Origin of the sequence: Pseudomonas sp. P7759, assembly GCF_013386445.1 — a bacterium.
GTDB classification, from domain to species: Bacteria; Pseudomonadota; Gammaproteobacteria; order Pseudomonadales; family Pseudomonadaceae; genus Aquipseudomonas; species Aquipseudomonas azotoformans_A.
Map to the genome: position 1 here is coordinate 109,956 of NZ_JACART010000039.1, position 47,242 is coordinate 157,197.

Here is a 47,242-nt window from a genome sequence, read left to right on the forward strand (position 1 = left end):
GCACTCCACGCAGGCGACGATAAACACCGCCACTGCCAGCCATTCGGGGTTCAGCGTCAACCAACCGGTAATGCTATCGAGCCATTGGCCCATACAATCCACTCCCTGCTCAAATCAAAAAATAATCGCGGCCTTCGACCTGGCCCCGGCGCAAGGGGTTCCGCGTGCAATATGGCGCGTAGCCCGCATCGACGAAGCGGTACATCAGGTGTTCATCACGCCCGCTGGGAATGCCCAGGCGCGTGGTCTGGATGATCTGGGTCGGGGCCTGGCCCACGTCTTCAACGTAGAGCCGTTCCTGATCGAAACGCTTGGCGTCCCACATCGGCACCTTCAGCCCCAAGGCTTTGCACAACAGGGTCTGGCCGGCGCAGAGTTTCTGCGAGGCGCGTGGGCTGCCGTCGGCATTCGGGTTGTTCAACAGCATTTGCGCCAGGCTCGCCGGGCCGGATAATTCATCGACCCACGGATAGGCCGATTTGATCAACACGGCATTGCCCGGCCCATGGGCGCTGAAGTTCAGCGAGTCGCCGCCACGGGCGTAGTACATGTAGATATGGCCACCATCTAGAAACAAAGCCTTACGCTTTTCTGTGTAGCCCAATGAGGAGTGGCTGCCTTTCTCGGCCACGTAATAGGCTTCGGTTTCAATAATTCGTGCTGAAAGCCAGATTTTTCCCACGCGATGACGGATGATTTTTCCGAGCAATGCCTGCGCAAGAATTTGCGCGTCACGGTCGAAGAAGCTGTCGGGCAGGGCGCTGGCGGGGAGTTGGGGCGATGGGCTGGGCATGGCAGTCAGGGGTAAATACGGCTAAATGTGACGGAATCATAACAACTCCCACCTTAATTACCGCTGAACCCCAGGTTTTTACAGTTCATTTCGACCATCCGCCCCTCACCGCTGTCAGTCGGGCGGCGTCACAGCTATAATCTGCCGCTTTCCTCCCTGCCAAGACTCCCTGACCATGACTGAGTCCGTTCTTGACTACATGACCCGCCTGGGTCGCGCTGCCCGTCAGGCCTCGCGGTTGATCGCCCGTGCGAGCACTGCGCAGAAGAATCGTGCCCTGCTGGCCGCCGCCGACGCTCTGGATGCTTCGCGCTCCGAGCTCACCGCCGCCAACGAGCAAGACCTGGCCAACGGCCGCGCCAATGGCCTGGAACCGGCCCTGCTGGACCGCCTGGCGCTGACCCCGGCACGTATCGACGACATGATCGAAGGCCTGCGTCAGGTGGCCAAGCTGCCTGACCCCATCGGTGAAATCCGTGATATGCGTTACCTGCCGTCTGGCATCCAGGTCGGCAAGATGCGCGTGCCCCTGGGTGTGATCGGCATCATTTATGAGTCGCGCCCGAACGTGACCATCGACGCCGCGAGCCTGTGCCTCAAGTCCGGCAATGCCACCATCCTGCGTGGCGGTTCCGAGGCGATCAATTCCAACCGTGCCATCGCCGCGTGCATCCAGCAGGGTCTGGCCGTGGCCGAGTTGCCCGCCGAAGTGGTGCAAGTGGTGGAAACCACCGACCGTGCCGCCGTGGGCGCGCTGATCACCATGCCGGAGTTCGTCGACGTGATCGTGCCGCGCGGTGGCAAGAGCCTGATCGAACGCGTCAGCCGTGATGCCAAGGTGCCGGTGATCAAGCACCTGGACGGCGTGTGCCATGTCTATATCGACATCGCCGCCGACATCGACAAGGCGATCCGCATCGCCGACAACGCCAAGACCCACCGTTACGCCCCGTGCAACACCATGGAAACCCTGCTGGTGCACGCAGGCATTGCCGAACGCGTGCTGCCGCCGCTGGCTGCCATCTACCGGGACAAAGGTGTGGAATTGCGCGGTTGTGAGCGTACCCGTGCGCTATTGGGCGCGGACGTGATCGAGGCGACCGAGCTGGACTGGTACACCGAATACACGGCGCCGATCCTGTCGATCAAGCTGGTCGACGATCTGGACGAAGCCATCGAACACATCAACACCTACGGCTCCAAGCACACCGACGCCATTGTCTCCGAGCATTTCAGCGATGCCCGGCGTTTCCTCAACGAAGTGGACTCCGCTTCGGTGATGATCAACGCCTCGACGCGGTTTGCCGACGGCTTCGAGTATGGCCTGGGGGCGGAGATCGGTATTTCCACCGACAAGCTCCACGCCCGTGGCCCGGTTGGCCTGGAAGGCCTGACCAGCGAGAAGTACGTGGTGTTCGGCGATGGTCATGTGCGCACTTGATGGGTAAACGCATCGGGTTGCTCGGCGGTACTTTCGACCCCGTGCACATCGGCCATTTGCGCAGCGCCCTGGAAGTCGCGGATGCCCTCGCGCTGGACGAGTTGCGCGTGATGCCCAACGCTCGGCCGCCCCATCGCGATACGCCGCAAGTGTCGCCGCAGCAGCGCCTGGAAATGGTGCGCCTGGCGGTGGAGGGCATAACGCCGCTGGTGGTGGACGACCACGAGCTCAAGCGTGACAAACCGTCCTACACTGTCGATACCCTGGAAGTGATGCGCGCTGAAATGGCCGCAGATGACCAGTTGTTTCTGCTTTTGGGCTGGGACGCATTTTGCGGCCTGCCCTCTTGGCATCGCTGGGAGGAACTCCTCCAGCATTGCCACATCCTGGTTTTGCAACGCCCGGATGCCGACAGCGAACCGCCGGATGCCTTGCGCAACCTGCTGGCCGCGCGGTCGGTAAGTGACCCCTTGGCCCTGACCGGGCCGAACGGGAATATTGCATTCGTCTGGCAGACCCCGCTTGCGGTGTCCGCCACCCAGATCCGTCAACTGCTGGCCAGCGGTAAGTCGGTACGTTTCCTGGTGCCTGACGCGGTCCTGGCCTACATCGATGCGCACGGGCTTTACCGTGCGTCGAACTGAAAAGGCGCGCTTGAACGCACGAAATGTCGTGCAGCGAGCGCCCGAACATACGAGCAAAACGAGTTTTATATGACGAACAAAGACGTAAGCAAAGTTAAGCGCAAAGGCACCTTCAAAAGCGCCCCGCTGCCGGTAGAAGCCCATGTTGGCCCAGAACTGGCTGGCGAAGAGCTGGTAAAAGTCGCCGTGGCTGCCCTGGAAGACGTTAAAGCCCAGGACATCCAGGTGCTGGACGTGCGCGACAAGCAGAGCATCACCGACTACATGATCATCGCCACTGGTACTTCGAACCGCCAGATTGGCGCGATGCTGGACAAAGTCCGCGAAGCCGTCAAAGCCCAAGGCGTCAAGCCACTGGGTGAAGAAGGCAAGGGCGACAGCGACTGGGTGCTGCTGGACATGGACGACGTGATCGTTCACATGATGACCTCCAACGCCCGCCAGTTCTACGACCTGGAGCGTCTGTGGAAAGGCGCCGAGCAGAGCCGTGCCGCCGATGGCAAGCACCACAGCCCGGAAGTGGGCCACGCGCACTTCGACAAGCTGAACAAAGACCAGGAATAAGGAACGGCTGTGCGCCTGCGTCTGATCGCTGTCGGTTCACGCATGCCCAAGTGGGTGGAAGAAGGCTGGCACGAGTATGCCAAGCGTCTGCCCGCTGAGCTGTCGCTTGAACTGGTGGAAATACCGCTTAATACCCGGGGCAAGAATGCCGATGTGGCGCGCTTTATCCGTCAGGAAGGCGAAGCCATGTTGGCCAAGGTCGGCCCCAACGAGCGCATCGTCACCCTTGAAGTGCACGGCAAACCCTGGAGCACCGAGCAATTGGCGGTGGAGCTGGATCGCTGGCGCCTGGATTCGCGCACGGTCAACTTCATGGTCGGCGGCCCCGAAGGGCTGGCGCCGGAAGTCTGTGCGCGGGCGGATCAGCGTTGGTCGCTGTCGGCGCTGACGTTGCCGCACCCGTTGGTACGGATTCTGATCGGTGAACAGCTGTATCGCGCCTGGACAGTTCTGTCCGGGCACCCTTACCACAAATAATCTGCGCCCCTCCCGATGACCCAGCCGATCCGCATCAAGGACCACGAGAAAGACGCACGTCTTGTACGCGCTCGCGTGGTGTTTGGCGCAATCATGGTGGTGGCGTTGTTGGGCGTGCTGATCGCGCGCCTGTATTTCCTGCAGGTGATCCAGTACGACTATCACTCCACCTTGTCGGAAAACAACCGGGTGCATGTGCAGCCGATTCCGCCGACCCGAGGGCTGATTTTCGACCGCAATGGCGTGGTGGTGGCGGATAACCGGCCCAGCTTCAGCCTGAGCATGACCCGCGAGCGCTCCGGCGACTGGCAGCAGATCCTCGATGTGATCGTCGAGGTGCTGCAACTGACGCCGGAAGATCGGGTGATCTTCGAAAAACGCATGAAACAGGGGCGCCGACCTTTCGAGCCGGTGCCGATCCTGTTTGAGCTGACCGAAGAGCAGATCGCCCGGATCGCGGTGAACCAGTTCCGCTTGCCAGGTGTGGAAGTGGTGGCGCAGTTGGTGCGCCATTACCCGCAAGGGCCGCACTTTGCCCACTCTGTCGGCTACATGGGGCGGATCAACGAGAAAGAGCTGAAAACCCTCGATCCGGTCAATTACAGCGGTACCCACCATATCGGCAAGACCGGCATCGAGCGTTTCTACGAGCCCGAGTTGCACGGCCAGGTGGGTTACGAAGAAGTCGAGACCAACGCTCGTGGCCGCGTGCTACGGGTGCTCAAGCGTACCGACCCGGTACCGGGCAAGGACATCGTCCTGAGCCTGGACATCAAGTTGCAGGAAGCCGCCGAGATGGCCCTGGGTGGTCGTCGTGGCGCGGTGGTGGCGCTGGACCCGAAGACCGGCGAAGTACTGGCGATGGTCAGCCAGCCAAGCTTTGACCCCAACCTGTTCGTGACCGGCATCAGCTTCAAGGCCTACGCCGAGTTGCGCGATTCCATCGACCGCCCGCTGTTCAACCGCGTACTGCGTGGCCTGTATCCGCCGGGGTCGACGATCAAACCGGCGGTGGCGATTGCGGGGTTGGACGCGGGCGTGGTCACGGCCTCCAGCCGAGTCTACGACCCCGGCTACTACATGCTGCCCAACTACGATCACAAATACCGCAACTGGAACCGCACCGGTGACGGCTATGTCGACTTGGACACCGCGATCATGCGCTCCAACGACACCTATTTTTACGACCTGGCGCACAAGCTGGGGATCGACCGCCTCTCTGCCTACATGGGCAAATTCGGCCTCGGTCAGAAAGTCTCCCTGGACATGTTCGAAGAGTCGCCTGGCCTGATGCCGTCGCGCGAATGGAAGCGCGCGACTCGCCGCCAGGCGTGGTTCCCGGGTGAAACCCTGATTCTTGGTATCGGCCAGGGCTATATGCAAGCCACGCCGCTGCAATTGGCCCAGGCCACGGCACTGGTAGCCAACAAAGGCATCTGGAACCGTCCACACCTGGCCAAGACCATCGAGGGCGAGAAGCCTTTGGACGAAAACCCGATCCCGGACATCGTGCTGCGCGACCCGTCCGACTGGACCAAGGTCAACCATGGCATGCAGCAAGTGATGCACGGCGCCCGTGGTACTGCGCGCAAGGCCGCGATTGGCGCTCAATACCGCATTGCCGGCAAGAGCGGTACGGCCCAGGTTGTGGCGATCAAGCAGGGCGAGAAATACGACCGCACCAAAGTCCAGGAACGCCACCGAGACCACGCCTTGTTTGTTGGCTTCGCGCCGGCGGATGACCCGAAAATCGTGGTAGCGGTGATGGTCGAGAACGGCGAGTCCGGCTCCGGCGTCGCGGCGCCTGTGGTGCGCCAGATCATGGACGCCTGGCTGTTGGCCGACGACGGCAGGCTCAAGCCCGAATATGGCGGCCCCCCTTCAAGTACCGAGGTTACGGCCCGTGAAGAGTAATTTTGACCGCATCCTCTCCAGCGAAGATGTGATGCGTCGCCGTGCGACGTTGCTGCAGCGCATGCACATTGATGGCCCGTTGCTGATCCTGCTGCTGACTCTGGCGGCCGGCAGCCTGTTCGTCCTGTATTCCGCCAGTGGCAAAAACTGGGACCTGCTGATCAAGCAAGCGTCCTCATTCGGCCTGGGCCTGCTGTCGATGGTGGTGATTGCCCAGTTGGAACCGCGCTTCATGGCGCGCTGGGTGCCACTGGGTTATGTGGCGGGCGTGTTGCTGCTGGTGGTAGTGGACGTAATGGGCCACAACGCCATGGGCGCGACCCGCTGGATCAACATTCCGGGGGTGATCCGCTTCCAGCCGTCGGAGTTCATGAAGATTCTGATGCCGGCGACCATCGCCTGGTACCTGTCCAAGCGCACCTTGCCGCCGCAGCTCAAGCACGTGGGGATCAGCCTGATCCTGATCGGCATACCCTTCATCCTGATCGTGCGCCAGCCGGACCTCGGCACCTCGCTGCTGATTCTGGCCGGCGGGGCGTTCGTGCTGTTCATGGGCGGTTTACGCTGGCGCTGGATCCTCAGCGTGCTGGCCGCCGCCGTGCCGGTGGCCATCGCCATGTGGTTCTTCTTTATGCACGACTACCAGAAGCAACGGATCCTGACCTTCCTTGACCCGGAAAGCGACCCGCTGGGCACCGGCTGGAACATCATCCAGTCGAAGGCCGCCATCGGTTCCGGCGGAGTATTTGGTAAGGGTTGGTTACTGGGCACCCAGTCGCACTTGGACTTTTTGCCCGAGAGCCACACCGACTTCATTATTGCGGTAATGGGCGAAGAGTTCGGCCTGGTGGGCATTTGCGCGCTGTTGCTGATCTATTTGCTGTTGATTGGTCGCGGCCTGGTGATCACTGCGCAAGCGCAGACACTGTTCGGCAAATTGCTGGCGGGTGCCTTGACCATGACTTTTTTTGTTTACGTTTTCGTCAACATCGGTATGGTCAGTGGCCTGTTGCCGGTGGTGGGGGTGCCGTTGCCATTCATTAGCTATGGCGGAACTTCGCTGGTGACATTGCTGTCAGCGTTTGGGGTTTTGATGTCGATTCATACGCATCGCAAATGGATCGCACAGGTTTGAATAAGGTGAAGATGTCAATGCAAGTAATGCGCGGCTGGGCGACTCGGCACGCGTCCTGGATGGGCCTGATTGGCCTGCTGGGCGCAACGCAAGAGGCGCAGGCCGGTGACTACGATGGTTCACCCCAGGTCGCCGAGTTTGTCGGTGAAATGACCCGCGACTATGGTTTCGCCGGTGAACAGCTGATGGGTGTGTTTCGCGAAGCCCAGAAAAAGCAGGCGATCCTCGACGCCATTTCTCGCCCCGCCGAACGGGTGAAACAGTGGAAGGAATACCGCCCGATGTTCCTCACCGACGCCCGCGTGGCGCGGGGTGTGGACTTCTGGCGCCAACACGAAGCGGTGCTGGCTCGCGCCGAGCAGGAATACGGCGTACCGGCCCAGGTGATTGTCTCGATCATTGGCATCGAAACTTTTTACGGGCGCAATACCGGCAGTTACCGGGTGATCGACGCGTTGTCGACCCTGGGCTTCGATTACCCGCCACGTGCTGACTTCTTCCGCAAGGAACTGCGCGAATTCCTGCTGTTGGCCCGCGAAGAACAGGTCGACCCGTTGACCCTCAAAGGCTCCTACGCCGGTGCGATGGGCTTGCCGCAGTTCATGCCGAGCAGCTTTCGCGCTTATGCAGTGGACTTTGACGGCGACGGGCATATCAATATCTGGAGCAACCCCGACGACGCCATCGGCAGCGTGGCCAGCTACTTCAAGCGCCACGGCTGGGTAGCCGGCGAACCGGTAGTGATCCGCGCCGATGTCACCGGTGACCGCGCCGATGAAGGCCTGACCCAGGGCATCGAGCCGGCCAAGACGGTCGGGGAGTTGCGGGCGCTGGGCTGGTCGAGTCAGAATGCGCTGCCGGATGATATGCCGGTCACGGCGTTCCGCCTTGAAGGCGAAAACGGCCCGGAATACTGGATGGGCCTGAAGAATTTCTACGCAATCACGCGTTATAACCGCAGTGTGATGTACGCCATGGCCGTGCATCAGCTGTCAGACATGCTGGTCCAAGCACGGGGCAACAAGTAATGCGGGCATCGCCGTTCAATCAACCGCTCAAGCTGGTGGCGTTCGCCGCGTTGTCCCTGCTGGTCGTCAGTTGCTCCACCAGCCGTGGCCCGGCGCAGAAGTCCGGGGGCGCGGTCGTCCGTTCCCAGCCGGGCCTGGACATCAACCGCGCGCACAAAGACGGCGCGCCGTGGTGGGACGTCGACGTGTCGAAGATCCCGGATGCCACGCCAACCCTGCACACCGGTCCGTACAAGGCCAACCCCTATACCGTGCTGGGCAAGAGCTACTTCCCGCTGCAGGAGTCCAAGACCTACGTGCAGTCGGGCACGGCGTCCTGGTATGGCACCAAATTCCACGGCCAGAACACCGCCAACGGCGAAGTGTATGACCTGTACGGCATGAGCGCCGCGCACAAGACCTTGCCGCTGCCCAGCTATGTGCGTGTGACCAACCTGGACAACAACCGCACGGTGATCCTGCGTGTGAACGACCGTGGGCCGTTCTATTCGGACCGCATCATCGACTTGTCCTACGCCGCCGCGAAGAAACTCGGTTACGCCGAAACCGGCACCGCACGCGTGAAGGTCGAAGGTATCGACCCGGCGCAGTACTGGGCCCAGCGTGGCAAACCTGCGCCGTTGATGCTCAACGAGCCGCAAACCCAGCAGCCGCAAGTGACCGCCTCTACTGGCAAGATCGAGCAGTGGACGCCACCGCCGGCACAGCACGCGCCTGACACGGTGGTTGTGCCCCATGCCGCGCCTGGCGCTTCGATGGCCGGCGGGCAATACCTGCAGGTCGGCGCTTTCGCCAACCCGGATGCGGCAGAACTGTTAAGGTCCAAGCTCAGTGGCATGGTCAACGCGCCGGTGTTCATCAGCTCCATCGTGCGTAACCAGCAGACCTTGCACCGTGTGCGTATGGGCCCGATCGGCTCTCCTAGCGAAGTGGCACAGGTACAGAACAGCGTACGCATGGCCAACCTGGGGCAACCCAGTGTGGTCACTGCCGAATAATAGAGAATTGATGGTTCAGGCTCGTGCGCGGGCTCGAACCCTGGTTGTTGGCTCGTTGAACAATAAAAACCCAGGGGCAAGGGGTGAGCGGGCAACCGAACACGCGACAGTCTGGCAACGGGCTGTCTGAATAAGTTTTGCCCGCGAGGGCAAGTTTCCATAAGCAATTTCGAGAGACGGATGAACATCACCACCTTAGCCAAACGCACGTGCCTGCTTCTTTCGCTGATCATCACCCCGGCCGCCTGGGCCGTTGAAATGGTGCCGGCTTCCCCGCAACTGGCCGCCAAGTCCTGGGTCCTCATGGATGCCGCCAGTGGCAACGTGCTGGTCGAGAGCAACGGTGACCAGCGCCTGCCGCCGGCCAGCCTGACCAAACTGATGACCGCCTACATCGCGACCCTGGAAATCCGTCGCGGCCAGATCGGCGAAAACGACCCGGTCACCGTCAGCGAAAACGCCTGGCGTACCGGCGGTTCGCGGATGTTCATCAAGGTCGGTTCGCAAGTCACTGTGAGCGACCTGCTGCACGGCATCATCATCCAGTCGGGTAACGACGCCAGTGTGGCCCTGTCCGAGCACATCGCCGGTAGCGAAGACGCGTTCGCCGACATGATGAACAAAACCGTGGCCGACCTGGGCATGACCAACAGCCACTTCATGAACCCTACCGGTCTGCCGAACCCAGAGCACTACTCGTCGGCTCACGACATGGCGATCCTGGCACGCGCGATCATCCGCGTTGACCCGGTGCACTACGCGATCTACTCCCAGAAGGAATTCTTCTGGAACAACATCAAGCAGCCTAACCGTAACCTGCTGCTGTGGCGCGACAAAACCGTCGACGGTCTGAAAACCGGCCACACCGACGAAGCCGGCTACTGCATGGTGTCGTCCGCTGTACGTGACGGCCAACGCCTGATCGCCGTGGTCTTCGGCACCAACAGCGAGCAGGCCCGTGCGGCCGAGACGCAAAAACTGCTGACCTACGGTTTCCGCTTCTTCGAAACCCAGACCTTCTACCAGAAGGGTGCTGAGCTGGCGACCGCGCCGGTGTGGAAAGGCGCGACCTCCCAGGTCAAAGCCGGCCTGGCCGACGACCTGACCCTGACCATGCCTAAAGGCCAGCTGAAAAAGCTCGCGGCCAGCATGACCATGAACCCGCAATTGGTTGCCCCAATCGCCAAGGGTGATGTGATCGGCAAGGTCGAAGTGAAGCTGGATGACAAGGTGGTGCACAGCGCCGACCTGATCGCGCTGGACGCCGTCGACGAAGGTGGTATCTTCCGCCGCGTCTGGGATAGCATCCGTCTATTCTTCTACAGCTTGTTCAACTGATAGTGTGCACCTGCAAAGCCCCGCGTTGATCCGACGCGGGGCTTTGCCCGTCGCCACGGCTTACGCTTACGAGGCCGTTACGCCATGACCGATAAAGAAGTAAAGGCGCCAAAGATCGAATTCCCGGTGGTGGACTATCCCATCAAGGTGATCAGCGATACCGGTGTCGGCCGTAAAGACCTGATCCTCGAGATCGTGCGCAAGCACGCAACGATCAACGACCAGCGCGTGGACGAGCGATCCAGCTCGACCGGAAAATACACCACGATCCAGTTGCACATCGTTGCGATTGATCAAGACCAGCTCTACAACATCAACAGCGAACTGCGGGCCACCGGCTTCGTGCACATGGTGTTGTGATGTCTCAAATCCTGGGCTTTCGCGAGCTCGGCCGGATGGACTATGAGCCCGTCTGGCACGCCATGCAGCGGTTCACCAATGAACGCGGCACGTCGGCCCCCGATGAAATCTGGCTGGTGGAACACCCGCCGGTCTTCACCCAGGGCCAGGCCGGCAAGGCTGAGCATCTGCTGCTGCCGGGGGATATTCCGGTGGTGCAGGTCGACCGAGGTGGCCAAGTGACTTACCATGGCCCTGGACAACTTGTCGCATACCTCTTGCTGGACGTGCGCAAGCTGGGGTTTGGCGTGCGTGACCTCGTCAGCCGCATGGAGGCTTGCCTGATCGAGCTGTTGGCCAGTTATGGCGTGACCGCCGCGGCCAAGCCCGATGCACCGGGTGTGTATGTCGACGGCGCGAAAATCGCCTCACTGGGGCTGCGGATTCGCCACGGCTGTTCCTTTCATGGCCTGGCCCTGAATGTGGACATGGACCTGGCCCCGTTCCGGCGGATCAACCCGTGTGGCTATGCCGGGTTGGCGATGACGCAACTGAGTGACCATGCTTCACCGATTAAATTTGCCGAGGTGAGTGCCCGGCTGCGTGCGCAGCTCGTCAAACACCTCGACTATGCTGAGCAGACGACCCTTACGGGCGGAATCGACTGATTATGACTACTGATGCAGTGCAAACCATGATCCCGACGGTGGACGTTACCGACCGTCCGGCCCCGGCCCCGCGTGCCAAGGTGGAAGCCGGCGTCAAGCTGCGCGGCGCCGAGAAGGTTGCACGCATCCCGGTGAAGATCATTCCGACCACCGAACTGCCGAAGAAACCCGACTGGATCCGCGTACGCATCCCGGTTTCGCCGGAAGTCGACCGTATCAAGGCGCTGCTGCGCAAACACAAACTGCACAGCGTGTGCGAAGAAGCGTCCTGCCCGAACCTGGGCGAGTGCTTCTCCGGCGGCACTGCGACCTTCATGATCATGGGTGACATCTGCACCCGTCGTTGCCCGTTCTGCGACGTCGGCCACGGCCGTCCGAAGCCACTGGACGTCAACGAGCCGGAAAGCCTGGCCATTGCCATCGCCGACCTGCGCCTCAAGTACGTGGTGATCACCTCGGTAGACCGCGACGACCTGCGTGACGGTGGTGCCCAGCACTTTGCCGACTGCATCCGCGAGATCCGCAAGCTGTCGCCGAACGTGATGCTTGAAACCCTGGTGCCGGACTACCGTGGTCGCATGGACGTGGCACTGGAAATCACCGCCGCCGAGCCGCCGGATGTGTTCAACCACAACCTGGAAACCGTGCCGCGCCTGTACAAGGCCGCGCGTCCGGGTTCGGACTACCAGTGGTCGCTGACCCTGCTGCAGAAATTCAAGCAGATGATGCCGCACATCCCGACCAAGTCCGGCTTGATGCTGGGCCTGGGCGAGACCGACGAGGAAGTGATCGAAGTCATGAAGCGCATGCGCGAACACGACATCGATATGCTGACCCTGGGCCAGTACCTGCAACCGTCCCGCAGCCACTTGCCGGTGCAGCGTTTCGTGCACCCGGACACCTTCGCCTGGTTCGCCGAGGAAGGTTACAAGATGGGCTTCAAGAACGTGGCGTCGGGCCCGCTGGTACGTTCCTCGTACCATGCGGACGAGCAGGCCAAGCTGGTCAAGGCGAGCCTGGTTTCGTAAACCGTACCGCAGCCCAGACATGGGTGGGGCTTGCTGTGGTGAGCGGGCTTGCCCCGCGCTGGGCTGCGAAGCAGCCCCATCAACTGATGAGATCCACGGATGACTCAACTGACCGCTGCAGTACCGGCCCTCCGCAGCGAAGGCACCATCGCCCTGATCGCCCCCGCCGGCCCCGCCACCCTGGACGTGGAAAAAGCCGGCCAATGGATGCGCGCTCGCGGTTACGACCTGCGAATCTTCCCCGGCGTCTATGAGCGCGACGGCTACCTTGCCGGCAGTGATAAAACCCGTCTCAACGACCTGCACAAAGCCTTTGCCAATCCTGAAATCGACGCCATTTTCTGCCTGCGTGGCGGTTACGGCACGCCACGCCTGCTCGATAGCCTGGACTTCGACCTGCTGCGCGCCAACCCCAAGCCCTTCGTAGGCTACAGCGACATCACCGCGTTGCACCTGGCCATCAGCCGTTACGCCGGTTTCGTGACCTTCCACGGTCCGATGCTCAACGCCGACCTGTTGGGTGACAAGCAACAACCGACCGAGTCTTCATTGTTCAGCATGCTACGCGGTCAACTAGGTAGCGGGAGCGTGCTCGCGCACCCGGCAGCCTATCCGCTGACCACCATTGAGCCTGGCATCGCCTGTGGGCGTCTGCTGGGTGGCAACCTGTCGATGATCGCGGCGGTCATGGGCACGCCCTTTGAGATCGACGCTGAAGGCATCATCCTGCTGATCGAAGACGTCAACGAGCCGATCTACCGCATCGACCGCCTGCTGACGCACCTGCGATTGGCCGGCAAGCTGGCACAAGTGGCCGGTGTGTTGGTGGGGGATGTCGCGGGCGTGGAGGGCGTTGCGCTGGAGCGGCTGCTCAAGCAGACCTTCGAACCGTTGCGCATTCCGGTGTTGTCCGGCTGGCGCAGTGGGCATTGCGATCCGAACCTGACGCTGCCGATGGGCGCGTTGGTGCGGTTGGATGCGGGGGAGCAGCGGTTGGTGTTGGAGCAGGATGTGGTCTTTAAATAGCTGTTGACTGTGATGCCGCTTTCGCGAGCAAGCCCGCTCCCACATTCAACCGAGTTCCAACTTTGGAATGCAGTCAGATGTGGGAGTGGGCTTGCTCGCGAAGACGGTAGTCGTCATACGCAAATCTAACGGTTCTGCAACGACTCCAGCAACTTCACCGTCGGATACCCATCCGCCGGCCAACCCAGCGCTTGCTGCGCCGCACGAATCGCCTTGCGCGTATTGGCGCCGATAATCCCGTCCGGGTTGCCCGCGTCGTAGCCATTGGCACTCAGGGCCGTCTGCAGGTCGATGCGCTGCGAGCGGCTCAATGGCAGCTCATCCTTTGGCCAGTCGCCGCGAATCACGCCACCACCACCGAAGCGTTCCGACAACAGGCCGACCGCCAAGGCGTAGGACGACGAGTTGTTGTACTTGAGGATCGCGCGGAAGTTATCCAGCACCAGGAACGCCGGGCCGCGATAACCTGCGGGCAGCAGCAGGGCAGCGGATAGTTGGTCGACGTTTGGCGGCATGCTTGCGCCAAATGGGAGCTGGACGCCAAGTTTCATCCACTCGGCAACCGTCTTGCGGATGCCACCATCGGCCAGGGCGTAATCGAAGTTCGCCGGCAGTTGTTTCACCTCGAAACCCCACGGCTGGCCTTTCTGCCAGCCGGAGCTCTGCAGGTAGTGCGCGGTGGAGGCGAGGGCGTCGGCCGGGCTGTTCCAGATATCGCGGCGACCGTCACCATCGAAGTCCACGGCGTGGGTGTTGTAGGTGGTCGGGATAAACTGGGTCTGGCCCATGGCGCCGGCCCAGGAGCCTTTCATCTGGTCGGCCTGGATGTCGCCGTGCTGGATGATCTGCAACGCGGCCAGCAATTGCGCCTGGGCGAATGCCGGGCGACGGCCTTCGTAAGCCAGGGTCGCGAGGGAGCGGATCACCGAGTTATTGCCCTGGAACTGGCCGAAGTTGCTCTCCATGCCCCAGACCGACACCAATGCCTGGCGGTCGACGCCATAACGCTGCTCGATGCTTTGCAGGATGTCGGCGTACTTGATCAATAGCGCCTGGCCATTGCGCACGCGCAGGGGCGAGAGGGCGCCGTCGAGGTATTCCCACACCGGGCGGGAAAACTCCGGCTGGCTGCGGTCGGCGCGGATGACCGCCATGTCCGGGGTGACGTTGGCGAACGCGTTGTCGAACACCGCAGCGGTGATGCCGGCCTGCAGGGCTTGCACACGGAAGCCCGCCTGCCATTCGGCGAAGGTCTGGGTCGGTTGGATATCCAGATTGTCCACAGCCAGCGGGGCCACGACAGCGGGCGCTACCACAGGGGAGGTCTGGAGCTTGGGCAGGGGTTGAGCGTCGGCGGCGGTGGGTTTTTCCGCGCAGGCGACGAGCAGAATGAGGCTGGAGGCAGCGATCAATTGGCGAAGGTGCCAACGACGGGAAAGACTAGAGGGCATGCACAGGTCCAGGGATTACAAATCAGGTGCAGACCTTATCATGCCAGAGGGGGGCTTGCCTTCAGGCAGCCAGAAAGTAAGAAGCCTCCCAGCTATTAGACTGGAAGGCTTCGCGGCGGTAGCTGCCTTTGCCCTTGCCGGCGCGTTCTTGACGGCTGCGGAACAGTGGCTGGGCGATGATGGATTTGGCCTTGTTGGGGCCATGCTTGGATGGCTTTTTGCTCATGGTCGTTACTCTCGATAGGTGGGATCAAGCGGTGCAAATCATCTGCCGATGTTGCGCTGCTGTAAAGCCCTTCGAGAGGTAGGACTATTCTGCTGGCAGTGTCAGGCGCTGGCCGGCCATCAACAGCGACAAACGGCTCAGGCTCATCCACGGCGAACCGGCCGCCTGGCCCTTGATCTGCGCGTCGATGCGCTGCGCTTCCAGCAAAAGTTGCGCCCAGCGTTGCGCCGAGTGCCGTTGCAGCGCTTTGCTCATCAGCGGTTTGCGCTTGTCCCAGACCGGCGGTCGGGCTTGGCTGAAGGCCTTGTCCAATGGCGTGCCCTGGCTGTATTGCAGGGCAATATTGGCCAACACGCGCAGCTCCCGGGCCAGGGCCCAGAGAATCACCGGTGGCTCGACGCCTTCGCCGCGCAGGCCTTCGAGCATGCGCAGGGCGTGGGCGGGTTCGCCATTGAGGATCGCGTCTACCAATCCGAACACATCAAAGCGCGCGCTATCGGCCACGGCGCCCTGGACGGTCTCGACGGTAATTTGCCCTTCTTCTGCCATCAGCTTGAGCTTTTCGATCTCCTGGGCGGCGGCCAGCAAGTTGCCTTCGACCCGGGCGGCGATCAGCTCCACCGCGTCCTGGGTCGCCGACAGCCCCGATTGGGACAAACGCTGGCGAATCCACTGCGGCAACTGGTTGCTGTCCACTGGCCAGATCTGGATGAACTGGGTTTGCGCCCCTTCCACCAACGCCTTGCCCCACTTGGTTTTCTGCGCGCTGCCGTCGAGCTTGGGCAGACTGATCAGCAGCACCGTGTCTTCAGCGGGGCGCGAGCAGTATTCCATCAGGGCGGCCGCACCCTTGTCCCCAGGCTTGCCCGAAGGCAGGCGCAGTTCCAATAGGCGCTTTTCGGCAAACAGCGACATGCTCGCGCCAGCTTGCAGCAGCGTGCCCCAGTCGAAACTGGCGTCGGCGCTGAACACCTGGCGTTCGTCGAAGCCTTGCTGGCGTGCAGCGGCGCGAATGGCGTCGGCAGCTTCCTGGCACAGCAGCGGGTCATCGCCGCTGACGATATAGACAGGCGCCAGGCCACCTTGCAGGTGTTTGGCGAGTTGGGCGGGAGCGAGTTTCATAGGCAGGGCGAACGGGGCGCTTGGGGCGCCCCGTCTGGCTTACTCGACAGGGACTTCAACAGGCGATTGTTTCGGCGTGTTGTCTTCGTACTCTTGGGCGGCTTTCAGCGCATCGGCGTCGGCCTTGGCCTTGTTGTCAGCTTGTTGCTGCAAGGTTTCCAGTTGTTGCGGCGTGATCATCGACAGGCGCAGCGCCATGCGTTGTACCAACTCGCGACGCATTTCCTTGCGCACCTGGTTGATTTCGGAGTCCGAACCTACCAGGTTGTTGCCGTCGTGGCTGACGATTTTCTGGATCTGAACGTCGTCATTCAACAACGGCAGGTGATCGCGGCCCTGGACTTCAAAGCTGAGCACGGTGCTCAGTTCGATATCGGATGCACGCCCGGCGCTGGCGTAGCTCAGGTTGCGCTGGGTTTGTTTTTCATTGGCCAGGAACAGCTTGTAGGTCGCGCCCGTGTAGACGTGAACACCGCTGTTTTCCAGGAGCTGACGCAGCTGGGTCAGCGTTTCGCTGTAGGCGTCGCGGGCACTGACGTCCAGTTCCTTGATCGCCATTTCGTTGGTGCCGGTGCCGCGCAGCTGGAAACCGCAAGCGCTCAACAGCACGGCTAGGCCCATTACCAGCAAATTGCGTTTGATCATTTTGTTGCTCCCCTTGAAACCATGTGGGCCTTATCGAGGCCCTGAAGGCTTTGTTCGGCGCAGGGTGCTAACCCTGCGCCCGATCCGATTAGCTAGCGACGATATTGACCAGTTTGCCAGGCACCACGATCACTTTGCGGATCGTCAGGCCTTCGGTAAAGCGCAGTACATTCTCGTTGACGCGGGCAGCCGCCTCGACGTCTTCGCGGCTGGCGGTGGCCGGCATGTCGATCTGGCCACGCAGTTTACCGTTGACCTGGATCACCAGTTGCAGCGTGTCCTGTACCAGGGCGCTGTCATCCTGCACCGGCCAGCGTGCGTCGATGACGGCGTCGCTGTGGCCCAGGCGGTTCCACAGGTCATGGCTGATGTGCGGCGTGATCGGTGCCAGCAGCAGGGTGACCGTTTCCAGGCCTTCCTGTACCAGTGCGCGATCCTGTTCGGTGGCTTGTGGCGCCTTTTCCAGCACGTTCATCAGCGTCATCACCTGGGCAATGGCGGTGTTGAACTTGTGATTCTGGCCCACGTCCTGGCTGGCTTGCTTGATGGCCAGGTGGGTGCTGCGGCGAATCAGCTTCTGCTCGTCGGTCAAGGCGGCCACGTCCAGTTTGCCCGGCAGGCCCTGGCTGATGTGGGCGTGCGCCAGGCGCCAGACGCGCTTGAGGAAACGGTGCGAGCCTTCGACGCCGGAGTCGGACCATTCGGCGCTCATGTCAGGCGGCGAGGCGAACATCATGAACAGGCGGCAAGTGTCGGCGCCGAACTGGTCGATCATCGACTGTGGGTCAACGCCGTTGTTCTTCGACTTGGCCATCTTCTCGGTGCCACCGATTTCCACCGGCAGGCCGTCGGCGATCAGCTTGGCGCTGATGACCTTGGCTTTGCTGTCGCGCTCAAGCTCCACGTCGGCCGGGTTGAACCAGGTGTAGGCACCGTTGGCTTCGCGGCGATAGTAAGTCTCGGCGACCACCATGCCTTGGGTCAGCAGGTTCTTGAACGGCTCATCGGAGCTCACCAGGCCTTCGTCACGCATCAGCTTGTGGAAGAAACGCGCGTACAGCAGGTGAAGAATGGCGTGTTCGATACCGCCGATGTATTGATCCACCGGCAACCAGTGGTCGGCTGCGGATTTTTCCACCAGGCCGCCCTCGTAGTGCGGCGAGGCGTAGCGGGCGTAGTACCAGGAGGACTCGACGAAGGTGTCCATGGTGTCGGTTTCACGCTTGGCAGGCTGGCCGCATTTCGGGCAGCTGCACTCGTAGAATTCAGGCATGCGCGCCAGTGGCGAACCGGCGCCGTCCGGCACCACGTCTTCCGGCAGGACGACCGGCAGTTGGTCTTCCGGTACTGGCACGTCGCCACAGCTTTCGCAGTGGATGATCGGGATCGGGCAGCCCCAGTAGCGCTGGCGGCTGATGCCCCAGTCGCGCAGGCGGAACTGGGTGCGCGAGGCGCCCAGGCTTTTCTTGATCAGTGCCACTTCGATCGCATCGAAAGCGCCCTGGAAGTCCAGGCCGTCGAACTCGCCGGAATTGATCAGGGTGCCGTGCTCGCCGTAGGCGTCTTGCCACGGGGCCGGGTTGGTATCGCCCGAGCTGGTGCGCACTACGGATCTGATCGGCAGGCTGTATTTGGTGGCGAATTCGAAATCGCGCTCGTCGTGAGCCGGCACAGCCATTACGGCGCCATCGCCGTAGTGCATCAGCACGTAGTTGGCGACCCACACCGGCAGCTTCTCGCCAGTCAGTGGATGTTCAACGAACAGGCCGGTTGGCAGGCCTTTTTTCTCCTGAGTGGCGACGTCCGCTTCAGCCACGCTGCCGCCTTTGCATTCGGCGATGAACGCCTGCAGCTCAGGGTTGTTCTGTGCGGCCTGGGTGGCCAGCGGGTGCTCGGCGGCCACGGCGACGTAGGTCGCGCCCATCAGGGTATCCGGACGGGTAGTGAAGACTTTGAGTGCGCCCGCTTCGCCGATCGAATCAACGTTGTACGGGAACTGCACTTCCATGCCTTTGGATTTGCCGATCCAGTTGCGCTGCATGGTCTTGACCTGTTCTGGCCAGCCCGGCAGGTCGTCGAGGCTCGACAAGAGCTCATCCGCGTAGGCGGTGATCTTGAAGTAGTACATCGGGATTTCGCGCTTTTCGATCAGTGCGCCGGAGCGCCAGCCGCGACCGTCGATCACTTGCTCGTTGGCCAGTACGGTCTGGTCCAGCGGGTCCCAGTTCACGGTGCCGCTCTTCTTGTAGATCACGCCTTTTTCGAACAGGCGCGTGAACAGCCATTGTTCCCAGCGGTAGTAGTCCGGCTTGCACGTGGTCACTTCGCGGGACCAGTCCACCGCCAGGCCCAGGCTGCGCAGCTGGGTCTTCATGTAGGCGATGTTTTCGTAGGTCCACTTGGCGGGAGCCACGTTGTTTTTCATCGCGGCGTTTTCCGCCGGCATGCCGAAGGCGTCCCAACCCATGGGTTGCAGGACGTTCTTGCCTTGCATGCGCTGGTAGCGGGAAATCACGTCGCCGATGGTGTAGTTACGCACGTGCCCCATGTGTAGCTTGCCGCTGGGGTAAGGGAACATCGATAGGCAATAGAAAGTCTCCTTGCCTGGCTGTTCACTGACTTCAAAGGACTTTTGCTCGTCCCAGAAGGTTTGGGCGGCATTTTCTATTTCACGGGGCTGATATTGTTCGTGCATGGCTACTTTTGAACTGAATAGGGGTGGCCTAATCCTCTTCGGTGCAGCGTTCAGGCTGATCGACACCAAGAAGCGGCGCGTCCGTGCCCAAACCCTGCGGGAAGTGGAGTTACAGGAAGCGCCGTAGCATACATGACCCCACTCTATCGAGGGAAACCCTGATTGCGCAGGCAGGGCCGTCTGTCGCGGCGCCAGGCGTGCCCGGCCACGAGGACTACGCTGTTTATTGGGGAGCAAGTCTTTCTTCAATGAGGTGAGGGGATGGTTGAATCGCAAAGAATCGTATCGAAACCGGATGTCTACGAAGGACTGATCGACCGCTTGGGTCGTGCATTGGATGCAGCGAGGACAGCGGGCCGATTGCGTGATGAACGGCCTGTGGAGTTGGAACTGCGCGGTCTGAGTCGCGCGGAGTTGGAACTGATCAAGGCGTATCTGGAAAGGAATGGGCGCAGTGCGCCTCCTTGGGTGGCAACCCCGCCAATCAAGGAGCCTACGCATTCAGCCAAAGTGGTGTGGCTCAAGGACTTGTCGGCCGGTCGTGGCCCGGAAAAGCTCCGGTCCGCCCGCTACAAGTAATTCATTGCCCCCCTGAACGGCTTCACCACGCCGTTTCACTGTAAGCATGTCACCGTAAAGATTGTCGCTAAACCCCGTTACACCTTAGGCTTCGGGCATCTATGGAGATGCCCGATGCCTATTCGTTACTTCATCAAACAACTGCTTCTGCCGCCCGGCATTCTCTTGCTGCTGCTGGCGCTTGCCTGGTGGTTTCGTCGCAGCCGCCCGCGTTTGGCGGCGTGCTGCTTTACCCTGGGTTTTGGGGGGATGTGGCTGATCAGCCTGCCGGTTATGGTGGAGTGGGGCGCTCGGGCCCTGGAGACCGAACCGCCATTGGCTCGGGAAGACTGGTCGACCTTGGCCCAGCGCGCGGATGCCATTGTGGTACTGGGCTCTGGCCGCGAGCGCGGTGACCCGGCCTGGGGCACCGACCAGCCCACCGGGATCGGCCTGGAACGCCAGCGTTACGCCGCTCGGTTGGCCAAAGCCTCCGGCCTGCCGGTGCTGACTACCGGCGGCTTGCATTACGGCACTCCGCCCAGCGAAGCGGCGTTGATGGCAGTGTCGATGCAGGATGACTTCGGCGTAGCGGTGCGTTGGAAGGAAGAACGCAGCCGTACCACTTGGGAAAATGCGCAGATGAGTGCCGAGATTCTTTTGCCGGAGGGCATTAAGCGCGTGGTGGTGGTGACCCAGGCCTGGCACATGCCGCGTTCGGTGTGGAGCTTTGAGAAGGCTGGCTTCACCGTGGTGCCGGCACCCGTGGGTTTCCTGGGCGTGGACAACGCCCGGCCGCTGGGTGGGTGGATGCCGGAGTTCAAGTCGATCTGGCAGAGCGGGCAGTTGATCAATGAAGCGATGGGGCAGGTGGGTTACCGGTTGTTCTACCGATAAACCCGTCGCGAAACCTACAGGGTCTTCGACATCCGGCCCGCGAGGAGCGCCCAGCCAAACAGGCCCAGGCACACAATAATCAACGGCCACGAACGCCATTGCAGGTACGGCGTGAGGTTGTGCATCGGCACCACTTCACCGTAGAGGATGCCGCGCTCGAACTGCGGGATCTGCGCCGTGATCTGCCCGAAGGGGTTGATCAAGCCGGTCACCCCATTGTTGGTGGCGCGGATCATCCAGCGACCGGCTTCAAGCGCACGCATCTGCGCCATTTGCAGGTGCTGCAGCGGGCCGATCGAGCGGCCGAACCAGGTGTCGTTGCTGATGGTCAGCAGCAAATCGCTCTGGGCCGCCAGGCCGGCAGCGAACTCCGGGTAGACCACTTCGTAGCAGATGAACGGCGCGATCTGATAACCCTTGGCCTGCAGCATCGCCTGGTCGGCAGGGCCGCGAGCGAAGTCCGACATTGGCAGATCAAAAAACGCAATCAGGCCGCGCAGCATGTCCTGCAGCGGCACATACTCGCCAAAGGGCACCAGCTTCTGCTTGAGGTAGGTGCCGTCGCCTTCGCCAACCACGGTGATGCCGTTGAAGTAGCGCTTCTGGTGATGCACTTCCTGGCGGATTGGCACGCCGGTGATCAGCGCGGTGTGCCGGTCGGCGGCGAATTTGCCCATCATGCCCAGGTAGCCTTCGACAGACTCCTTGAGCACCGGCACAGCGGTTTCCGGCCACACCAGCAAGTCGACGGGCTTGGAGCTGAAGCTCATGTCGCGGTACAACGCGAGCTGTGCGTTGAGCTGCTCCGGATCCCACTTCATGCTTTGCTCGACGTTGCCCTGGATGGCGGCCACGGTCAGTGGCGCACCGGAGGGGCTGGTCCAGGCGTGATGCTTGAGCGCCAGGCCGATGGCCCAGGGCGCGACCAGCAGCACCAGGCCTGCGCCGATAAAGGCGTTGCGCTTGCCGGCCAGCAGGCGCGGCAGGTTGCATAGCAGCGCCGCCGTGAGTGCCAAGGCAAAGGAAATCAGCCACATGCCACCCACGGGGGCCAAGCCCGTCAGCGGGCCGTCAAGCTGACTGTAACCGGAATACAGCCACGGGAACCCCGTCAGGAACCAGCCGCGAAACGCCTCCTGGCCCACCCACAACGCCGCAAACGTCAGCGCATCCGCCAACGGCGCCTCATTGCGCCGCAGCCAGCGCGCCCACAGCCAGGCGGGCAGGGCGAAGAACCAGGCGATGGCGGCGGTAAACAGCAGCATCAGGAAACCCGCCAGCAGCACCGAAGCGCCACCGAAGTGGTGGATGCTGTAGTAGATCCAACTGGTGCCGGCGCCGAACAGGCCGAAACCGAAACACCAGCCACGACCCAATGCCTGGCGCGGGCTCAGGTCCCGCAGCCCGACATAGAACAGGCCGACCGCGACCAGCGCAAACGGCCACAGGTCGAACGGCGCCAGCGCCAGGGTGGTGATGGCGCCGGCCACCACGGCCAGCAAATTACCGGGCCAGCCGGGGCGGGTTAGGCGCTGCATGTCATTCCTTAGCGGGCAATAGGTGTCAGGCGAATCAAGTGAATCCGGCGGCTGTCGGCATTCAGGATGCGGAAGCGATACGCGCCGATCTCGGTGGTCTCGTTACGTTTTGGCAGATGCCCGAACGCACTCATCACCAGCCCGCCCACGGTATCGAACTCGTCATCGGAGAATTCGCTGTCGAAGAACTCATTGAAGTTCTCGATCGGCGTCAGCGCCTTGATCAGGAAGTCACCGCTGGGCAGCGGCTTGATGTAGCTGTCTTCTTCGACGTCGTGTTCGTCTTCGATGTCGCCGACGATCTGTTCCAGCACGTCTTCAATCGTCACCAGGCCGGCCACGCCGCCGTATTCGTCGATCACGATGGCCATGTGATTGTGGTTGGCGCGGAATTCACGCAGCAACACGTTCAGGCGCTTGGACTCGGGCACGAAGGTGGCCGGACGCAGCAGGTCCTTGATGTTGAAGCTGTCGCCGTTCTCCTTGAGGATCAGCGGCAGCAGGTCCTTGGCCAACAGGACGCCCATGACGTCGTCATGGCTTTCACCGATCACCGGGTAGCGCGAGTGCGCCGAGTCGATCACGGCCGGGAGGAATTCCCGTGGGGTCTGGGTCGCCTTGATGCTGATCATCTGCGAGCGCGGGACCATGATGTCGCGTACTTGCAGGTCAGCCACCTGGATGGCGCCTTCGACGATGGCCAGCGCTTCGCTGTCCAGCAACTTGTTCTGATGGGCCTCGCGCAGCAGCTCAAGCAGCTCCTGGCGGTTTTTCGGCTCGTGGGCAAAAGCCTGGGTCAGTTTACCCAGCCATGACTTCTGCCCGTTGCTCGATCGGTCTTCGCTCATAGCGATTACTCTGAATCCTTTATTGTTACAGTTGAGTGTTTTTAAGCTTCGTCGTCGGCATACGGGTCCGGATGACCCAATTCTGCTAGCAACGTTTGTTCCAGTGTTTCCATTTCCTCGGCTTCGTCATCGTCTATATGGTCGTAACCCAAGAGATGCAAGCAGCCGTGGATGACTAGATGGGCCCAATGGGCCTCAAGTTCCTTGCCTTGTTCCTTCGCCTCGCGCTCCACCACGGCGACACAGATGACCAGATCGCCCAGCAGCGGGATATCCAGCAGCTCATCCGGTACGTCGGCGGGAAAGGACAGCACGTTGGTCGCGTAGTCCTTCTGGCGCCAGGTGTGATTCAGTTCACGGCCCTCGGGCTCGTCCACCAGACGAATGGTCAGCTCCGAGTCGGCGGTGCGCTGGCGCAGGGCCAGGGCGCACCATTGGCGGAATTGGGCTTCGCTGGGGGCGGGCGCGTCGGTGGCCAGCTGCAGGTCAAGCTCAAGCATCGCGGCGAACGTCCTTGGACAGCCCGTCATCGCGGTGTTCGAAGCGCTCGTAGGCCTCGACAATGCGCTGTACCAGCGGGTGGCGCACCACGTCCTTGGGCGAGAAGTGCGTGAAACTGATGCCCGGCACGTCCTTGAGCACTTCAATCACATGGCTCAAGCCCGACTTGGTGCCCTTGGGCAGGTCAACCTGGGTAATGTCGCCGGTGATAATGGCGGTGGAGCCAAACCCGATGCGGGTCAGGAACATCTTCATCTGCTCGACCGTCGTGTTCTGGCTTTCGTCGAGGATGATGAAACTGTTGCTCAAGGTGCGGCCGCGCATGTAGGCCAGCGGGGCGATCTCGATCACCTGGCGCTCGATCAATTTGGCCACGTATTCAAAGCCAAGCATCTCGTACAGCGCGTCGTAGAGCGGGCGCAGGTACGGGTCGATCTTCTGGGCCAGGTCGCCAGGCAGGAAACCGAGTTTTTCGCCGGCCTCGACCGCTGGGCGCACCAGCAGGATGCGGCGTACTTGCTCACGTTCCAACGCGTCGACCGCGCAGGCCACGGCCAGGTAGGTCTTGCCGGTACCGGCGGGGCCGATGCCGAAATTGATGTCGTTACCGAGGATTGCCTTGACGTACTTCTGCTGATTCAAGCCCTTTGGGCGAATCATGCCTTTTTTGGTACGCAGGGCCACGCTGGCTTCAGCGACTGGGTTGTTGGCCAAGTCTTCCACAGCCGATTCCTGCAAATACAGGTGCACGATTTCTGGCGACAGCTCGCTACCCTTGGTTTCGCGGTAGAGACGGCGCAGCAGGTTTTCTGCAGATTTGGTGTGCAGGGCCTCACCAATGAGCTCGAACTGATTGCCGCGGTTGCGGATCTCGATGCCCAGGCGTTGTTCGATCAGGCGCAGGTGCTCGTCGAACTGTCCGCACAGGTTGGCGAAACGGAGAGCCTCAAAGGGCTCGAGAATAAAACGATGGGGTTCTGCTATGGGTGCGTTCAAGGTCGCTTTTAGCCGCCCTTTGGCTGTTGAGGTGAAATAGAGAATAACGCCAGCCGGCTGTGTGCGAAAGCACTTAAACGGCACATGTTGGCTGGCGATAATTCAAAGAGTGATTACGGGATCAACGACCCGCGCAGCGAATGCGGCTGCGCCGCGTCGATGTGCACATCGGCAAACTGGCCGATCAGGGTCGGATTATCGCAACGGAAGTTTACGATTCGGTTGTTCTCGGTACGGCCTTGCAGTTCGCCCGGGTCTTTTTTCGAGTAGTCGGTGACCAGGATGCGCTGGGTGGAGCCGACCATTTGTCGGCTGATCTCGAAACCCTGCTGGTTCAAGCGGTGTTGCAGCGCGTTGAGGCGCTCTTTTTTCAGCGCTTCCGGGGTTTCATCCGCCAAGTCGGCCGCCGGAGTGCCGGGGCGCTGGCTGTAGACGAACGAGTAGGAGAAGTCGAAGCCGACGTCTTCGATCAGCTTCATGGTCTGCTGGAAGTCTTTTTCAGTCTCGCCGGGGAAACCGACGATAAAGTCCGAGCTGATGCAGATACCCGGCACCGCCGCGCGCAATTTGCGCAGTTTGGATTTGTATTCCAGGGCTGTGTGGTTGCGCTTCATCGCCGCGAGGATGCGGTCCGAGCCCGATTGCACCGGCAAATGCAGGTGCTTGACCAGTTCCGGCACTTCGGCGTGGGCCTGGATCAGGCTGTCGGAGAACTCCAGTGGGTGCGAGGTGGTGTAGCGGATGCGCTCGATACCGTCCACGGCGGCGACCACGCGGATCAACTCCGCCAGGTCAGCGAGGCGGCCATCATGGGTCTGGCCGCGATAGCCGTTGACGTTCTGGCCCAGCAGCGTCACTTCGCGCACGCCGTTTTCGGCGAGGTGGATGATTTCCGACAGCACGTCGTCAAATGGCCGGCTGACTTCTTCGCCACGGGTGTAGGGCACCACGCAGAAGGTGCAGTACTTGCTGCAACCTTCCATCACCGACACGTAGGCGCTCGGCCCGTCGATGCGCGGCTCGGGCAAATGGTCGAACTTTTCTATTTCAGGGAATGACACGTCGACCTGGGGCAGCTTGGTAAAGCGCGCAGCGTCGATCATTTCCGGCAGGCGGTGCAGGGTCTGCGGGCCGAACACCACGTCGACATAGGGCGCGCGGTCGCGGATCGCGGCGCCTTCCTGGCTGGCCACGCAACCGCCAACGGCGATCACCATGTCCGGGTTGGCCAGTTTCAGTTCGCGCCAGCGGCCCAGCTGGGAGTACACACGGTCCTGGGCCCGCTCGCGGATCGAGCAGGTATTGAGCAGGATCACGTCGGCATCTTCGGCGCGGGCGGTGACTTCCAGGGCCTGGTGTTCACCCAGCAGATCGACCATGCGCGAGCTGTCGTACTCGTTCATCTGGCAACCGTGGGTTTCGATGTAAAGCTTCTTGGCCATGGGAATCGTCAACTGGTGGTAAAGAACCGCGCATTATAGGGGGCATGCCCATTGGTTCCTAGCGTTGTGCATCGGGTGCCATGCTATAGTTCGCGCCCTCTTTTATATCCCCGATGTGTTATTCGCCCACCATGACCAAACGTGAAGCTCCAATCTACAAGGTGATTTTCCTCAACCAGGGCCAGGTGTTCGAAATGTACGCCAAGCAGATCTATCAGAGTGATCTGTGGGGTTTCCTGGAGGTGGAAGAGTTCGTCTTTGGCGAGCGCACCCAGTTGGTCGTCGACCCGGGCGAAGAGAAACTCAAGGCTCAGTTCGAGGGCGTGGTGCGCAGTTTTGTGCCGATGCATTCGATTGTGCGCATCGATGAGGTCGAGCGTTTGGGCACGCCGAAGATCAGCGAAGCGCGTGGCACCAGCAATGTGATGCCATTTCCGATGCCGATGCCGGAGAAGTAAAGGCGCTGTCAGGGCAGGGGTGAGAAGGGCGAACGCCCGTCGGCACTCTGCAACTCCTGCAGATAATTGCGGAAAATTTGCCCCAGCACCTGGGTCGCCACTTCCAACTCATCGCGCTGCATGTGCTCGGCGACTTCGTCGGCGGTGTCCAACGCGTCTTCGGCGCCGTTGACCGCGGCCATTTTCAGCACAATGTACGCCTGGACGTTGTTGGCCGGCACGCCTTCGCCTTTGAAGAACATGTTGCCCAGTTCGAATTGTGCCTGGGCGTGGCCCTGCAGCGAGGCTTTCTCGAAGTAGCTCAAGGCCTTGTTGAGGTCACGGGCGGGGTTTTTGCTGTCGTGGAAGTACTCGCCCAACTCGTATTGCGCCTGCGCATCCCCGCCATCGGCCTGTTTCTGGCACGCGCTCAGGGCTTCGGCCTGGCTGTCTGGCTGGGTATTGAGGGTGCAACGACCCATCGCTGGGATTAACAACGAGTTGCCGCCTGCTTGTGCATGTGCCAGCAGCGGCTGAAGGAGCAACAGGCAGCCCAGAACCAGGGTGCGGCCGGTGCGTTTCATGGGAATCGACTTACCTCTGACGGGGCGCGCGGACCCTCGGGGGATCCAATAAGCGCGCATTATGAAATAAGCAGGCCTCTGCTTACAAAGTCTTTACTCGTTTTTCTGCTGCTTGGGCAAGTTATCTGCCGGATTGCAGGTGATTTCTCTAAAAAACGCGGAAATCTCTGTAAGCAAAGTAGCAAATCAGACACCGTTTGCGCGGTGCCTGATTTTTGCGGCCAATTATTTCAGTGCAGCAAAGGCGCGTTCAGCGGCATCAAGGGTCAGTTTCAGCTCGGTGTCGCCATGGGCAATCGAGGTGAAGCCGGCTTCGAAAGCGCTTGGCGCCAGGTACACACCGCCTTCCAGCATCAAGTGGAAGAAACGCTTGAACAGATCGGCGTCACTGCCCATCACGTCATCAAAAGTGACGATATCGTCGGCGCCGCTGAAATACAGGCCGAACATCCCGCCCGCCTGGGTGGTGACAAACGGGATACCGGCGGCATCGGCACGCTGTTGCAGGCCGTCGAGCAGGCGCGTGGTGTAGTCGGTCAGCTCGGCGTGGAAGCCCGGGCGGCTGATCAGGCGCAGGGTGGTCAGGCCGGCGGCCATGGCCAACGGGTTACCCGACAAGGTGCCCGCCTGGTACACCGGGCCCAGTGGCGCGATGTGCTGCATGATTTCGCGCTTGCCGCCGAAGCAGCCCACCGGCATGCCACCGCCGATGATCTTGCCGAAGGTGCTCAGGTCGGGCGTGACGCCGTAGTGAGCCTGGGCGCCACCCAGCGCAACGCGGAAACCGGTCATCACTTCGTCGAAAATCAACACCACGCCGTGCTTGTCGCATTGCTCGCGCAGGCCTTCGAGGAAGCCTGGCGCCGGGGGCACGCAGTTCATGTTGCCGGCCACCGGCTCGACGATGATGCACGCCACGTCCTGGCCCACTTCATTGAGCATCTGCTCGACGGCGGCGATGTCGTTGAACGGCAGGGTCAGAGTGTGTTTGGCGAACGCCGCCGGCACACCGGCAGAGCTTGGCACGCCTTGGGTCAGCAGGCCGGAACCGGCTTTCACCAGCAGGCTGTCGGAGTGGCCGTGGTAGCAGCCTTCGAACTTGATGATGCTGTCGCGGCCGGTGAAACCACGGGCCAGGCGGATCGCGCTCATGGTGGCTTCGGTGCCGGAGCTGACCATGCGCACCATTTCCATCGACGGCACGATCGAGCAGACCAGATCGGCCATCTCGGTTTCCATGGCGGTCGGCGCGCCGTAGGACAAGCCGTGTTCCAGTTGCTTGCGCACTGCGTCCAGCACGTCCGGATGGCTGTGGCCGAGGATCATCGGGCCCCAGGAGCCGACGTAATCCACATAGCGCTTGTCATCTTCGTCAGTGACGTAGGCGCCTTCGGCATGCTTGAAGAACAGCGGCGTGCCGCCCACGCTCTTGAACGCACGCACGGGGGAGTTCACACCGCCGGGGATGTGTTTCTGGGCATTGGCAAACAGCGTTTCGGAACGGGACATGATCGGGCTCTCTTGAATCAAATCTGAAAAAGGGCGTTGAACGCACGGGCGCGGCGCGTGATTTCCTGGGTGCTGTCGGCGCCAAACAGGCCATGCACCACCGCCAACAGGTCGGCGCCGTGGGCCACCAAGGGCTCGGCGTTCTCCAGGGTGATGCCGCCAATCACGCAGATCGGCAACTGCAAACGCGCACGGGCCTGGGCCAGCATCTCTGTAGTAGCGGCCGGTGCGCCGGGCTTGGTGTTGGAATTGAAGAAGCGGCCGAAGGCGACATAGCTGGCGCCTTCCTTGGCGGCTTGCTCGGCCAGTTCAATCTGGCTGTGGCAGGTGGAACCGATGATGGCTTTGGAGCCAAGCAGGGCGCGAGCCGGGGTCAGTGGGCCGTCGGTCTGGCCCAGGTGCACACCGACGCCGAGGCGCGCAGCCAGTTCGGCGTCGTCGTTGATGATCAAATGGGTCTTGTAGCGCGAGCACAGCTCCCGCAGTTTTTCTGCTTCACGCAGGCGCCGGGCTTCGTCGCTGCTTTTGTCGCGGTATTGCAGCAGGGTCACGCCACCGTCCAACGCGGCTTCGACGTAGGCGAGGAATTTACCGGCCAACAGTTGGCTGTCGGTAATGGCGTAAAGGCCACGTAATTTCATCGGGCAGGCCCCTTGATCTTAAGAGCAGAAATCCAGCGGCAACCGGCGCGGTACGAACTGGCCCTGGCCGAGTTGTTCGGCGTCACGCAGGGTGCGCCAAGTGTAGTTGAGGGCCGATTGTACGGCGCTCACCAAGCCTTCGCCCTGGGCAATCCGACCGGACAGCGCACTGGCCAACGTACAGCCCGAACCGTGATAGCTGCCGGGCAGGCGCTGGCAGGTAAAGGTCTGGCGCGTGCCGTCGCGGCTGTAGAGGCGGTTGTGCACTTCATGCTCGTCGCCATGGCCGCCGGTGATCAGCAGGTGCTTGATGTACGGCAGTAGCTTCTCGGCGCATTCGTCCGCCGTGCCTTCAGGCAGCTCCGCGAGGATGCGCGCTTCCGGCAGGTTGGGCGTGGCGATCAACGACAGCGGGAAAAGCCGCTCGCGCATCGCATAACCGACCTCGTCCTTGCCCAGGCTGCCACCGCCGCCGGCGCGCAGCACCGGGTCGCACACCACCGGCAGGTGCGGATGCGCCTGCAGCAGTTCGACGACGGTGTCGACCATCGCGGTAGAGCCGAGCATGCCCAGCTTGACCGCCGCCACCTCGGAATCGCCGAGCACGGCATTGGCCTGGGCCAGTACCCACTCGCGGTCGAGCACGCGAAAATCGCTGACATTGACGGTGTTTTGCACGGTCAAGGCGGTGACGGCCGCAGCGGCATGGCAACCCTGGGCGAGCAGGGCTTCGATATCTGCCTGCAAGCCGGCGCCACCACTGGGGTCATGGCCGGAGAGACAGAGGACAACGGGACGAGAGCTGTAGATATTCATGGTGCGCGAGCTTACCACCAAACGCTTTTGGCGGGGCCGTCTGGCGATGGTTGAATTTTGCCATCGAAGTGACGCTTTTTTGGCGGTTTCACGGCCGATAAAAATCGCTGAAAGCCGCGTTCTAGAGCCTTTCAAAAAATTATTTCAATGGTGCCTAGTGGCCTTTAGCAGCTATGCTAGAGTGGATCCAAACTACTAACTGTATTGCCGGTGTACGTCTTCTCAAAAGGAATGGGGGGCTTTTTGACATAACCGGACAGGCCACGCTGGGGCTCTATGCGCTATTTGCTGATTTTATTGTTGTGCGGGCTACCGATGCTCGCCAACGCCATCGAGTTCAACCAGGACACGCTAAGCCTGCCGTTGGGCCGAGCCATGCAAGTGCTCGAAGACCCGACCGATGCCCTCACCATCGCGGATGTCAGTGCGCCGTCCGCCACCGCGCAGTTCAAACCCCACGATAAAGACACCCTGAATGCCGGCTACTCGCGCTCGGTGTTCTGGCTCAAGGTCAATCTGCAGTACCTGCCCACTAATCCCGAAGCGCAGCGTACCTGGTTGCTGGAGCTGGCGTACCCACCGCTCGACCATCTGGACCTGTACCTGCCCGACAGCTCTGGCAGTTATCGCCTGGCCGGGCGCACCGGGGATGCGCTGCCGTTTTCCGCCCGTGAAATCCGCCAGAACAACTACCTGTTCAAGGTCGACTTTACGCCGGGCGAGGCAAAAACCCTGTACCTGCGCCTGCAAAGCGAAGGTTCGATCCAGGCGCCTCTGACGCTCTGGTCCAGCACCGCCTACCTGGAGCAACAGCCGCTGCGCCTGTATGTGCTGGGCCTGATCTATGGCGTGTTGCTGGGGATGCTGGTCTATAACCTGTTCATCTACCTCAGCGTGCGCGACACCAGCTACCTCTATTACATCTTCTATATCGCCTCGTTCGGCATGTACCAGCTGTCGGTCAACGGCGCGGCGGTGGAGTATTTCTGGCCGAACAATCCCTGGTGGGCGAACGCCGCGACGCCATTCCTGATCGGCTCGGCGGCGTTGTTCGGCAGCCTGTTTGCGCGCAGCTTTTTGCACACGGCCCAGCACAGTCGCTGGATCAACCGGCTGTTGCTGGCGTTGGTGGCCTGCGGTGGCGTGGTGATGCTGCTGTCGCTGATGACCAGCTACGCCCTGGCGTTGCGCCTGGCCACCGGTTTGGCCCTGGTGTTTACCGTGACCATCTTCGTCGCGGCCATCAAGGCCTGGTACTGCGGCCAGCGCGTGGCGCGCTATTTCATCATCGCCTGGTCGGCATTCCTGCTGGGCGGGGTGGTGAATACGCTGATGGTGCTGGGTTATCTGCCCAATGTATTCCTGACCATGTACTCCAGCCAGATTGGCTCGGCGATTGAAGTGGCGCTGCTGTCCCTGGCCCTGGCCGACCGCATCAATTCCATGCGCGAGCAACAGGCGCAGATCCTGTTCGATGCCAGTCAGAAGCTTGAAGTGCTCAACCAGCAATTGGCGCGCAGCAACCGCCTCAAGGATGAGTTCCTCGCCACCCTGACCCACGAACTGCGCACGCCGATGAACGGCGTGATCGGCTCCCTCGAACTGATGCAGACCGTGCCCCTGGACGTGGACCTGGCGCAATACCATCAAACCGCCGCCGGTTCGGCGCGGGACATGATGCGCATGGTCAACGGCATCCTCACCCTCACCGAACTGCAGGCCGGCCGCTTGAGTCCCCAGCCCCAGGTGTTCAGCCTGCGCGGCACGCTCGACACCTTGCGCCAGCAGTTCACCGCCAGCGCCCAGAGCAAAGGCCTGGCGTTCTCCATCGATGTGGCGGACGAGTTGCCGGACCGCGTACTGGGCGACGCCGACAAACTGCTGCAGTGCCTGGATTGCCTGCTGGACAACGCCTTCAAGTTCACCCACGAAGGCTCGGTGCGCCTGCGCGTGGTCGGCGTGCCCCAGAGTGACGGTGGCTTGCGCTTGAGCTTTATCGTGACCGATACCGGTATCGGCTTTGCCTTCCTTGACGAGGCGACCCTGTATCAGCGGTTCTTCCAACTGGATGGTTCCATGACCCGCGAGTACGGCGGCCTGGGTATCGGCCTGGCGATCTGCCGGCAACTGATCGAGCTGCTGGGCGGGCGTCTGACCCATCATTCCGAGCCGCGCAAAGGCAGCCGTTTCCAGCTGGAAGTGGAGGTCAGCCCGCTAGCACCTGAATCCAAGCCTGCGCCGGATAAGCAGCGCGCACCGCAGGAGTGTTCGGTGTTGTTGGTGGATGACAATAGCGTCGGCCAATTGGTGGTGCGCGGCATGCTGCTCAAGCTCGGTTACCGGGTAAAAACCGTGGACACTGGCCCGAACGCTTTAGCCGCCTTGCAAGCAGGAGATTTCGACGCGGTACTGTTGGATATTCCTGAAGGTGGTTTCTCGTTGTGCTGTCAGATCCGTGCTCTGCCTGGCTGCGGTGAGCTGCCGGTGATCGCTTTGAGTACGTCGCTTAATGTGTCAGAGCGCGAGCACTGTCATGGTATCGGCCTCTCTGAGCGCCTGGCCAAGCCTGTGCGTTTCGAGGCTTTGCAGGCGGTGTTGGCACGTCGGTTGTTGTGTCCGGTAGAGGGCGAAAGCGCCGTGCATTCGGCGGGTATGCCACTTTTTTAAGCGGTATGACGGTGCTTAACTGAATTTAAGGCCTCAACTGAACGGGGCCTTTTTCCAGGAGGCCCATCATGAACCTGCATCAGTTTGCCGAAACCCACGACGTCACCAACCAGCCACCGTCCCTGGACGGCACCAACCTGTACCGCATCGATTTGCCCCTGCAGGACTGGTCGCGCCGCTTTGGCGCGGGCTGGGCAGAAGCGCGTATCGATGCCTACGGTGCGCTGGCGGGTGGGCCGTTGATGGAGGCCGGGTTCCTGGCGAACCAGAACAAACCGGTGTTCAGCAGCCATGACCGTTATGGTCATCGCATCGACCTGGTGGAGTTTCACCCGGCTTACCACGAACTGATGCGCACCGCCGTCGAACATGGCTTGCCGTCGCTGCCTTGGGCACATCCGCAGTCCGGCGCCCATGTGGCCCGCGCCGCCATGACTTATTTGCACAGCCAGGCGGAAGCCGGTACCGGTTGCCCACTGACCATGACCTTCGCCTGTGTCCCGGCCCTGCGCTTGCAACCGGACCTGGCCAAGACCTGGCTGCCGAAAATCCTCAATACTCAATACGACCCGCGCAATGTCGGCATCGCTCACAAGGCCGGTGCCACTATCGGCATGGCCATGACCGAGAAACAGGGCGGCACCGACGTGCGCGCCAACACCACCCGTGCTTACCCGGTGGGCGCTGGTGGGCCGGGCCAGGCTTATGAACTGGTGGGCCACAAGTGGTTTTGCTCGGCCCCGATGTGCGATGCCTTCCTGACCCTGGCGCAAACTGACAAGGGGCTGACCTGCTTCCTGCTGCCCCGGCACCGCCCGGATGACACGCGCAACGAGTTCTACATCCAGCGCCTGAAAAACAAACTCGGCAACTGCTCCAATGCCTCCAGCGAAGTGGAGTTCCGTGGCGCCCTGGCCTGGATGATCGGTGAAGAAGGGCGTGGCGTGCCAACCATCATCGAGATGGTTGCCATGACCCGCTTCGATTGCATGGTCGGTTCCAGTGCCTTGATGCGCCAGGCGCTGACCCAGGCCAGCCATCATTGTGCCCATCGTTCGGTGGGGGGCCGGGTACTCAGTGAGCAACCCTTGATGCAAAACGTGTTGGCGGACCTGGCGCTGGAAAGCGAATCCGCGTTGGCCCTGAGCATGCGCATGGGCAGGGCCCTGGATAACCTGGGCGATGAGCAGGAAGCCAAGTTCGCCAGGCTGGTGACGGCGGTCGGCAAGTATTGGATCTGCAAACGCGCCCCGGCCATGATCAATGAAGCCGCCGAGTGCATGGGCGGTGCCGGGTACGTCGAGGACAGCATCCTGCCGCGCCTGTACCGTGAGGCGCCGGTGAATTCGACGTGGGAAGGTTCCGGCAACGTGCAATGCCTGGACGTGCTGCGCGCGTTGTCAAAAGAGCCGGGCGTGCTGGAAGCGCTGTTTGTCGAACTGGGGAATGGGCACGGCGACCGGTTGCTGGCGCGGCATATCGAACAGCTGAAGTCGGCGTTCATGGACACCCAGGACATCCAATACCGCGCGCGGCAGCTCACCGAAGACATCGCGGTGGCATTGCAGGCCAAGCTGTTGCTGGAAGCCGGCAATGCAGCGGTCAGCGATGGGTTTATCGCCAGTCGTTTGGGTGAATCGTCCGGCCGGGTGTATGGCACGTTGCCGCGAGGTGTGGATGTAGCGGCGATTGTCGCCAGGTCCACACCTTGTTGATTGCATTCAAAGTTTGCGTCTGACGGGGATACAGGCAAGATAAAGGCCTGCACGTCAGAACACAGGATGCTTACCGTGACCGAAGCTTTTGTTGTCGTTCAAACCGCCGAAGAAGCCGTGGATCGGCTGGCGGCCCTGCATGAGCGCGCCACGGGCGCGCTTAATCAAGCCCTCAAGCAATATCTGAAGGACCGCGTCGAACCCGACGCCGAGCAACGTGCGTTGTTTCGCTACCCGGAACTGCGCCTGACCTACCACTGCCACGGCGAAGTCCCACAGACCACTCGCGCATATGCCAAGGTTCAGTTGCCGGGGACCTACAGCGTCACCGTCACCCATCCTGCGGCGTTCCGTAAATATCTGCTGGAGCAACTGGTGCCGCTGATGCACGACTTCACCGTGACGGTGGAAGTCGGCGTCAGCCAGCAGAACATCCCGTACCCGTACGTGGTGGAGCAGGGCGATGAACTGGCCGGCTCCGGCGTGACTGCGGCGACCCTGGCCCGCGTGTTCCCGAGCACCGACCTGTCGGCCGCCACCGATGGCATCGCCGACGGCCTGTACGATTGGGAAAACACCGACCCGCTGCCCCTGGCACTGTTCGATGCGGCGCGCGTGGACTTTTCCCTGCGCCGCCTGGTGCACTACACCGGCAGCGACTGGCGCCATGTGCAGCCGTGGATCCTGCTGACCAACTACCACCGTTATGTCGACCAGTTCATCCTGCATGGCCTGGAACAACTGCGCAGCGACCCGCGTTTTATTCGTATGGTGCTGCCGGGCAACGTGGTGATCGACAAAGCGATGGACCACGGTGAAGCCTCCGCCATTGCCGCAGGCGTGGTCTGGCACCGCTACCAGATGCCGGCTTATCACTTGCAAGCCACTGACGGCCACGGCGTGACCTTGGTCAACATTGGCGTCGGCCCGTCCAACGCGAAGAACATCACCGACCACCTGGCCGTGCTGCGTCCGCATTGCTGGCTGATGATCGGCCACTGCGGCGGCCTGCGCCAATCCCAGACCATCGGCGACTATGTACTGGCTCACGCCTACATGCGCCGCGACGGGATTCTCGACCGCGTGGTGCCGCCGAACATCCCGATCCCGGCCCTGGCTGAAGTGCAGTTGGCCTTGCAGCAAGCGGCGGCCAACGTCACCGGCGAAAAAGGCGAAGAACTGAAAAAACGCCTGCGCACCGGCACCGTGCTGACCTACGACGACCGCAACTGGGAACTGCGCTGGGCCCAGGAACGGCCGCTGATCAACCTGTCCCGCGCCGTGGCCGTGGACATGGAAAGCGGCACTATCGCCGCCCAGGGTTATCGCTTGCGGGTGCCGTACGGTACGTTGCTGTGTGTTTCGGACAAGCCGCTGCACAGCGAGATCAAGCTGCCGGGCTCGGCCAACGCGTTCTATGAGCGTGCGGTGAGCCAGCACTTGAAGATCGGCATCGAAGCGGTGGATTTGCTGCGCACCGAACTCAATTCGCTGCACTCGCGCAAACTGCGCAGCTTCGACGAGCCGCCGTTTCGCTAAGCGGTTGGGATGGTCATTTAACGGTCAGGCCACTAGCATTGTCGGTCCTGACCGTTAGATGTTCCTTGCCATGTCCCGTCCCACCCGTCCCGATTCGCGCCGCCCTGGCGTGAAACCTCCGTATTCCGCCGCGCGGCGTGTCGCCAAGGCGCCACCGGCGGAGCCGAAATTGATCCTGTTCAATAAACCCTTCGACGTGCTGACCCAGTTCAGCGACGAAGGCGGGCGCGCGACCCTCAAGGATTTCATCGACATTCCCGGCATCTACCCGGCGGGCCGTCTGGACCGTGACAGCGAAGGCTTGTTGCTGCTGACCAATGATGGCCAGTTGCAGGCGCGGATTGCCGACCCCAAGCACAAGCTGGCGAAAACCTATTGGGTGCAGGTGGAAGGCGAACCGACCGAAGAACAGCTGCAACGCCTGCGCGACGGTGTCGAGTTGAATGACGGCAAGACCTTGCCTGCGCAAGCACGGCAGTTGGACGAGCCCGAGTTATGGCCACGCAACCCGCCGGTGCGCTTTCGCAAAAACATACCGACTTACTGGCTTGAATTGGTGATTCGCGAGGGGCGTAACCGCCAGGTACGGCGCATGACCGCTGCCGTGGGGTTGCCTACCTTGCGCCTGGTGCGGGTGCGCATTGGCGAGTGGACGATCGACGGCCTGGATCAAGGCCAGTGGAAGGAAGTACCGGCGCGCTTATAAGGCGCCGGACTCGATCAGGCCGATCACTACGCTCTTGATGATGAACGCGGCCACGCCCAGGCCCAACACGAAGAACAGGATAAACGAGCCAAAACGCCCGGCCTTGGACTTCTTCGCCAGGTCCCAGACGATAAAGCCCATGAAAATGATCAGGATGGTGACCAGGCCGGTCATCATCCATTCTTCAAAGAGGGCGGGGTCGATGTTGTTCATGGGGACTTCCGACAGGGCAAGAGGGCAGTATACGGCAGCGTCAAAGGCGCAACATTGACCTGCGTCGTGCACGGTCAAAATGTGGGAGCGGGCTTGCTCGCGAATGCGGTGTATCAGTCATATAGGTATTAACTGACAGACTGCATTCGCGAGCAAGCCCGCTCCCACAGGGGATCTGCATTGTTCTTGAGATCAGGTGCGCAGGTGCGTCAGCGGCAACTCTGTGCTGTTGAGCACCTGGTTCAGCACAAAGCTGGAGCGCACGCTGGTCACGCCTTCAATACGGGTCAGGTGACCCAGCAGCAGTTTCTGGTAGTGGTCCATGTCCGGCACCACTACTTTCAGCTGATAGTCCGCATCCATCCCGGTGACCAAACTGCATTCCAGCACCTGGGGCAGGGTGCGGATCGCCGCTTCGAAGTTCTCGAAACGCTCGGGGGTGTGGCGGTCCATGCCGATCAGCACATAGGCGGTCAGGCTCAGGCCAAGCATCTTGCGGTCGAGCAAGGCGACCTGGCGAGCGATGTAGCCGTCATCCTCCAACTGCTTGACCCGGCGCGAGCACGGCGACGGCGACAAGCCGATGCGTTCGGCCAGCTCCTGGTTGGAGATCCTCGCATCACGTTGCAATTCCGCCAAAATACTCAGGTCGTATCGGTCAAGCTTGCTCATTGGGATGGCCTATGTCGTAACTATTGCGGTGAATTATCCATGAAGGGTTAAAAATTGCGCAAGCACTGTTTATTGACGCAATCTTCGCAATCATCTGTCGGGCGCTGGCGGGTATCTTTATCAACAGAATCACCGCCTGGACAACAGTCCACAGCAGCCCGCCCAATCAGGCCCGCTGCGGCCGCCACCCCAGCAGGGTTGAGCCGGCCTCCAGGCTGCACACTGTCCACAAGACGGCGTGAGGTGAGCCAACGTCAAAAGCGTTGAGCCAGGACGAAGTTCTCAAGGGGTGGCCGACGGGTCACCCCTTTTCTTTTGCCTGCTGATAACCTGTCCGAGAACCGGGCCTGGCTTTTCCAGTCTCATGGACAGGCCCTAATCCGCAGTGAGGAATAGCATGAAGCGCATCTGGCGTTTGGCAGGTGTAGGTTTGCTGGTTGTCACCATTGGCGCCCAGGCAGTGGCCGACGAACGGGACAACGGGCCGCGCGGTGAGGGCGGTGGTCAGCATGAAAGAGGGCCGCAGGGCGCACGGCCAGGGGGCGGTAATGAACAGCCGCGTCCGCAGAACAATCAGCCACGGCCGGAAAACAACCAGCCACGCCCGCAGAATCAGCATTTTGATCGCGGTGGCCAGAACGGTGGTGGTCAATGGCAAGGGCGTCCGCAAGGCAATGAGCAGGGGCGGCCAGTGCAGCAGCCACAACCCCAGCCTTCAAGTAACCTGCCGATCCAAAGTCGCCCCGACACCGTGCGCCAGACCCAGGAACCACGCCAGGGCTATTACCGCGACATCCCTCGACGCAATGACGGCAACCAGCACTGGGAAGCCGGCGGCCCAGGCTCACGTCCCGGTAACAATGGCGGTGGGTACAACAATGGCAATGGTCATCCCGGCGACAACCGCTGGCCCGGTCGCCCCGACGGCCATGGCAACGGTTGGGGCCCTGGCCCGCAACATCGCCCAGGCTACGTGATCGACCGTTTCCCTGATCGCAATTACCGCGTGCCTTACCGTGGCCAGGATTACTTCTACTCCGGCGGCTATTGGTACCGTCCGCAAGGCCCGCGCTACGTGGTGGTGACGCCACCGTACGGCATCCGTGTGCATTACCTGCCGGACTACGCGCGTGAAGTGTGGATCGGCAGCGCGCTGTTCTTCCTCGCGGCGGGTTCCTACTACACCTACGAAAGCAGTTCCCAGCAGTACGTGGTGGTGCAACCGCCGGCCGCCGTACCGGCACCGCAGCCCGCGCCGCAAGGCAATGGCTATGACGTGGTGGCGTACCCCGCCAACGGCCAGTCACCGGCCCAGGTGCAGCAGGACGGGTATGACTGTTATCGCTGGGCCGTGCAGCAAAGTGGCTTCGACCCGCAGCAAGTCACCTACGCCCCCGATCCGGCGGTGGTGCAAACCTACCGCCAGGCCCAAGGCAACTGCCTGAGCAGTCGTGGTTATCAGGTGCAGTACTAGGTTTTATTGCCGGTGACCACTTCCCGCGGGTCGGCGTGCACCAGCACTTCGGCACGCGGGTAAGCCTTGTGAATCGCATCGGCGGCCTGGTCGCTGATGCCGTGGGCCACTGACAGCGTCAATTCCCCCGGCAATTCCAGGTGCAGCTGCACAAACCAGTGGCTGCCGGAAATCCGCGTGCGCAAATCATGCGCGCCCAAGACGCCCGGTACGCCACGGGCAAGTTCCAGCATGTGCTGGCTGACGTCCGGTGGTAGTTCTTCATCCATCAATACCGCAAAGCTTTCACGGGCGATCTGGATGGCGCTCCACAAAATGTAGGCGGCAATGCCCAGGCCGAACCAGGCGTCGACCTGATGGTAGCCAAACCCCGCCAACACCAGCGCCACCAAAATGCTGCCGTTGAGCATCAGGTCAGAGCGGTAGTGCAATGAGTCCGCGCGCACGGCGTTGGAGCCGGTTTCGCGGATCACCCGGTGTTGCAGCATCAGCAACGCCACGGTCAGCACCAGGGAAAACACGATCACGCCAATGCTCAACCACGGCGCGCCCACCGGTTCCGGGTGTTGCAGACGCTGATAGGCCTGGAACGCGATCAACACCGCACTGCCACCGATAAACAGCGCCTGGGCCATGCCCGACAGCGACTCCGCCTTGCCGTGCCCATAACGGTGATCGTCATCGGCCGGGCGCAGGGCGTAGTGCACTGCCAGCAGGTTCAGCAGCGAGGTCACGCCGTCCAACAGCGAGTCGGTCAACCCGGCGAGCATGCTCACCGAGCCGCTGAGCCACCAGGCGATGGCCTTGGTGATAATCAGCGCACAAGCCACGCCCACCGAGGCGCGAGTGGCCAGGCGCAGGAGCCTGGCGTGTTCGGGACTGCTGGTCATAGGCGGCTCGGATCCTTAAGCGGCGGGTTGCAGGCCCAGGCTGGCGAGCTGTTGCACGCTGCCCTTGAACTGGATCATGCGCGGGTCGTCCAGCGGCAGGCTGCGGCCGGTTTCGTTCTGGATGATGCTTTGCAGCTTGGCGTTGTCGACCTTGCCGTCGGCGCCGATGGCTTCGTGAAGTTTTTGCGGGTCGACCTGGGCGGTCTTGCCCGGTTCGAAGTAGATGGCACCGGTGGCGAAGTCCACGCCGAACGCGATCAGGCCGGGGATCACATAGAACAGCAGGCCCACGGCGTCGAGCACGGCAATGGTCGGGTCGATCTTGCCGTCGATCTGGCCACGGCGGTCCGGATAGAAGATCGAACCGCAGGCCGTCAATTGGCTCAGCAGGGTGACGGCGAGGACACCGCCAATGACACGGGAAGCGATACGCATGGAGACTCTCCTGAACACGGTTGATACGGGACTATATAGCAACGGCCTTATGGCAATGGCCTTGAGACCATCGTCGGCACTCGGCAGTTCGCCGTTATACTCGCCGCTCTGCTTTGGAGCCAGTATGAATTCGTTGCCGATTGATGAAGTTTTACCTGCACTGCGTGACGCCTTGGCGAATCGCCATGAAGCCGTGCTCGAAGCGCCCCCCGGCGCCGGTAAAACCACCCGCGTGCCCTTGGCATTATTGAACGAACCCTGGCTGGCCGGGCAGACCATCCTGATGCTAGAACCGCGCCGTCTTGCAGCCCGTGCGGCGGCCGAACGCTTGGCCAGTGAGTTGGGCGAAAAGGTCGGTGAAACCGTCGGCTATCGCATTCGTCTGGACAGCAAAGTCGGCCCCAACACGCGCATCGAAGTGGTCACCGAAGGCATCCTCACGCGCCGCCTGCAGGATGACCCGGCGCTGGACGGCGTGGGTTTGTTGATCTTCGACGAATTCCACGAACGCAGCCTCGACGCCGACCTGGCGCTGGCCCTGAGTCTCAACGGCCGCGAACTGTTTCGCGATGATCAACCGCTGAAAATCCTGCTGATGTCCGCCACCCTTGAAGGCGAGCGCCTGGCCAGTCTGCTGGACGACGCGCCGATCCTGCGCAGCGAAGGCCGCATGTTCCCGGTGCAGATGCGCTGGGGGCGCCCTTATCAGCCCGGCGAGTTCATCGAACCGCGTGTGGTGCAGACCATTCTCGAAGCCCTGCACGACGAAACCGGCAGCGTGCTGGTGTTCCTGCCGGGGCAGGCCGAGATTCGTCGGGTCAACCAGCAACTGGCCGACGCTCTCGGCGAACGCACCGATGTGCTGCTGTGCCCGCTGCATGGCGAACTGGACCTCAACGCCCAACGCGCCGCCATCGACCCGGCCCCGGCCGGTAAACGCAAAGTGGTGCTGGCGACCAACATTGCCGAGACCAGCCTGACCATCAACGGCGTGCGCGTGGTGATCGACGCCGGGTTGGCGCGGGTGCCGCGTTTCGACCCGGGCAGCGGCATGACCCGCCTCGACACCCAACGTATCTCCCGCGCCAGCGCCACCCAGCGTGCCGGCCGGGCAGGGCGCCTGGAGCCGGGCGTGTGTTATCGCCTGTGGTCCGAGGACCAGCACGAAGGCCTGGCCGCTTATGGCAGTGCGGAAATCCTCGCCGCCGACCTGGCCGGCCTCGCCTTGCAACTCGCGCGTTGGGGTGTCACGCCTAATCAACTGGTGTGGCTGGATGTGCCGCCAACCGCTGCATACGGCCAGGCTCAGGATTTGCTGGTGCGCCTCGGCGCCTTGAATGAAGAAAAACTCACCGCCCATGGGCAGAAGATGGCCGAGTTGCCGGCCCATCCGCGTATCGCCCATCTGCTGCTGCGCGGGCAGGATCTTGGGTTGGCCTCGACGGCCTGCGACGTGGCCGCCTTGCTGGGAGAGCGCGATATCTTGCGCGGTGGCGGTGCGGATTTGCACAGTCGGTTGGCGCTGTTGTCCGGCGAAGAACGCGCACGCGGCACCCAAGGCGGCGTGCAGCGGGCCAAGCAACTGGCGCGACAATATCGCGGTTACTTGAGAGGCCAGGCGACTCAAGCCGTTGCCGACCCCGATCATCCGCGCTGGCTTGGCGCCTTGCTGGCACTGGCCTACCCGGATCGCGTCGCCCAGCAGCGTCGTCCCGGCGGTGCTGAATATCGCCTGGCCAACGGCCGCGCGGCGCTGTTCGCCGAAGCCGACAGCCTGATGAAACAAGCCTGGCTGGTCATCGCTGACCTGGGCAGCCGGCAGGGCCAGCGTGAAGAGCGCATCTATCTGGCGGCGGATTTTGATCCGGCGCTGTTCGACACGGTGCTGGCCGAGCAAGTGCGTAATGTCGACCAGCTGGATTGGGACGAACGCGAAGGCGTCCTGCGCGCCGAACGCCAACGCAAAGTCGGTGAACTGGTGCTCAGCCGCGAACCGCTCACCGGCCTCGACGAGTCCGCCCGCAGCCAGGCGCTGGTCAACCTGGTCCGCCGCAAAGGCCTGGAGCTGCTGCCGTGGACGCCGGAACTGCGCCAATGGCAGGCCCGCGTCCTGTTGTTGCGCCAGCTCGACGCCGGCAAAACCAGCGAATGGCCGGATATCAGTGACAAGGCGCTACTCGCCAGCCTCGAACACTGGCTGATGCCCTACCTGGGCAAAGTCTCGCGCTTGAGCCATTTCGCCAACCTGGACATCTCAAGCTTCCTGCACAACCTGCTGCCCTGGCCGCTGCCCCAACGTTTGGACGAACTGGCGCCGCAGCATGTGAAAGTGCCGTCGGGTTCGTCGGTGCGTTTGGACTACAGCGAACAGCCGCCGATCCTGGCGGTGCGCTTGCAGGAACTGTTCGGGCTGGCCGACACCCCGCGCATTGCTGGCGGCCGCCAGGTGGTGAAGCTTCATTTGCTGTCCCCGGCGCGGCGGCCAGTGCAGGTGACGCAGGATCTGGCGAACTTCTGGCGCAGTACTTATGCCGAGGTGAAGAAGGATTTGAAGGGGCGGTACCCCAAGCACTATTGGCCGGATGATCCATTGGTGGCCGAGGCGACGGCGCGGATCAAACCGCGCAAGTGACTATTGCGCGGCCGGTAGCAGGAACCGCGCAATCACCGGCAAATGGTTGGAAATACGCAACGTATCCTCCTGCCGCACCTTGGCTTCCACCCGCTTGATCCGCGGGCTGTAGAACAGGTAATCCAGCGTACGATCCGGCCCGTCCACGCTCGGGTCGTTGGGGAAGTGCGTCAGCCATTGCTCACGATCAATCCCGCTGGATTGGCTATTGCTCGGGATCATTGGGTATTTGTCCCACAGCAAATGCAGCTCGCTGTCCGGCGAATACTGCCTGCGTTTGGTGGCGTCCAGGCGCAGGAACTGGCCGAGGGGCAGCAGGTTGAAGTCCCCGCCGATCAGCCAGGGCGTGCCACGGCCTTCGAATTTATCCAGCAGTTTGACCGTGGTTTTGACCTGCTCCAGCACTGCGCTGCGGCCAGGAGCAACGCCGTCCAGGCGGGTGTTGAGCACCGCGAGTTGGCCGCCATCGCTCAAGGGCAGGTAGGTCAGGAGCAAGGCGGGCTTGGGCTGGAACTGGCGGCTAAGGATGTTGGCCTCGGGCGTCGGCAATTGCAGGCGTTCGGCGTGTTCGATCTGGTAGCGGCTGAGGGTCGCCAGTTTGCGGCCGACACTGCCGAAGATGTGCAGGTCTGGCACGAAGTCGGCTTTCCAGTCGAAGGCCTGGGCGCTGCACGGGTAGAGGTCGACCAGGCGCTCCTGCAAAAGGGCCAGTTGGTCCTGGTAGTGGGAAGGCTTGGCGTTTTCGTCGAGTTCCTGCAGCAGGAGGATGTCGGGCTGTTCATCGCGAATCACCCGCGCCACTTCGTCGAGGCTGGCGGCCATGTCTTCCACGGTGGGGCGGTCGTCGGGGCCGCTGCCGTCGGCGGTGTCGTACCAGAACACATAGTTCTTGCCGGCCAGGTATTGCACGTTCCAGGTCATGACCTTGAGCGCTTGCCCCGGCAACAGCGTGGGCGCGCGGGGTGCGACGCAGCTCACCGGCAGGGTTTCCTTCGCCTCGGGGCGCCAGGTCAGGCTGTAGATCAGGGCGGTGAGCAGGCCTGCAATGATCAACAGGCCCAGCAAGGTGATGCGCAATAAACGGGTCATCGGCTCGGCTTATAGCGTTTCAGAGGTGGCACGGAGCATATCACCGCGCGTCGGCATCGCCACCGATCAGCATGAATAAACGGAACAGCACCACGCTGGTAAACAGCTGCAGGAAGCTGTGGGCGCTGTCCAGAAACAGCCCCAGCAGCGGCGCGGGCGTTGGGTAGGCCGCAACGCTGGCGCCTTTGAGCAACCACAGCGGCGTCATCACACACAGCAGGCACACCAGGATCAGCCAGAAATGCCCACGGCTCAGGCGGAAACTTTCCTTCATTGCCGCCAACGCTGGCATGCCGCGCAGCACCAGCAAGTACTCGGCAAACGCCAGTACCACCATCAGCCACAGCCCCGGCAGGAAATACAGCGACAGCCCCAGCAGAATCAGCAGCGTGCTCATGGCCGTCAGCAGGGCGAAGCGCGGCCATAGCGTGAGGGCCATGGCCCACACATCTTTAGTGCGCGGCGATTCGCCACGGGTGCGAGCGTCCAGAAACAGGATCAGCGCGCCGGTATACAGCGGGTACACCAGCAACCCCACCACCACGCTATAGCCGGGAAACGCATCCGGGCCGACGACGTGGTTGAGCACCTGTTGCAGCAGGGCTTCGAAAATCACCAACGGCAGACACAGCTGGACGATGGCGCCCAGGTTGCGTTGGGTGAAACGGAAGGAGTCGCGCAGCACGTCTAACGGATTCATCAAGTTCATCGCAGGCCTGAAAGCAAGGGCAACACTTTAACCGATCATCACCGGAGGTAAGCAAACGTAAACCTTGAGTAAAGACCATTGAAACAACTCGTAACACCCCCATAACTAGGACGGCGCCTGATTAAAGGCGAGACCACGATTTCTACCGGCAATCTAACGAGGTCGCCATGAACAGCGAAGAGCAAACCCTGATCGATGGACTGTTTTCACGGTTGCAACAAGCCGAAACGGACTCAGCCCCCCGCGACGCCCAGGCCGAAGCGCGGATCAAGGAGCACATGACGCGCCAACCGGCGGCCGGGTATTACATGACCCAGTCGATCCTGGTGCAGGAACATGCGCTCAAGAGCCTCGACGCGCAGAACAAGCAGCAGGCGCAACAGATCCAGCAATTGCAGGAAGAGCTGCAGCGGGCTAAATCCGCGCAGCCTGCTCCGGCGAGCAGCGGTGGTTTCCTGTCGAGCATCTTTGGCGGTGGCGGTTCCCGTGATCAGCAGCCGGCTCAAAGTGCACCGCCGTCTTCCGGTGGCGGCTGGCGCGAACCGGCGCGGCCTGGGTTCAGCCAGCCTGCACCGCAGCAGAATTATCAACAACCTGCTCCGGCCGCTCCGGTGGGCAGCGGCTTTCTCGGCGGCGCGATGAAAACTGCGGCTGGCGTAGCCGGTGGTGTGTTGCTGGCCGAAGGCATCAGCAGCCTGTTCAACCACAGCTCGCAACAGCCGCAAGTCGTGGAAGAAATCATCCGCGAAGAGCCAGCGCCTGCCAGTGACAACGGCAACTGGGGCAACGACGACCAGAAGTACGCCGGCAATGACAGCTGGGGCAGCAACAACTCGGACAGCTTTGCCGACAGCGATTATTCCGACGACTCTTCTTCTTTCGGCGATGACGATTCCTTCGTCTGACCCACGCAGACCGGGGCGACTAGTCGCCCCGGTCTGATTTTTCCCGGAAACCTTCTCGCGGCTGGCATACTGGCACCCTTTCCGGGCCCTGGCGCCTGGCTGTCATGAGGAAGTGCGGTGAAGAAAATTGCAGTGTTCGCCGATGTGCAAAACCTCTATTACACCGTCCGCCAGGCCTATGGTTGCCACTTCAACTACGCCGCGCTGTGGGCTGACATCAGCTCGCGCGGGCAGATCGTCGAGGCGTACGCGTATGCCATCGACCGTGGCGACAGCAAGCAGCAGCAATTCCAGCAGATCCTGCGCAACCTGGGCTTTACGGTAAAACTCAAGCCCTACATCCAGCGCAGCGACGGCTCGGCCAAGGGCGACTGGGACGTGGGCATCACCATCGACATCATGGACGCCGCCGACCACGTCGACGAAATCGTGCTGGCTTCCGGTGACGGTGATTTCGACATGCTGCTCGACCGGGTTACCCACAAGCATGGCGTCGAAGCCGTGGCTTATGGTGTACCAGGGCTGACGGCCAATTCATTGATACGCGCCGCCAGCCGTTATGTGCCGATCGAAGGCGCGTTGTTGCTCAAATAAATGCCAAGACGGAGTTGGAACAGGTTTGGAACGTATAGCGGTCATCGACTTTGAAACCACCGGCATCACCCCGAGCAGCCACTGCCGGGCCACGGAAATCGCGGTGGTCATCCTTGAGCGTGGCCAGATCGTGGACCGCTACCAGAGCCTGATGAAAACCGGCGTGCATGTGCCCGCGTTCATCGAACAACTCACCGGCATCAGCAACGCCATGCTGCGCAGCGCGCCGCCGGCGGAGCGGGTGATGAATGAGGTCAATGAGTTCGTCGGCGTCACACCGTTGCTGGCGCACAACGCCGCGTTCGACCAGAAGTTCTGGGACTTTGAGCTGGGTCTGATTCGCCGGACGCGCTTGCAGAAGTTCGCCTGCTCACTGCTACTGGCGCGTCGCCTCATGCCATCGGCGCCCAACCACAAGCTCGGCACGCTGAACGCCTACGCCCAACTGCCCCACACCGGCAAGGCCCACCGGGCGATGGCGGATGCGGAGATGGCGGCCAACCTCACGGCCCATTTGGCCCAAGAGCTGCGTGGTACGCATGGCTTGCGTGAACTGTCCCACGACCTGCTGTGCACCTTGCAGAAAGTGCCGGCGGCGAAGATCAATGAGCACCTGATGAAGCATCGCGGGTTCTGACCTCGCCACAAATCCGTGTGGGAGGGTGCTTTTGTGGTGAGCGGGCTTTTTGTGGTGAGCGGGCTT

At 61.8% G+C, this 47,242-nt stretch carries 47 protein-coding genes (1 of these 47 running past the window's edge); 25 read left to right on the forward strand and 22 right to left on the reverse strand.

Annotation, left to right across the window (positions count from 1 at the left end; genetic code table 11):
- Both HX823_RS24490 and HX823_RS24495 read right to left on the reverse strand, forming a co-directional pair.
- Positions 1-93: the 5' portion of a bifunctional DedA family/phosphatase PAP2 family protein gene (locus HX823_RS24490; protein WP_177077108.1), read on the reverse strand. 1,224 nt of this gene lie to the left of the window's left edge; the window shows 93 of its 1,317 coding nt (coding positions 1-93); its start codon is at positions 91-93; its stop codon lies beyond the left edge, outside the window.
- A gap of 16 nt (positions 94-109) precedes the next feature.
- The gene (locus tag HX823_RS24495) at positions 110-793 is read right to left on the reverse strand and encodes a DNA-3-methyladenine glycosylase (protein WP_177077110.1); all 684 of its coding nucleotides are present in this window, start codon (positions 791-793) and stop codon (positions 110-112) included.
- Positions 794-968: 175 nt separating this feature from the next.
- On the opposite strand from HX823_RS24495, the gene HX823_RS24500 reads away from it, so the two are divergent.
- The 13 genes from HX823_RS24500 to HX823_RS24560 all read left to right on the forward strand — a co-directional run bounded on the left by HX823_RS24500 (position 969) and on the right by HX823_RS24560 (position 13,393).
- The gene (locus HX823_RS24500; RefSeq protein ID WP_038847496.1) at positions 969-2,234 is read left to right on the forward strand and encodes a glutamate-5-semialdehyde dehydrogenase; all 1,266 of its coding nucleotides are present in this window, start codon (positions 969-971) and stop codon (positions 2,232-2,234) included.
- Positions 2,234-2,878: a nicotinate-nucleotide adenylyltransferase gene (nadD, locus tag HX823_RS24505; protein ID WP_033896435.1), complete on the forward strand. Its 645-nt coding sequence runs from the start codon at positions 2,234-2,236 to the stop codon at positions 2,876-2,878. The genes HX823_RS24500 and nadD overlap by 1 nt, the downstream gene beginning before the upstream one ends.
- Positions 2,879-2,947: 69 nt before the next feature.
- Entirely contained in the window at positions 2,948-3,442 is a 495-nt protein-coding gene (rsfS, locus tag HX823_RS24510) for a ribosome silencing factor (protein WP_003237041.1), read from the forward strand.
- Between the two features lie 9 nt (positions 3,443-3,451).
- Positions 3,452-3,919 carry a 23S rRNA (pseudouridine(1915)-N(3))-methyltransferase RlmH gene (gene rlmH, locus HX823_RS24515; RefSeq protein WP_003176297.1) on the forward strand — a complete coding sequence of 156 codons (468 nt, stop codon included), beginning with the start codon at positions 3,452-3,454 and terminating at the stop codon, positions 3,917-3,919.
- A 15-nt stretch (positions 3,920-3,934) separates the two neighbouring features.
- A complete protein-coding gene (gene mrdA, locus HX823_RS24520; RefSeq protein WP_038847499.1) occupies positions 3,935-5,833 on the forward strand; it encodes a penicillin-binding protein 2 in 1,899 nt (632 codons plus the stop codon).
- A gap of 31 nt (positions 5,834-5,864) precedes the next feature.
- Positions 5,865-6,968 (forward strand): rod shape-determining protein RodA, encoded by a 1,104-nt coding sequence (gene rodA, locus HX823_RS24525; protein WP_050572452.1) that lies wholly within the window; start codon positions 5,865-5,867, stop codon positions 6,966-6,968.
- A 17-nt stretch (positions 6,969-6,985) separates the two neighbouring features.
- Positions 6,986-7,996 (forward strand): lytic murein transglycosylase B, encoded by a 1,011-nt coding sequence (gene mltB / locus HX823_RS24530; RefSeq protein ID WP_010206788.1) that lies wholly within the window; start codon positions 6,986-6,988, stop codon positions 7,994-7,996.
- Positions 7,996-8,994, forward strand: a complete 999-nt coding sequence (locus HX823_RS24535) for a septal ring lytic transglycosylase RlpA family protein (protein WP_033896438.1) — start codon at positions 7,996-7,998, stop codon at positions 8,992-8,994. Before mltB ends, HX823_RS24535 begins: the two co-directional genes overlap by 1 nt.
- Before the next feature lie 180 nt (positions 8,995-9,174).
- Positions 9,175-10,332 (forward strand): D-alanyl-D-alanine carboxypeptidase family protein, encoded by a 1,158-nt coding sequence (locus HX823_RS24540; protein ID WP_038847502.1) that lies wholly within the window; start codon positions 9,175-9,177, stop codon positions 10,330-10,332.
- Positions 10,333-10,416: 84 nt separating this feature from the next.
- On the forward strand, positions 10,417-10,692 hold the full coding sequence (locus HX823_RS24545; RefSeq protein WP_010206784.1) for a DUF493 domain-containing protein: 276 nt from the start codon (positions 10,417-10,419) through the stop codon (positions 10,690-10,692).
- Positions 10,692-11,339 carry a lipoyl(octanoyl) transferase LipB gene (gene lipB / locus HX823_RS24550; protein WP_033896440.1) on the forward strand — a complete coding sequence of 216 codons (648 nt, stop codon included), beginning with the start codon at positions 10,692-10,694 and terminating at the stop codon, positions 11,337-11,339. The genes HX823_RS24545 and lipB overlap by 1 nt, the downstream gene beginning before the upstream one ends.
- 26 nt (positions 11,340-11,365) lie before the next feature.
- A complete protein-coding gene (lipA, locus tag HX823_RS24555) occupies positions 11,366-12,367 on the forward strand; it encodes a lipoyl synthase (RefSeq protein WP_017735632.1) in 1,002 nt (333 codons plus the stop codon).
- A 108-nt stretch (positions 12,368-12,475) separates the two neighbouring features.
- Positions 12,476-13,393, forward strand: a complete 918-nt coding sequence (locus HX823_RS24560) for an LD-carboxypeptidase (protein WP_177077142.1) — start codon at positions 12,476-12,478, stop codon at positions 13,391-13,393.
- A gap of 125 nt (positions 13,394-13,518) precedes the next feature.
- On the opposite strand, the gene HX823_RS24565 is transcribed toward HX823_RS24560, so the two are convergent.
- The 5 genes from HX823_RS24565 to leuS form a co-directional block, all read right to left on the reverse strand.
- A complete protein-coding gene (locus tag HX823_RS24565) occupies positions 13,519-14,844 on the reverse strand; it encodes a lytic murein transglycosylase (protein ID WP_177077112.1) in 1,326 nt (441 codons plus the stop codon).
- Between the two features lie 61 nt (positions 14,845-14,905).
- Entirely contained in the window at positions 14,906-15,070 is a 165-nt protein-coding gene (gene arfA / locus HX823_RS24570) for an alternative ribosome rescue factor ArfA (RefSeq protein WP_003176285.1), read from the reverse strand.
- Positions 15,071-15,154: 84 nt separating this feature from the next.
- Positions 15,155-16,192, reverse strand: coding sequence for a DNA polymerase III subunit delta (holA, locus tag HX823_RS24575; RefSeq protein ID WP_177077114.1), 1,038 nt, complete (start codon positions 16,190-16,192; stop codon positions 15,155-15,157).
- Between the two features lie 39 nt (positions 16,193-16,231).
- Positions 16,232-16,837 (reverse strand): LPS assembly lipoprotein LptE, encoded by a 606-nt coding sequence (lptE, locus tag HX823_RS24580; RefSeq protein WP_038847509.1) that lies wholly within the window; start codon positions 16,835-16,837, stop codon positions 16,232-16,234.
- Between the two features lie 88 nt (positions 16,838-16,925).
- A complete protein-coding gene (gene leuS / locus HX823_RS24585; protein WP_177077116.1) occupies positions 16,926-19,532 on the reverse strand; it encodes a leucine--tRNA ligase in 2,607 nt (868 codons plus the stop codon).
- Positions 19,533-19,793: 261 nt separating this feature from the next.
- Between leuS and HX823_RS24590 the strand changes: the two genes are divergently transcribed.
- Together HX823_RS24590 and HX823_RS24595 are read left to right on the forward strand one after the other, a co-directional pair.
- Positions 19,794-20,111, forward strand: a complete 318-nt coding sequence (locus HX823_RS24590; RefSeq protein WP_038847513.1) for a hypothetical protein — start codon at positions 19,794-19,796, stop codon at positions 20,109-20,111.
- Between the two features lie 114 nt (positions 20,112-20,225).
- On the forward strand, positions 20,226-20,987 hold the full coding sequence (locus HX823_RS24595) for a YdcF family protein (RefSeq protein ID WP_177077118.1): 762 nt from the start codon (positions 20,226-20,228) through the stop codon (positions 20,985-20,987).
- A gap of 14 nt (positions 20,988-21,001) precedes the next feature.
- Here the strand turns inward: HX823_RS24595 and lnt are convergent, their stop codons facing one another.
- From lnt to miaB, 5 genes are all read right to left on the reverse strand, one after another.
- Positions 21,002-22,525 carry an apolipoprotein N-acyltransferase gene (lnt, locus tag HX823_RS24600; protein ID WP_177077120.1) on the reverse strand — a complete coding sequence of 508 codons (1,524 nt, stop codon included), beginning with the start codon at positions 22,523-22,525 and terminating at the stop codon, positions 21,002-21,004.
- Positions 22,526-22,533: 8 nt separating this feature from the next.
- The gene (locus tag HX823_RS24605) at positions 22,534-23,373 is read right to left on the reverse strand and encodes an HlyC/CorC family transporter (RefSeq protein WP_010206772.1); all 840 of its coding nucleotides are present in this window, start codon (positions 23,371-23,373) and stop codon (positions 22,534-22,536) included.
- 41 nt (positions 23,374-23,414) lie between these two features.
- The gene (ybeY, locus tag HX823_RS24610; RefSeq protein ID WP_177077122.1) at positions 23,415-23,873 is read right to left on the reverse strand and encodes an rRNA maturation RNase YbeY; all 459 of its coding nucleotides are present in this window, start codon (positions 23,871-23,873) and stop codon (positions 23,415-23,417) included.
- Positions 23,866-24,870: a PhoH family protein gene (locus tag HX823_RS24615; protein ID WP_016978598.1), complete on the reverse strand. Its 1,005-nt coding sequence runs from the start codon at positions 24,868-24,870 to the stop codon at positions 23,866-23,868. The genes ybeY and HX823_RS24615 overlap by 8 nt, the downstream gene beginning before the upstream one ends.
- A 113-nt stretch (positions 24,871-24,983) precedes the next feature.
- A complete protein-coding gene (gene miaB, locus HX823_RS24620; RefSeq protein WP_038847522.1) occupies positions 24,984-26,312 on the reverse strand; it encodes a tRNA (N6-isopentenyl adenosine(37)-C2)-methylthiotransferase MiaB in 1,329 nt (442 codons plus the stop codon).
- A gap of 131 nt (positions 26,313-26,443) precedes the next feature.
- Here miaB and HX823_RS24625 point away from each other — a divergent pair, with 131 nt between their 5' ends.
- A complete protein-coding gene (locus tag HX823_RS24625) occupies positions 26,444-26,770 on the forward strand; it encodes a DUF1820 family protein (RefSeq protein ID WP_003194436.1) in 327 nt (108 codons plus the stop codon).
- 8 nt (positions 26,771-26,778) lie between these two features.
- On the opposite strand, the gene HX823_RS24630 is transcribed toward HX823_RS24625, so the two are convergent.
- The 4 genes from HX823_RS24630 to HX823_RS24645 all read right to left on the reverse strand — a co-directional run bounded on the left by HX823_RS24630 (position 26,779) and on the right by HX823_RS24645 (position 30,299).
- Complete coding sequence (locus tag HX823_RS24630; RefSeq protein ID WP_010206766.1) at positions 26,779-27,333, reverse strand: tetratricopeptide repeat protein; 555 nt, start codon at positions 27,331-27,333, stop codon at positions 26,779-26,781.
- Between the two features lie 225 nt (positions 27,334-27,558).
- Positions 27,559-28,842, reverse strand: a complete 1,284-nt coding sequence (gene hemL, locus HX823_RS24635) for a glutamate-1-semialdehyde 2,1-aminomutase (RefSeq protein ID WP_177077124.1) — start codon at positions 28,840-28,842, stop codon at positions 27,559-27,561.
- A gap of 17 nt (positions 28,843-28,859) precedes the next feature.
- Complete coding sequence (gene thiE, locus HX823_RS24640) at positions 28,860-29,483, reverse strand: thiamine phosphate synthase (protein WP_177077126.1); 624 nt, start codon at positions 29,481-29,483, stop codon at positions 28,860-28,862.
- Between the two features lie 18 nt (positions 29,484-29,501).
- On the reverse strand, positions 29,502-30,299 hold the full coding sequence (locus HX823_RS24645; RefSeq protein WP_038847526.1) for a hydroxymethylpyrimidine/phosphomethylpyrimidine kinase: 798 nt from the start codon (positions 30,297-30,299) through the stop codon (positions 29,502-29,504).
- Positions 30,300-30,575: 276 nt separating this feature from the next.
- Here HX823_RS24645 and HX823_RS24650 point away from each other — a divergent pair, with 276 nt between their 5' ends.
- The 4 genes from HX823_RS24650 (at position 30,576) to HX823_RS24665 (ending at position 36,926) form a co-directional block, all read left to right on the forward strand.
- Complete coding sequence (locus tag HX823_RS24650; RefSeq protein WP_177077128.1) at positions 30,576-32,966, forward strand: 7TM diverse intracellular signaling domain-containing protein; 2,391 nt, start codon at positions 30,576-30,578, stop codon at positions 32,964-32,966.
- Between the two features lie 68 nt (positions 32,967-33,034).
- Positions 33,035-34,681: an acyl-CoA dehydrogenase family protein gene (locus HX823_RS24655; protein ID WP_177077130.1), complete on the forward strand. Its 1,647-nt coding sequence runs from the start codon at positions 33,035-33,037 to the stop codon at positions 34,679-34,681.
- A 66-nt stretch (positions 34,682-34,747) separates the two neighbouring features.
- Positions 34,748-36,220, forward strand: a complete 1,473-nt coding sequence (gene amn, locus HX823_RS24660; RefSeq protein WP_161634128.1) for an AMP nucleosidase — start codon at positions 34,748-34,750, stop codon at positions 36,218-36,220.
- Positions 36,221-36,290: 70 nt separating this feature from the next.
- Positions 36,291-36,926, forward strand: a complete 636-nt coding sequence (locus HX823_RS24665) for a pseudouridine synthase (protein ID WP_038847534.1) — start codon at positions 36,291-36,293, stop codon at positions 36,924-36,926.
- Here the strand turns inward: HX823_RS24665 and HX823_RS24670 are convergent.
- Both HX823_RS24670 and HX823_RS24675 read right to left on the reverse strand, forming a co-directional pair.
- Positions 36,921-37,130: a DUF2788 domain-containing protein gene (locus HX823_RS24670; RefSeq protein WP_025999909.1), complete on the reverse strand. Its 210-nt coding sequence runs from the start codon at positions 37,128-37,130 to the stop codon at positions 36,921-36,923. The two genes, HX823_RS24665 and HX823_RS24670, sit on opposite strands and share 6 nt — an antisense overlap.
- A gap of 201 nt (positions 37,131-37,331) precedes the next feature.
- On the reverse strand, positions 37,332-37,811 hold the full coding sequence (locus tag HX823_RS24675; protein WP_003194418.1) for an Lrp/AsnC family transcriptional regulator: 480 nt from the start codon (positions 37,809-37,811) through the stop codon (positions 37,332-37,334).
- A 397-nt stretch (positions 37,812-38,208) separates the two neighbouring features.
- Between HX823_RS24675 and HX823_RS24680 the strand changes: the two genes are divergently transcribed.
- Entirely contained in the window at positions 38,209-39,285 is a 1,077-nt protein-coding gene (locus HX823_RS24680) for a DUF6515 family protein (RefSeq protein ID WP_177077132.1), read from the forward strand.
- Here HX823_RS24680 and HX823_RS24685 read toward each other — a convergent pair.
- Both HX823_RS24685 and HX823_RS24690 read right to left on the reverse strand, forming a co-directional pair.
- On the reverse strand, positions 39,282-40,175 hold the full coding sequence (locus HX823_RS24685) for a cation diffusion facilitator family transporter (protein ID WP_033896460.1): 894 nt from the start codon (positions 40,173-40,175) through the stop codon (positions 39,282-39,284). The two genes, HX823_RS24680 and HX823_RS24685, sit on opposite strands and share 4 nt — an antisense overlap.
- Positions 40,176-40,190: 15 nt before the next feature.
- Positions 40,191-40,610, reverse strand: a complete 420-nt coding sequence (locus HX823_RS24690) for a hypothetical protein (protein WP_016978610.1) — start codon at positions 40,608-40,610, stop codon at positions 40,191-40,193.
- Between the two features lie 124 nt (positions 40,611-40,734).
- On the opposite strand from HX823_RS24690, the gene hrpB reads away from it, so the two are divergent.
- Positions 40,735-43,242 (forward strand): ATP-dependent helicase HrpB, encoded by a 2,508-nt coding sequence (gene hrpB / locus HX823_RS24695; protein ID WP_177077133.1) that lies wholly within the window; start codon positions 40,735-40,737, stop codon positions 43,240-43,242.
- Here the strand turns inward: hrpB and HX823_RS24700 are convergent, their stop codons facing one another.
- Positions 43,243-44,331, reverse strand: coding sequence for an endonuclease/exonuclease/phosphatase family protein (locus tag HX823_RS24700; protein ID WP_177077135.1), 1,089 nt, complete (start codon positions 44,329-44,331; stop codon positions 43,243-43,245).
- Positions 44,332-44,371: 40 nt separating this feature from the next.
- On the reverse strand, positions 44,372-45,031 hold the full coding sequence (locus HX823_RS24705) for a YciC family protein (protein ID WP_033896516.1): 660 nt from the start codon (positions 45,029-45,031) through the stop codon (positions 44,372-44,374).
- A gap of 176 nt (positions 45,032-45,207) precedes the next feature.
- On the opposite strand from HX823_RS24705, the gene HX823_RS24710 reads away from it, so the two are divergent.
- From HX823_RS24710 to HX823_RS24720, 3 genes are all read left to right on the forward strand, one after another.
- Positions 45,208-45,945: a DUF2076 domain-containing protein gene (locus HX823_RS24710; RefSeq protein ID WP_038847542.1), complete on the forward strand. Its 738-nt coding sequence runs from the start codon at positions 45,208-45,210 to the stop codon at positions 45,943-45,945.
- Positions 45,946-46,062: 117 nt separating this feature from the next.
- Positions 46,063-46,539 carry an NYN domain-containing protein gene (locus tag HX823_RS24715; protein ID WP_177077137.1) on the forward strand — a complete coding sequence of 159 codons (477 nt, stop codon included), beginning with the start codon at positions 46,063-46,065 and terminating at the stop codon, positions 46,537-46,539.
- Positions 46,540-46,564: 25 nt separating this feature from the next.
- Positions 46,565-47,176: a PolC-type DNA polymerase III gene (locus HX823_RS24720; protein WP_177077139.1), complete on the forward strand. Its 612-nt coding sequence runs from the start codon at positions 46,565-46,567 to the stop codon at positions 47,174-47,176.
- Positions 47,177-47,242: the final 66 nt, after the last annotated feature.

What these genes read in the sequence shown, in the direction of transcription:
- HX823_RS24495 (WP_177077110.1), bottom strand. Translation starts at nt 793, where the DNA reads ATGCCCAGCCCATCGCCCCAACTCCCCGCCAGCGCCCTGCCCGACAGC.
- HX823_RS24500 (WP_038847496.1), top strand. Translation starts at nt 969, where the DNA reads ATGACTGAGTCCGTTCTTGACTACATGACCCGCCTGGGTCGCGCTGCC.
- nadD (WP_033896435.1), top strand. Translation starts at nt 2,234, where the DNA reads ATGGGTAAACGCATCGGGTTGCTCGGCGGTACTTTCGACCCCGTGCAC.
- rsfS (WP_003237041.1), top strand. Translation starts at nt 2,948, where the DNA reads ATGACGAACAAAGACGTAAGCAAAGTTAAGCGCAAAGGCACCTTCAAA.
- mrdA (WP_038847499.1), top strand. Translation starts at nt 3,935, where the DNA reads ATGACCCAGCCGATCCGCATCAAGGACCACGAGAAAGACGCACGTCTT.
- rodA (WP_050572452.1), top strand. Translation starts at nt 5,865, where the DNA reads ATGCGTCGCCGTGCGACGTTGCTGCAGCGCATGCACATTGATGGCCCG.
- mltB (WP_010206788.1), top strand. Translation starts at nt 6,986, where the DNA reads ATGCAAGTAATGCGCGGCTGGGCGACTCGGCACGCGTCCTGGATGGGC.
- HX823_RS24535 (WP_033896438.1), top strand. Translation starts at nt 7,996, where the DNA reads ATGCGGGCATCGCCGTTCAATCAACCGCTCAAGCTGGTGGCGTTCGCC.
- HX823_RS24540 (WP_038847502.1), top strand. Translation starts at nt 9,175, where the DNA reads ATGAACATCACCACCTTAGCCAAACGCACGTGCCTGCTTCTTTCGCTG.
- HX823_RS24545 (WP_010206784.1), top strand. Translation starts at nt 10,417, where the DNA reads ATGACCGATAAAGAAGTAAAGGCGCCAAAGATCGAATTCCCGGTGGTG.
- lipB (WP_033896440.1), top strand. Translation starts at nt 10,692, where the DNA reads ATGTCTCAAATCCTGGGCTTTCGCGAGCTCGGCCGGATGGACTATGAG.
- lipA (WP_017735632.1), top strand. Translation starts at nt 11,366, where the DNA reads ATGATCCCGACGGTGGACGTTACCGACCGTCCGGCCCCGGCCCCGCGT.
- HX823_RS24565 (WP_177077112.1), bottom strand. Translation starts at nt 14,844, where the DNA reads ATGCCCTCTAGTCTTTCCCGTCGTTGGCACCTTCGCCAATTGATCGCT.
- arfA (WP_003176285.1), bottom strand. Translation starts at nt 15,070, where the DNA reads ATGAGCAAAAAGCCATCCAAGCATGGCCCCAACAAGGCCAAATCCATC.
- holA (WP_177077114.1), bottom strand. Translation starts at nt 16,192, where the DNA reads ATGAAACTCGCTCCCGCCCAACTCGCCAAACACCTGCAAGGTGGCCTG.
- lptE (WP_038847509.1), bottom strand. Translation starts at nt 16,837, where the DNA reads ATGATCAAACGCAATTTGCTGGTAATGGGCCTAGCCGTGCTGTTGAGC.
- leuS (WP_177077116.1), bottom strand. Translation starts at nt 19,532, where the DNA reads ATGCACGAACAATATCAGCCCCGTGAAATAGAAAATGCCGCCCAAACC.
- HX823_RS24590 (WP_038847513.1), top strand. Translation starts at nt 19,794, where the DNA reads ATGGTTGAATCGCAAAGAATCGTATCGAAACCGGATGTCTACGAAGGA.
- HX823_RS24595 (WP_177077118.1), top strand. Translation starts at nt 20,226, where the DNA reads ATGCCTATTCGTTACTTCATCAAACAACTGCTTCTGCCGCCCGGCATT.
- lnt (WP_177077120.1), bottom strand. Translation starts at nt 22,525, where the DNA reads ATGCAGCGCCTAACCCGCCCCGGCTGGCCCGGTAATTTGCTGGCCGTG.
- HX823_RS24605 (WP_010206772.1), bottom strand. Translation starts at nt 23,373, where the DNA reads ATGAGCGAAGACCGATCGAGCAACGGGCAGAAGTCATGGCTGGGTAAA.
- ybeY (WP_177077122.1), bottom strand. Translation starts at nt 23,873, where the DNA reads ATGCTTGAGCTTGACCTGCAGCTGGCCACCGACGCGCCCGCCCCCAGC.
- miaB (WP_038847522.1), bottom strand. Translation starts at nt 26,312, where the DNA reads ATGGCCAAGAAGCTTTACATCGAAACCCACGGTTGCCAGATGAACGAG.
- HX823_RS24625 (WP_003194436.1), top strand. Translation starts at nt 26,444, where the DNA reads ATGACCAAACGTGAAGCTCCAATCTACAAGGTGATTTTCCTCAACCAG.
- HX823_RS24630 (WP_010206766.1), bottom strand. Translation starts at nt 27,333, where the DNA reads ATGAAACGCACCGGCCGCACCCTGGTTCTGGGCTGCCTGTTGCTCCTT.
- hemL (WP_177077124.1), bottom strand. Translation starts at nt 28,842, where the DNA reads ATGTCCCGTTCCGAAACGCTGTTTGCCAATGCCCAGAAACACATCCCC.
- thiE (WP_177077126.1), bottom strand. Translation starts at nt 29,483, where the DNA reads ATGAAATTACGTGGCCTTTACGCCATTACCGACAGCCAACTGTTGGCC.
- HX823_RS24645 (WP_038847526.1), bottom strand. Translation starts at nt 30,299, where the DNA reads ATGAATATCTACAGCTCTCGTCCCGTTGTCCTCTGTCTCTCCGGCCAT.
- HX823_RS24650 (WP_177077128.1), top strand. Translation starts at nt 30,576, where the DNA reads ATGCGCTATTTGCTGATTTTATTGTTGTGCGGGCTACCGATGCTCGCC.
- HX823_RS24655 (WP_177077130.1), top strand. Translation starts at nt 33,035, where the DNA reads ATGAACCTGCATCAGTTTGCCGAAACCCACGACGTCACCAACCAGCCA.
- amn (WP_161634128.1), top strand. Translation starts at nt 34,748, where the DNA reads ATGCTTACCGTGACCGAAGCTTTTGTTGTCGTTCAAACCGCCGAAGAA.
- HX823_RS24665 (WP_038847534.1), top strand. Translation starts at nt 36,291, where the DNA reads ATGTCCCGTCCCACCCGTCCCGATTCGCGCCGCCCTGGCGTGAAACCT.
- HX823_RS24675 (WP_003194418.1), bottom strand. Translation starts at nt 37,811, where the DNA reads ATGAGCAAGCTTGACCGATACGACCTGAGTATTTTGGCGGAATTGCAA.
- HX823_RS24680 (WP_177077132.1), top strand. Translation starts at nt 38,209, where the DNA reads ATGAAGCGCATCTGGCGTTTGGCAGGTGTAGGTTTGCTGGTTGTCACC.
- HX823_RS24685 (WP_033896460.1), bottom strand. Translation starts at nt 40,175, where the DNA reads ATGACCAGCAGTCCCGAACACGCCAGGCTCCTGCGCCTGGCCACTCGC.
- HX823_RS24690 (WP_016978610.1), bottom strand. Translation starts at nt 40,610, where the DNA reads ATGCGTATCGCTTCCCGTGTCATTGGCGGTGTCCTCGCCGTCACCCTG.
- hrpB (WP_177077133.1), top strand. Translation starts at nt 40,735, where the DNA reads ATGAATTCGTTGCCGATTGATGAAGTTTTACCTGCACTGCGTGACGCC.
- HX823_RS24700 (WP_177077135.1), bottom strand. Translation starts at nt 44,331, where the DNA reads ATGACCCGTTTATTGCGCATCACCTTGCTGGGCCTGTTGATCATTGCA.
- HX823_RS24705 (WP_033896516.1), bottom strand. Translation starts at nt 45,031, where the DNA reads ATGAATCCGTTAGACGTGCTGCGCGACTCCTTCCGTTTCACCCAACGC.
- HX823_RS24710 (WP_038847542.1), top strand. Translation starts at nt 45,208, where the DNA reads ATGAACAGCGAAGAGCAAACCCTGATCGATGGACTGTTTTCACGGTTG.